General features: G+C 42.6%; 49 protein-coding genes (1 of these 49 only partly in view). 40 read left to right on the top strand and 9 right to left on the bottom strand.

Features of this window, described 5'->3' with window-relative positions; all coding sequences use genetic code 11:
• Window positions 1-31 carry the start of an L-aspartate oxidase gene (gene nadB, locus AAEY72_RS09205; protein ID WP_352310288.1) on the bottom strand. The gene continues 1,880 nt to the left of window position 1, outside the view, so 31 of the gene's 1,911 nt are visible here — the first part of the coding sequence; it begins with the start codon at window positions 29-31; its stop codon lies beyond the left edge, outside the window.
• Between the two features lies 1 nt (window position 32).
• Complete coding sequence (nadA, locus tag AAEY72_RS09210) at window positions 33-1,172, bottom strand: quinolinate synthase NadA (protein WP_502945360.1); 1,140 nt, start codon at window positions 1,170-1,172, stop codon at window positions 33-35.
• A gap of 324 nt (window positions 1,173-1,496) precedes the next feature.
• Here nadA and AAEY72_RS09215 point away from each other — a divergent pair, with 324 nt between their 5' ends.
• From AAEY72_RS09215 to AAEY72_RS09225, 3 genes are all read left to right on the top strand, one after another.
• Window positions 1,497-2,531, top strand: coding sequence for an NUDIX hydrolase (locus tag AAEY72_RS09215; RefSeq protein WP_352310289.1), 1,035 nt, complete (start codon window positions 1,497-1,499; stop codon window positions 2,529-2,531).
• A gap of 346 nt (window positions 2,532-2,877) precedes the next feature.
• Entirely contained in the window at window positions 2,878-3,738 is an 861-nt protein-coding gene (nadC, locus tag AAEY72_RS09220; RefSeq protein WP_352310290.1) for a carboxylating nicotinate-nucleotide diphosphorylase, read from the top strand.
• 410 nt (window positions 3,739-4,148) lie between these two features.
• Window positions 4,149-4,790: a MarC family protein gene (locus tag AAEY72_RS09225; RefSeq protein WP_194620308.1), complete on the top strand. Its 642-nt coding sequence runs from the start codon at window positions 4,149-4,151 to the stop codon at window positions 4,788-4,790.
• Between the two features lie 203 nt (window positions 4,791-4,993).
• On the opposite strand, the gene AAEY72_RS09230 is transcribed toward AAEY72_RS09225, so the two are convergent.
• Window positions 4,994-5,596: a LysE/ArgO family amino acid transporter gene (locus tag AAEY72_RS09230; protein ID WP_352310291.1), complete on the bottom strand. Its 603-nt coding sequence runs from the start codon at window positions 5,594-5,596 to the stop codon at window positions 4,994-4,996.
• 92 nt (window positions 5,597-5,688) lie between these two features.
• Between AAEY72_RS09230 and AAEY72_RS09235 the strand changes: the two genes are divergently transcribed.
• The 3 genes from AAEY72_RS09235 (at window position 5,689) to AAEY72_RS09245 (ending at window position 7,984) form a co-directional block, all read left to right on the top strand.
• Window positions 5,689-6,507 (top strand): hypothetical protein, encoded by an 819-nt coding sequence (locus AAEY72_RS09235; protein ID WP_227676218.1) that lies wholly within the window; start codon window positions 5,689-5,691, stop codon window positions 6,505-6,507.
• 202 nt (window positions 6,508-6,709) lie between these two features.
• Complete coding sequence (locus AAEY72_RS09240) at window positions 6,710-7,381, top strand: hypothetical protein (RefSeq protein WP_352310292.1); 672 nt, start codon at window positions 6,710-6,712, stop codon at window positions 7,379-7,381.
• 45 nt (window positions 7,382-7,426) lie between these two features.
• Window positions 7,427-7,984 carry a hypothetical protein gene (locus AAEY72_RS09245; RefSeq protein ID WP_352310293.1) on the top strand — a complete coding sequence of 186 codons (558 nt, stop codon included), beginning with the start codon at window positions 7,427-7,429 and terminating at the stop codon, window positions 7,982-7,984.
• Between the two features lie 108 nt (window positions 7,985-8,092).
• Here the strand turns inward: AAEY72_RS09245 and rluB are convergent, their stop codons facing one another.
• Entirely contained in the window at window positions 8,093-9,043 is a 951-nt protein-coding gene (rluB, locus tag AAEY72_RS09250; protein WP_201593706.1) for a 23S rRNA pseudouridine(2605) synthase RluB, read from the bottom strand.
• A 478-nt stretch (window positions 9,044-9,521) separates the two neighbouring features.
• On the opposite strand from rluB, the gene AAEY72_RS09255 reads away from it, so the two are divergent.
• From AAEY72_RS09255 to AAEY72_RS09340, 18 genes are all read left to right on the top strand, one after another.
• Entirely contained in the window at window positions 9,522-10,604 is a 1,083-nt protein-coding gene (locus tag AAEY72_RS09255) for a polysaccharide biosynthesis/export family protein (protein ID WP_227669947.1), read from the top strand.
• Between the two features lie 9 nt (window positions 10,605-10,613).
• Entirely contained in the window at window positions 10,614-11,045 is a 432-nt protein-coding gene (locus tag AAEY72_RS09260; protein WP_194620298.1) for a low molecular weight protein-tyrosine-phosphatase, read from the top strand.
• Window positions 11,046-11,118: 73 nt separating this feature from the next.
• Complete coding sequence (locus tag AAEY72_RS09265) at window positions 11,119-13,416, top strand: polysaccharide biosynthesis tyrosine autokinase (protein WP_194620296.1); 2,298 nt, start codon at window positions 11,119-11,121, stop codon at window positions 13,414-13,416.
• A gap of 63 nt (window positions 13,417-13,479) precedes the next feature.
• Window positions 13,480-15,534 carry a polysaccharide biosynthesis protein gene (locus AAEY72_RS09270; protein WP_352310294.1) on the top strand — a complete coding sequence of 685 codons (2,055 nt, stop codon included), beginning with the start codon at window positions 13,480-13,482 and terminating at the stop codon, window positions 15,532-15,534.
• Window positions 15,535-15,555: 21 nt separating this feature from the next.
• Window positions 15,556-16,833 (top strand): Vi polysaccharide biosynthesis UDP-N-acetylglucosamine C-6 dehydrogenase TviB, encoded by a 1,278-nt coding sequence (gene tviB, locus AAEY72_RS09275; protein ID WP_352310331.1) that lies wholly within the window; start codon window positions 15,556-15,558, stop codon window positions 16,831-16,833.
• A 30-nt stretch (window positions 16,834-16,863) separates the two neighbouring features.
• Window positions 16,864-17,901 (top strand): NAD-dependent epimerase/dehydratase family protein, encoded by a 1,038-nt coding sequence (locus tag AAEY72_RS09280; RefSeq protein ID WP_352310295.1) that lies wholly within the window; start codon window positions 16,864-16,866, stop codon window positions 17,899-17,901.
• 17 nt (window positions 17,902-17,918) lie between these two features.
• A complete protein-coding gene (locus AAEY72_RS09285) occupies window positions 17,919-19,382 on the top strand; it encodes a lipopolysaccharide biosynthesis protein (protein WP_352310296.1) in 1,464 nt (487 codons plus the stop codon).
• Window positions 19,375-19,890, top strand: a complete 516-nt coding sequence (locus AAEY72_RS09290; protein ID WP_352310297.1) for an acyltransferase — start codon at window positions 19,375-19,377, stop codon at window positions 19,888-19,890. The genes AAEY72_RS09285 and AAEY72_RS09290 overlap by 8 nt, the downstream gene beginning before the upstream one ends.
• Window positions 19,891-20,014: 124 nt before the next feature.
• Window positions 20,015-21,463 (top strand): O-antigen polysaccharide polymerase Wzy, encoded by a 1,449-nt coding sequence (gene wzy / locus AAEY72_RS09295; RefSeq protein ID WP_352310298.1) that lies wholly within the window; start codon window positions 20,015-20,017, stop codon window positions 21,461-21,463.
• A gap of 1 nt (window position 21,464) precedes the next feature.
• Window positions 21,465-22,562: a glycosyltransferase gene (locus AAEY72_RS09300; RefSeq protein ID WP_352310299.1), complete on the top strand. Its 1,098-nt coding sequence runs from the start codon at window positions 21,465-21,467 to the stop codon at window positions 22,560-22,562.
• A 19-nt stretch (window positions 22,563-22,581) separates the two neighbouring features.
• Complete coding sequence (locus AAEY72_RS09305; protein ID WP_352310300.1) at window positions 22,582-23,760, top strand: glycosyltransferase; 1,179 nt, start codon at window positions 22,582-22,584, stop codon at window positions 23,758-23,760.
• 17 nt (window positions 23,761-23,777) lie between these two features.
• Complete coding sequence (locus AAEY72_RS09310; protein WP_352310301.1) at window positions 23,778-24,923, top strand: glycosyltransferase; 1,146 nt, start codon at window positions 23,778-23,780, stop codon at window positions 24,921-24,923.
• A gap of 1 nt (window position 24,924) precedes the next feature.
• On the top strand, window positions 24,925-25,548 hold the full coding sequence (locus tag AAEY72_RS09315) for a sugar transferase (RefSeq protein WP_352310302.1): 624 nt from the start codon (window positions 24,925-24,927) through the stop codon (window positions 25,546-25,548).
• Window positions 25,541-26,206: an acetyltransferase gene (locus AAEY72_RS09320; RefSeq protein WP_352310303.1), complete on the top strand. Its 666-nt coding sequence runs from the start codon at window positions 25,541-25,543 to the stop codon at window positions 26,204-26,206. The genes AAEY72_RS09315 and AAEY72_RS09320 overlap by 8 nt, the downstream gene beginning before the upstream one ends.
• 95 nt (window positions 26,207-26,301) lie before the next feature.
• Window positions 26,302-27,501, top strand: coding sequence for a DegT/DnrJ/EryC1/StrS family aminotransferase (locus AAEY72_RS09325; RefSeq protein WP_352310304.1), 1,200 nt, complete (start codon window positions 26,302-26,304; stop codon window positions 27,499-27,501).
• Between the two features lie 195 nt (window positions 27,502-27,696).
• A complete protein-coding gene (locus AAEY72_RS09330) occupies window positions 27,697-28,860 on the top strand; it encodes a capsule assembly Wzi family protein (RefSeq protein WP_352310305.1) in 1,164 nt (387 codons plus the stop codon).
• Between the two features lie 155 nt (window positions 28,861-29,015).
• Entirely contained in the window at window positions 29,016-29,903 is an 888-nt protein-coding gene (folD, locus tag AAEY72_RS09335) for a bifunctional methylenetetrahydrofolate dehydrogenase/methenyltetrahydrofolate cyclohydrolase FolD (protein WP_352310306.1), read from the top strand.
• A gap of 106 nt (window positions 29,904-30,009) precedes the next feature.
• Complete coding sequence (locus AAEY72_RS09340) at window positions 30,010-30,528, top strand: phosphate-starvation-inducible protein PsiE (RefSeq protein ID WP_352310307.1); 519 nt, start codon at window positions 30,010-30,012, stop codon at window positions 30,526-30,528.
• 107 nt (window positions 30,529-30,635) lie between these two features.
• Here the strand turns inward: AAEY72_RS09340 and corA are convergent, their stop codons facing one another.
• Together corA and AAEY72_RS09350 are read right to left on the bottom strand one after the other, a co-directional pair.
• Window positions 30,636-31,790 carry a magnesium/cobalt transporter CorA gene (gene corA / locus AAEY72_RS09345; protein ID WP_502945362.1) on the bottom strand — a complete coding sequence of 385 codons (1,155 nt, stop codon included), beginning with the start codon at window positions 31,788-31,790 and terminating at the stop codon, window positions 30,636-30,638.
• Between the two features lie 137 nt (window positions 31,791-31,927).
• Window positions 31,928-32,317, bottom strand: a complete 390-nt coding sequence (locus AAEY72_RS09350) for a DUF2237 family protein (RefSeq protein WP_010199013.1) — start codon at window positions 32,315-32,317, stop codon at window positions 31,928-31,930.
• Between the two features lie 490 nt (window positions 32,318-32,807).
• On the opposite strand from AAEY72_RS09350, the gene AAEY72_RS09355 reads away from it, so the two are divergent.
• The 12 genes from AAEY72_RS09355 to AAEY72_RS09410 all read left to right on the top strand — a co-directional run bounded on the left by AAEY72_RS09355 (window position 32,808) and on the right by AAEY72_RS09410 (window position 48,690).
• A complete protein-coding gene (locus AAEY72_RS09355) occupies window positions 32,808-34,103 on the top strand; it encodes an ATP phosphoribosyltransferase regulatory subunit (protein ID WP_352310309.1) in 1,296 nt (431 codons plus the stop codon).
• 126 nt (window positions 34,104-34,229) lie between these two features.
• Window positions 34,230-35,519: an adenylosuccinate synthase gene (locus tag AAEY72_RS09360; protein ID WP_010199020.1), complete on the top strand. Its 1,290-nt coding sequence runs from the start codon at window positions 34,230-34,232 to the stop codon at window positions 35,517-35,519.
• A 291-nt stretch (window positions 35,520-35,810) separates the two neighbouring features.
• The gene (gene ndk / locus AAEY72_RS09365) at window positions 35,811-36,242 is read left to right on the top strand and encodes a nucleoside-diphosphate kinase (RefSeq protein WP_189586527.1); all 432 of its coding nucleotides are present in this window, start codon (window positions 35,811-35,813) and stop codon (window positions 36,240-36,242) included.
• Between the two features lie 300 nt (window positions 36,243-36,542).
• Window positions 36,543-37,772: a dual-specificity RNA methyltransferase RlmN gene (rlmN, locus tag AAEY72_RS09370; RefSeq protein ID WP_010199027.1), complete on the top strand. Its 1,230-nt coding sequence runs from the start codon at window positions 36,543-36,545 to the stop codon at window positions 37,770-37,772.
• Between the two features lie 262 nt (window positions 37,773-38,034).
• Complete coding sequence (gene pilW, locus AAEY72_RS09375; protein WP_010199028.1) at window positions 38,035-38,970, top strand: type IV pilus biogenesis/stability protein PilW; 936 nt, start codon at window positions 38,035-38,037, stop codon at window positions 38,968-38,970.
• Window positions 38,967-39,785: a helix-turn-helix domain-containing protein gene (locus AAEY72_RS09380; RefSeq protein ID WP_240216797.1), complete on the top strand. Its 819-nt coding sequence runs from the start codon at window positions 38,967-38,969 to the stop codon at window positions 39,783-39,785. The genes pilW and AAEY72_RS09380 overlap by 4 nt, the downstream gene beginning before the upstream one ends.
• Window positions 39,786-39,838: 53 nt before the next feature.
• Window positions 39,839-40,954 carry a flavodoxin-dependent (E)-4-hydroxy-3-methylbut-2-enyl-diphosphate synthase gene (gene ispG, locus AAEY72_RS09385; protein WP_010199030.1) on the top strand — a complete coding sequence of 372 codons (1,116 nt, stop codon included), beginning with the start codon at window positions 39,839-39,841 and terminating at the stop codon, window positions 40,952-40,954.
• Window positions 40,955-41,044: 90 nt separating this feature from the next.
• Window positions 41,045-42,334 (top strand): histidine--tRNA ligase, encoded by a 1,290-nt coding sequence (gene hisS / locus AAEY72_RS09390; protein ID WP_352310310.1) that lies wholly within the window; start codon window positions 41,045-41,047, stop codon window positions 42,332-42,334.
• Window positions 42,335-42,383: 49 nt separating this feature from the next.
• On the top strand, window positions 42,384-43,175 hold the full coding sequence (locus AAEY72_RS09395) for a YfgM family protein (RefSeq protein WP_352310311.1): 792 nt from the start codon (window positions 42,384-42,386) through the stop codon (window positions 43,173-43,175).
• 191 nt (window positions 43,176-43,366) lie between these two features.
• Window positions 43,367-44,575, top strand: coding sequence for an outer membrane protein assembly factor BamB (gene bamB, locus AAEY72_RS09400; protein WP_210541320.1), 1,209 nt, complete (start codon window positions 43,367-43,369; stop codon window positions 44,573-44,575).
• Window positions 44,576-45,145: 570 nt separating this feature from the next.
• The gene (gene der / locus AAEY72_RS09405; RefSeq protein WP_010199034.1) at window positions 45,146-46,567 is read left to right on the top strand and encodes a ribosome biogenesis GTPase Der; all 1,422 of its coding nucleotides are present in this window, start codon (window positions 45,146-45,148) and stop codon (window positions 46,565-46,567) included.
• Between the two features lie 164 nt (window positions 46,568-46,731).
• Window positions 46,732-48,690: a sensor histidine kinase gene (locus AAEY72_RS09410; protein WP_352310312.1), complete on the top strand. Its 1,959-nt coding sequence runs from the start codon at window positions 46,732-46,734 to the stop codon at window positions 48,688-48,690.
• Between the two features lie 240 nt (window positions 48,691-48,930).
• Here the strand turns inward: AAEY72_RS09410 and AAEY72_RS09415 are convergent, their stop codons facing one another.
• The 3 genes from AAEY72_RS09415 to AAEY72_RS09425 all read right to left on the bottom strand — a co-directional run bounded on the left by AAEY72_RS09415 (window position 48,931) and on the right by AAEY72_RS09425 (window position 51,892).
• The gene (locus tag AAEY72_RS09415; RefSeq protein WP_189586550.1) at window positions 48,931-50,097 is read right to left on the bottom strand and encodes a D-alanyl-D-alanine carboxypeptidase family protein; all 1,167 of its coding nucleotides are present in this window, start codon (window positions 50,095-50,097) and stop codon (window positions 48,931-48,933) included.
• A 573-nt stretch (window positions 50,098-50,670) separates the two neighbouring features.
• Window positions 50,671-51,372: an IS1 family transposase gene (locus AAEY72_RS09420; protein WP_352310313.1), complete on the bottom strand. Its 702-nt coding sequence runs from the start codon at window positions 51,370-51,372 to the stop codon at window positions 50,671-50,673.
• Window positions 51,373-51,457: 85 nt separating this feature from the next.
• On the bottom strand, window positions 51,458-51,892 hold the full coding sequence (locus AAEY72_RS09425) for an MCR_0457 family protein (protein WP_010199041.1): 435 nt from the start codon (window positions 51,890-51,892) through the stop codon (window positions 51,458-51,460).
• A gap of 550 nt (window positions 51,893-52,442) precedes the next feature.
• Between AAEY72_RS09425 and surE the strand changes: the two genes are divergently transcribed.
• The 4 genes from surE (at window position 52,443) to AAEY72_RS09445 (ending at window position 57,583) form a co-directional block, all read left to right on the top strand.
• The gene (surE, locus tag AAEY72_RS09430; RefSeq protein WP_352310314.1) at window positions 52,443-53,255 is read left to right on the top strand and encodes a 5'/3'-nucleotidase SurE; all 813 of its coding nucleotides are present in this window, start codon (window positions 52,443-52,445) and stop codon (window positions 53,253-53,255) included.
• Window positions 53,256-53,402: 147 nt separating this feature from the next.
• Window positions 53,403-54,209, top strand: coding sequence for a LysM peptidoglycan-binding domain-containing M23 family metallopeptidase (locus AAEY72_RS09435; protein WP_194620258.1), 807 nt, complete (start codon window positions 53,403-53,405; stop codon window positions 54,207-54,209).
• A gap of 112 nt (window positions 54,210-54,321) precedes the next feature.
• Window positions 54,322-55,626 (top strand): lytic murein transglycosylase, encoded by a 1,305-nt coding sequence (locus tag AAEY72_RS09440; RefSeq protein ID WP_352310315.1) that lies wholly within the window; start codon window positions 54,322-54,324, stop codon window positions 55,624-55,626.
• Between the two features lie 661 nt (window positions 55,627-56,287).
• Window positions 56,288-57,583, top strand: coding sequence for a molybdopterin molybdotransferase MoeA (locus tag AAEY72_RS09445; RefSeq protein WP_352310316.1), 1,296 nt, complete (start codon window positions 56,288-56,290; stop codon window positions 57,581-57,583).
• The last annotated feature ends 88 nt before the right edge of the window (window positions 57,584-57,671 follow it).

Below are 57,671 nucleotides of genomic sequence, written 5' to 3' on the forward strand. Positions count from 1 at the left end.
TTAGTGCTTCCGCTGTAGACACCGCATTCATATTAGGCTGCTCCGACATTGGCGAACAGCTCGCGGTCTTTAACAATATCGCCACTGGCTACCACTCGCTGTTTTTGTGATTCGGCAAAATCAAGCATACGTTGCAAGGGCTTTTTAGCCGCAACTGCCAGATCAGGCGTCATCAAAACTTCACCGCTCTGATTGGTGAGGCATTGCTCGATACCTTTTAAGCCGTTCATCGCCATCCATGGACAAAAGGCACAGCTCTTACAGCTTGCGCTTTCACCAGCAGTAGGCGCTGCTAAGAAACGCTTATTTGGCGAGCGCTTTTGCATTTCATGCAAGATACCTAAGTCGGTGGCGACGATAAAGGTATCGGCATCCATCTCATAAGTTGATTGCAACAATTTGCTAGTAGAGCCAACCACATCGGCGAGCGCTACTACGCTGTCAGGGGATTCAGGATGCACCAATACTTTAGCGTTTGGATGCTCCTCTTTTAATTGCAGCAGTTCGGTCGCTTTAAACTCATTATGTACGAGGCACGAGCCTTGCCAAAGCAGCATATCTGCGTCAGTCTCTTTGGCGATATATTTACCCAAATGGCGATCAGGACCCCAAATAATTTTTTCACCATTATTATGCAAATGGCGAATGATATCGATGCCAACGGATGACGTCACCACCCAGTCAGCACGGGCTTTGACGGCAGCGCTAGTATTGGCATAAACCACGACGGTACGCTCAGGATGAGCATCACAAAATGCAGAGAACTCGTCAGCAGGGCAGCCCAAATCAAGCGAACACTCAGCTTCTAGGTCTGGCATCAGTACCGTTTTTTCCATACTCAGTATCTTTGCAGACTCGCCCATAAAGCGTACACCTGCGACCACCAATGTCTGTGCACTGTGCGCTTGCCCGAAGCGTGCCATTTCTAGTGAATCGCCCACGCAGCCACCAGTCGCTAATGCCAAATCCTGAATAAAAGGGTCGACATAATAATGGGCGACCAATACCGCATTATGCTCTTTTAATAGCTTCTTGATGTTTTCTTCAACCACGATGCGTTCAGCGCGCGGCAAGTCTGCTGGCATTTTAGCTTTGGCATATTCGATGTTCATTTGAGTGGCGATGCGATTGTCCGTACTCATGATAGGTGCGTCGTAAGGATAAGTTTTCATAAAGGCAAACCTTTTATACAGTAGCGACAAGTAATATGCCGCTAAAAATAAGTCAATTGAATATTGCTAATGAATAAGATGTTTTAATTATGCTCATTTTGAGCATAAATACAAGTGTTTTTTTATAACTGCCTCGATGAAAGTACTTATTTTTTAACTCATTAGACCGTAAAGTCGTTGAATAAACCGCAGTTTTAGTTTTGTAGAATTACAACCGCAGGCTATGATAGTCTGGGATTCACGTTATACTCATCTACAGTATCAAAGCCGCATTTTATGAACTTATTATTCAATGACTACATTTAAAGGATTGTCGCCAAAACTATGACTTTGTCTTATTCACATGCGCATCAACAGGGAAGTGGTACCACTGAAGTGGTCGCAGTGCTAGTCGCCATCACTGACCACACAGCTCGTGTATTAACAGTAGATCAAGGCAAGCTGCTGCCCAATGGTCCTTTGATGCCGTTGCATCGCTCTTTGCAAGCAGGCGTGCGTCAATGGGTGGAGGAGCAGACGCAGCAACCGCTTGGTTATCTGGAGCAGTTATATACCTTTGTTGATACCAATAGACGTAATATCGATGGTCATGCGCTGGTTTATGTGAGCTATTTGGGTTTGGTGCAAGAGACGCAGATGCAAGAGCTACAAAGCGAGGCACTGTGGCGAGATTGGTATGATTATTTCCCGTGGGAAAATCACTTAGATGGTATGCCCAGTATCATCACAGACTTTATCGTACCTGTGTTATTGGAGTGGGCAAATACTGCCGAAGACTTGATTGTGCAACAGCGTCGACGCCAGCGTATTGGATTGTGTTGGGGACTGAGTGAGACGTTTTTAGCAGGTGGCGAACTGACAGACACAGAATTGGTTGGCGACCATGCTCATGAAAGTAGGGAGTGGATCGCAGAGCACGTACTGCTCCGCTATGAGATGCTGTATGAAGGGGGGCTGATACCCGAAGCGCCCAATTACCCGCCAACTTATCAAGCCGTTGTCTTGCCAGATGACTGGTCACAACGTATAGGCGTACCGATGTATTACGATCATCGCCGCGTGATTGCGACGGCTATTTCGAGGCTGCGTGCCAAGATTGAATACAGACCGCTTATTTTTGGTTTGATGCCAGATGTTTTTACTTTGTCACAGTTGCAGCAAAGTGTCGAGGCCTTATCAGGAGTGCGTCTGCATAAGCAGAATTTTCGCCGTTTGCTTGATTCACAAAACTTAGTGATGGAGACAGGAGAGAGTAGTAGCGCTCAGCGCGGTCGACCTGCCAAGCTCTATCGCTTCCGCCACGATATTGAGCTACAAAGCTTGCTAATGGACAGCAAATTGCCCAAACGAAACAAATAGTTGTCAGATTATTCCTACGATATTTCTGCCATATGCTGTGTTTATAAACGTTGACTAGGGCGTGTCCTCATTTTGAAAATGGTGATAAAAATGAGATAAATTGCAGCCAAACAAGAAAAGTAGCACAGATAATATCAGGATATTGACCAGCTATTTGACGCAGTTTGGCAAGATTTAGCCGTTTTTAACCCATTTAGGCGCTTTCGTTCAGATTAAGGGCACGCCCGAAACACATAAAATACCGACCTATCCTTGCGAGAAGGCTAACTTTACGCTATATTTATGCTCATTTTGAGTTTAAATCAATCGAATTTATATTCATAGCATACTTATATAAGGGTTAAAGATGACAGTTGAACGAGAGCCAGCGTTGGATGAAGTATTGCTTAAGCCCTTGGTTGAGGCTGCCCTCACCGAAGACTTGGGTCGACGCGGAGATGTGACTTCGCAAGCCACCATTCCCGCCGATATGCAGGCGCAGCTCCAGATTAAAGCACGGCAAGCAGGCGTGGTTTGCGGTATGGATTTGGCGCGTCTGTCTTTTGCTTTGGTTGATGCGCAGATAGAGTTTATCGCTCAGGTCATCGATGGTGAGAAGGTTGATGCAGATACAATATTGGCTATCGTACGCGGTAATGCACGTCATCTATTAACGGCAGAGCGTACGGCACTGAATTTCATGACGCATTTGAGTGGTATTGCGACGGCGACACAGCAGATTGTCGATACTGTGGCGGATTATCCTGCGCAAATTACCTGTACGCGCAAGACCATTCCTGGCTTACGTATCGTGCAAAAATACGCGGTGCGCTGCGGCGGCGGTCGCAACCATCGTTTGGGTTTAGATGATGCGATTTTGATCAAAGACAATCATATTGCTATTGCAGGCGATATTAAAACAGCTATCAAGCAAGCACAAAATTTCGCGGGTCATCTCATTCCGATTGAAGTGGAAGTCGATACGCTAGCGCAACTAGAGCAGGCTTTGGACGCTGGCGTGAGCTTGGTACTATTAGACAACATGGTGCCTGAAATATTGTTGCAGGCAGTGGCCATGTGTAAAGGTCGCGCCAAGACAGAAGCCTCTGGTGGTATTACCCCTGAGACCGTGCAAGCGGTCGCAAAAACGGGTGTTGATTTTATCGCGATGGGTTATTTGACGCATAGCACCACTGCGCTAGATATTGGTCTTGATTTTAGTGCGTAACGTTTGGCTTTATATAGTCAGTTCAATATAAAAAAGAGACAGTGTGACTGACATAAATTTTTTGTAGCCTCTGTCTGCGTAGGCACAGCAAGCAAGAAAAATTTATACCAGTCACGCATTATAATGTCGTGTATCTATTCTATTTAGTATCGACTATAAAGAAATAATGCCCCACCTTTATTAGCACTGTTAATACGATTATTCATCCGTTAAAAGTTGCTGAGCGATCTATGATAATCAGCTATTGCCGCTAATGCACTTATATGAGAATGTTAAGCAAAGTTAATGATTTAATTAGCTTATCTGCCTATGCTACAATGTCACTGCTAACCGCCTATTGGTCATCGTTGCACTCGCACGATGGCCTTATCTTTTTGCCCAAGTTTTACCGATAGACAAGCGAGCGCTCAGTGGATACTGAAATTATTAAAATCATCTTAGCCTTTGTGGTTTTGATTAATCCTTTTGCAGCTTTGACGCTGTTCTTGGACTTGACGCGCGGCTACTCGATGATTGATCGACGTAAAGTAGCACGTATTGCCTGCTTGACTATTTTTATCACCATCAGCTTTTTTACTGTAGCAGGCGAGGTGCTTTTAAAGGCACTTGGTATCTCTATTGGCTCGTTCCAGCTGGCAGGCGGTATATTGGTATTTTTGATTGCCTTGAACATGATGAATGGCGATGGTAACCCCGCTAAGCCTGATCAAGAAAATTTCGATGTTGAATACGATAAACACGCACTACCAAGTACCGCCTCAGCAGTAGTACCACTGGCTATTCCTATGATGATTGGGCCGGGTGGTATCTCTACGGTTATTATTTACTCTTCTCAAGTTTCAGGCATATTGCGTGTTTCTGCGGTTATCGTTGCAGGTTTCTTAATCAGTCTTTTTTGCTATTTGGCATTGATGGCGGCAGGTCGTATTAGCCGTTTATTGGGTGATACTGGGCTTAATATCATGAGCCGAATCATGGGTATGTTATTGGCTGCAGTTTCTATTGAAATTATCGTCAATGGATTACGCACGTTATTTCCTAACTTAATATAGCTTTTGTTAAGCCTAAAAAACCCAAACACGTTTATAGAATGTGTTTGGGTTTTTTGATTTTAACTGTACATTTGTATGAACTTGACTATAGTCGGTTCAATTTAAAAGTGGTACAAGGCAACCAAGTGTAGATATATATTTAATACCTCAAGCGAGGTTAACGCTGTAACGCTTTTATAGTGGATTGACTATATAGCTGTTTTCTAACTTTGGTATAGATGCCAAGCCAAATAAAACATCAATATACCCACCAAGGCATCAAGTATATTCCACGCTTTTGGCTTGGCAAACAGAGGTCTGAGTAAGCGCGCGCTATAGCCTAAAGCAAAGAAGAAAAAGAATGAGGCACTGACAGCCCCAATTGCAAAGGCTAGCTTGCTACTAGCGCCAGTTGAAACCATGCCAACGAGCACCAAGGTATCTAGATAGACATGTGGGTTGAGCCAAGTAAAGCCAAAGCAGAGCAATAGCGCCTTTTTTAAACTGGTCACAACTTGTCCATCGACGGTGAGCGCATGGGATAGGCGTACACTGGCATACAAGCTTTGAATGCCATAGCCCAGCAAAAATATGACGCCTGCAATCTTGGCAATGTTGACGACTTGCGGATACTGAGCGGTCACCGCGCCAAAGCCCGCAACACCTGCAGAGATTAAAAACGCATCGCTGACCGCACAGAAGAGACAGATAAAAAAGATGTGCTCGCGTTTGAGTCCTTGTTTAAGCACAAAGGCATTCTGTGAACCAATCGCGATAATGAGCGATAATCCCAGCAAAAAACCAGAAATATAATCGGGTGCATTCATAACCATTTACTCAATGTTAAAGACCAAAACGTTGACGTTTGCTTACTGGCAGCGTGATAAAAAACTGTTAAGATAAGGGATTGAGTGGTCGAATGCAATCAGTAAATGGGCAAGGGGCAGAGCAGAACATGGTCGTAAGTTTGACAAGAATGTTACAGTCATTTGGGCAAGCTCAAGATGATTTGCCAACGCGAGCTGCCAAACATGTTCAGCAAGGCGCTATCGCTCCTAATGCAGAAGATGATGCCAGTCCTGCTGATAGTATTATCCACAATCAAGACAGTGCTCGTGATGAAAACGCCATTAGTGAGCGCTTACCACTGACTCCTCCTGAGCGTGCCGATCGTATCTGCCAAGCGTTATCACAAGTCAATGATATTCGGACGCCAACGCCACTGACCGATCGCTATTTGTCCAATCGTGCTGCGATGCGCCCGACCAATAGACCGCCTTTCGACCCCGATACCCTATGGTATCTCAAACATGGACGCTGTCCGATTATGACTGAGCTTATTGATGTGGTTGATGAGGCCACCCTAAATGCTATGCCTATAGAAGCTGTTGCGATACTAGATCGAATTAACGGCAAGCTCAAGCGTTACCGTGAGTGGAGCAGTGAGCTCAACGAGCAGCAACAGCAGCAACATAACGAGCGTCAGTTTGTCATCGACAAGCTGGTGTCAGAGAGCATTCCAGAAGCACTACATCATTATGAGCAGTTGCAACGTTTTAGTCCGCATCGCACCAAAAACACAATGATGCAGGGAAAAATGACAGCAGGCGATATGCTGACTGATTTGTTTTTAGAAATTGATTATGAGCTTGATGAGTTATTGGACGAGTTGCATCAAACGGTTATGAATCGCCTTGCCTCAACGCACCGTTATGTCAAAAGCCGTACGAAAAGCTAATGTGTATTTATTTTAATGACTGCTATTAATTATCAGCTATGAGCAGTTAAATACATAACAATATGGGGCTTTAATAAAGCCTTATTTTTTTGTTTAATCTCATAGAGTTTAGAGTTTAGAGTTTAGAGTTTAGAGTTTAGAGTTTAGAGTTTTAAGGCTATCTAGAACAATAATAACTACGATGAATAATGAGGACAATCCCATGACCCAAGTAACGGCAATGTTAGTGATGTTTGTTTTATACGGAGTGCTACCAGCAGCTGGGTTATATCTAGGATATCGTGGTATCAAAAAAGTGACCGCGCCCAAAATGCTTGAATATAAAGCGATGCCGCAGTTGGGTTATATTCCTGAAAAAAGCTTACCTATCGAAGTCAAAACAGCCCTTGACCAAATCAATGGAAAAGGCGAAAAGCTACGTGTCATTTATGGCGATACCAATAATGATGGCAAGATAGATGATAAAGACACAGTCAACGAAACCTATATTATGATTCAAAACTTGATGGACAGACATATTCCGCTAGCGGTAGCTGACTATCGACGCTTGCATGACCTAGATGTGGGGGATGTGGGGGATGGGGCGCTTGCTGATACCACTAAGATTAAGCATTCTAATGTTACCGGAAAAGAGGCGTTGCTAGACGTACTGAGTACCATTAATACTCAGTTTGATGATTTGCTCAATGCCTCATATCACCAAGATGGACAAAAATTGCTCGCAACCAATCGCTATTTGCAAAAACGCTTTGACAATCCTGCTGATAATACAGAGTTTCAAAAGCTCGATAGTAGTGTCAGTAATGATGTGAATATTCAAGCAATTGAAAGCCCAGCTGGTACAAATGTGAGTGCTGAGGATATTAAGCTGTAGATGTAGAGTCGTATTATCAAAGAATAGGGTAAAGAGTAAATATCTATGAGCATACTAATCGGCGTTGGGGTTGTGACAACCGTCACGGTCGTTTATTTGGGTAAAAAAGGCTGGCAAGCTTTGCATAAAGCTGTTGGTATTACGCCAGGTGTGCTTACTTATCAAGATTATGATGCGCCGTTATCACTATCCAAACTCAGTTGGCAGCAATTGAATTTGCATAAGAAACATCTGCAAAGTTTGTCAGAGCAGCAACTGCGCCAACTAAAACGTATCGATGAAAAAGTAAATCACTATCAACGCTATCACAAAGCCCTGCAAGCGCAACATAAAATGCCCGAACTCACAGAAGCGCAGTTTGTGTTGCATAAGCTGCTGCATACTCGTTTGCCCGAAATGCTTGCCAGTCACTACCACCTAGCGAATGTGAATATAAATGCTCACAATGTGAGTAATGACAATAAAGCAGAAGCGAGTGAGTTATTACAGAGTGTTTTAAATAATATTGAGCAGCGTTTAGATAATCTGTTAGCGCAAATGGACACGCAGCAGTTGCAAGATTTGCGAGTCATGAAAAACTATATTAATAGTCATGATAGCTAAATATTAGGTTAGTAAAATTATTATAAAAAACGCATAAAAAAGCTGCCCATAATGAATATTTATGGGCAGCTTTTTTATGGTCTAATTTAAATCTATTGAAGGCTTAAATTAACGCTTATCGTTGCGGTCACGGGTATTGCGTGTACCACGACTGGCAGGGCTAGCACTGCTTTTAGGCTTCGCGCTGCTGTTGCGATTGTCGCTACCACTGCGGCTGCTATCGCTACGACTGTCAGTAGTGCGACGTGCTTTAAGTGGTTTGTTTCTGATGCGCTCTTGTTTCTCTTTCGCCGCGCCATGTAGACCCGTACCATAACGTGGACGTAAGCTCACTAGATCAGTCAAGGTATTGATGTCTTTTCTGTCGAGCTCTAAGAAACGACCAGTACGCAACTCTTTTGGTAGGGCAATCGTGCCATAGCGCGTACGCAGTAGACGACTCACTTTTAGGCCTTGCGACTCAAATAAGCGACGTACTTCGCGGTTACGACCTTCTTTTAGCTGGACGTGATACCATTTATTGACGCCTTCACCGCCGCCTTCTTTGATATCTTCAAACTTTGCCGTACCATCTTCTAGCATGACGCCAGCTGTTAACGCACGCGCGATATCAGACGTCACTTCACCTAATACACGTACTGCGTATTCACGAGTGACTTCACCAGAGGGATGCATCAAGCGATGCGCCATTTCACCATCATTGGTAAACAATAACAGGCCTGTTGAGTTAATATCCAAGCGTCCGACCATGACCCAGCGATCATGAGTCAGCTTGGGCAGACGTTCAAAAACCGTTGGACGACCTTCTGGATCATTGGCAGAGCACACTTCACCTTCAGGCTTATAGTAAGCCAATACGCGGCGACGCTTCTCATTCTCAGCGGTATATTTAATCTGACGACCATCAACACGAATCTCATCGCCTGGTTCGACGCGATCACCGATGGTTGCTGGGCCGTTATTGACTGTTACGCGTCCAGATTTAATAACTTCTTCCATCTGACGACGTGAGCCAAGCCCCATGCGGGCGAGGGCTTTCTGTAATTTTTCATCTTTCATAATCATGTCCTTGAGTCGGTGGGTTTATTACATTTCTCAATGTAGAAATACAGCTAGGCTCGACAGTGGTGAAAAATAAATACATTACACTGCCGAGCCAAAAATTTGCAATGGCCATTTTACGCTATTTGTCGCTATTGTAGGGTTTTTTATTCATTATCAATTTATAGAATAAAATCGAGACGATAAGTAGGTTATCTATGCTAAAATGGTACATTGATCAAGAGTTTAGTAGACAAAAGGTAATTTATTCGGTACAAGCGGTGAAATATAGGCTAGATATTCAAGATTAGATGACAGCTGTTACTTTAAAAAAACCAACAATTGTCTATTGCGCGCTAAAATAATTTTTGCTATGCCAACTTCTACCCTCACAATGCTTTTTTATTAAGTGTTGTGGGAATAGAGGTTATTTTTTTTATGTAACAATTAGATTTGATGGCTATAGTTCATCGTTATGATTTGAAGGGTTTTTATTATGCGCCAGTCTCTTAAGTTGTTGAGAGCGTCAAGTTTACTACTGATTACTTTATGGTCTGCTGGATGTGCGACAACAACCATCAATTCTGGTCTACAAGCAGGAGAATTGCCTCCAGTAGGTGATTTTACCGCTGAGAATGGTTTGCAATTCAATATTCAGCCGCTCAGTTTAGCGACCTTACCGGCGCCGCAAGTAAAGCGGCCTAGCAATGATGTTTATCAGCTCATCGCAAGCTCTAATAAAAAAGAATACCGTATCGCACAAGGCGATACTTTAAGCATTGTTCTAGTCGGTTACCCCGACATGGCAGCTGCCGGAGTCAATGGCTATCCTGTCGATCAGCAAGGCTTTGTACAGTTTCCTTTGGTAGGTCGAGTCAAAGCGTCAGGTCTGAGTGTCCCTCAGTTTACCGCCTCTCTACAGAGTAAGCTTCAACGCTTCCTAAAGTACTCCGATCCCCAAGTCAAAATTATCAACTATCGCGGTAATAAGTTCTTTATTGATGGTGAAGTCAGACAGCCTGGCGAGTTCGCTATTGATGATGCGCCCGTGTCGCTCTATAGTGCGATCTCTAAAGCGGGTGGGGCGACAGAAGTTGGAGATTCAAACAGCATCGTCCTAAATCGTAAGGGTCGCAATTACAATATTGGCCTAGCAGATTTGCGTCAGATAGGCGCCTCAGGTAATCAGATTTATATCCAAGACGGCGACTCTATTCATGTCAATAGTCAAAGCCGCAATACTGTCTACGTATTAGGCGAGTTTGGTCAAATAAAGCCTGTTCCTATCTTAGAGCAAGGATTGAGCTTGGCTCAAGTGTTGGGTGAGTCGCAAGGGCTCAATTCGTTTACCGCCAATGCCGCAAAAGTCTACATTGTGCGTGATAACTTAGAGTTTCGCCGCACCAATATCTATTATGTCGATATGCAGACCATCACTAATTTGGCACTTGCCAACCGTTTTGAGATGCAGCCCAACGACATTCTCTATGTCGATCCAACAGGGCTAACCCGCTGGAGTCGTGTTATCAACTCGCTGTTACCTTCTACTTCAGCAATCAGAAGCCTCTCAGGATTATAGGTACTCATCATGGCCTTTGACAATATTCTGGTGGTTTGCGTCGGCAATATTTGCCGTAGCCCTATCGCTGAAGCGGCATTGATACAACAATATCCTCATAAGACGATCGACTCTGCTGGACTCTCTGCTGTGGTCGGTAATGGTGCTGACCCTAATGCCTTAACGGTCATGTCAGCGCTAGGTATCGATATGTCGGCGCATATCGCCAAGCAAATTGATGAAGCGCTAGTGAAGCGTGCTGATTTGATTTTGACGATGTCTGATAATCAGAGTAAATGGATCGAGGACCGTTGGCCCCATTGCCGCGGCAAAACCTTCCGTATCGGGCACTGGATCGATCAAGATATTGCTGATCCGTATCGACATGAGCTCTCAGTATTTGAAGATGCTAGGCAAGATATCTTTGACAGCCTTAAACCTTGGGCTGATAAAATCAGCTAAGCATTTATTATCAATGGCTCGGTATCGAACCAACAATAAATAAGCCACTACTTTAAATGAATGAATTGACCTTATGACTACAGATTCGCCGAACACTTCCAAAACAACGATTGAAAAAGATGATGACGAGATCGATCTCATAGCGCTGTTTTTTGTACTATTACGGGGCTGGAAGATCGTGCTGTTCTTTGCATTGTTGGGACTAGCTATCGGCGTTTTGTACAGCCGCTATGTCAATCCTACCTTTAAGTCGGATGCGATGATACAGATAGAAGAAAACACTCAAGGCATTGCTGCTTTGGGCGAGAGTATTTCTGATCTGGTAGGCTCAGAGGCAAGTAAAGCGCAAACAGAAGCAGAGCTGATTAGATCGCGGATGATCTTGGAGCCTGTAGTCACTCTACTAAATTTACGTATTAAGCTGGCCGATCCTAATATCAGCGCTATCGATAAAATCAAGAATGATCGTATCGACACGCAGTTGAATACGCCTGAAGGGGTGTCCTTAGAGAGTGAAAAAGGACGCGTACAAGTCAGTCAATTCGAAGTGCCGCGTGCTTATCTTAATCGTGCATTTACCTTGACTCAGTCAGACACTGGATTTGTATTGAATGATGGCTTCGATGACTTTGAAGGTCAAATTGGCAAGTCGCATAGATTCAATGGTAATGAAGGTCAGATCTATATCACCGTCAATGAGCTACCTGAAGAGAGCTATCCGATCACTATCAGTCAGCAATCGCTAAAAGCGACGACAGACAGTCTCAACAGTGCTTTATCGGTGGTCGAGAAAGGTAAGCAGACTGGCATTATCCAGCTGTCTATGACTGGTAAGAGCCAAGAGCAAGTCACTAACGTCCTGAATCAAATCGTCCTCTCTTACATTGATCAGAATCAATCGCGTGGCTCAGAAGAAACTACTAAGACGCTAACCTTTATGGAAACTCAGATTCCAGCATTGAAGAAAAAACTAGAAAACTCTGAGGCAGTATTCAATGAGTTCCGTAAAGAGTATGGCACTATCGATGTGGCCAAAGAAGCAGAGCTGCTACTCACTGAAAACTCGCAAATCGATACGCAGCTCAATGAGCTAAAGCTCAAAAAAGCAGATCTGACGACTTACTATACCAATGAGCATCCCTTAGTCGTACAAATAAACGAGCAGTTAGCGGTGCTCAACAGCCGTCAGCAAGAGATCGACGAGACGGTCGCCGACTTACCTGAGCTTCAAAGAGAGTTTTTGAAGCTATCAGAAGATACGGCGATCAATAGAGAGATCTACCTCACGCTCCTCAAAAACTATGAACAGCTCAAAATCGTCAAGGCCGGTCAGATTGGCTTTGCACGTATTGTTGATTTGCCTATTAGCACTTATAAGGCGATTGCCCCCAAAAAGCTACAAATCATTGTTTTGGCGCTATTACTGGGCGCTATGCTAGGCACAATGCTCGTGCTATTAAAGAATCTACTTAGAAACGTAGTTAAAGATCCTGAGCGTCTTGAGACTAAGACTAGTGTACCGGTGATTGCAACGATACCGCGCTCGCCACTATTATCGAGAATCGGGAAGAATAAACACGCCAGCACACGTCTATTGACTCATGTCGATCATAATAGCTTGAGCTACGAGGCAATAAAGAGCCTAAGAACGAGCCTGATATTCTCAATGCCAAAACAAGCCAATACGTTTAATGAGATGAGCGCTAGCAATCAGGCTGTTGTTAATCAGCGCGGCAAAGTGATCTTAGTCACTAGTGAAAGTCCAAACGTCGGTAAATCATTTATCACTGCTAACTTATCAGAAGTCCTCTCACAGCTAAACAAAAAAGTGCTAGTGATGGATGCCGATATGCGTCTAGGCGCGCTGCATAAAGTATTTAACTTGAGTCAAGATCAAGGTCTATCAGACTATCTGAGTGAAGGCAGCAGTCGTTTAGCCAAGATGAATACGGCCGCCTTAGCGTCTACTACTAGTGATTTGGATATTGAGAGCTTTATTCGTCAGACGGGTATCGATGATATCGACTTTATGCCGCGTGGTTGCCATCCACATAATCCAGCTTCGCTACTGATGAGTGAGAGATTCGCGCAATTGATGACGACACTAAAGGCTAAGTATGACTATATCGTCATCGATACGCCGCCAGTGCTCGCCGCTTCAGACGCGATAATCCTATCGCAGTACGTGGATAAAGTACTGCTGGTCGCGCGCTATGACAAGTCGATAGAAGGGCAGGTCACTTATGCGGTCAAGCAAATGAATAAATCCAATGTACAAGTTGATGGCATTATCCTCAATGATGTCCAGCAAGGTCTAATGGATAAGTATAGCTATCACTATCACTATACTTATGGTGATAACAAAAACTAATTATTAATTATTATTTCTGCTTCATTGTTCGTATGACGTTCTTCACTTAAATGGTTGTTTGTTATGTCTATAGAATCATCCTTGTATCAGACTGACCAAAGGGCAGATGTTAAAGGGCCACAGCGTATCGCGGACTACTTGTTAGCGCTGTCACGCAATAGCAAACGAGCCGTTTTGTTAGTGGCTGACTTGGTGATGTCTGTGATCTGCCTATATTTGGCGATAGCCATGCGCTATGGCGATATGGATAATCATATCGGTTTGCTTGCGCTGTGCTTATACGCAGTAGTACCGATCATCAGCTTATATGCTATTGGCTTTTATAAGGGTATTGCTCGTAGTTTCTTCGGTGCACTGATGGGTAGCGTCTTACAGCTATTCTTTGTATTGATCGTCGCCGCTCAAGTCGTCCTCTATTTCAATCCAATACCAGGTATGCCGCGCGCTGTGCCTATGCTGTATTTATTCTTATTCTTTATTTGGTTATGGAATAGTCGTCTGACTATCAGAGAGCTATTAGCCCGCTTGCAAGGGCAACGTCCACAGCGTCGTCGTATAAATGACTATGACAATGTACTGATCTACGGAGCTGGTGAAGCCGGAAAAGAGCTGTTAGAGGGTCTAAGAAACTCGCATAAGTATCATATCGTTGGGTTTGTCGATGATGATGCGCAGCTTACGGATGCTTATTTACTTGGCAAACGTATCTATAACGCTGACACGCTCGTAGAGACTGTCTCAAAGCTCGATATCGCGCAAGTGTTCTTAGCGATGCCGTCTATTAGCCGCGCCCGTAAGAGAGAGATCATCGATAAGCTCGCTGGTATCTCTATTAAGATCAAAGAACTGCCAAGCTTAAAGGAGATCGTCGATGGCAAAGTTACTGTCAGTAGTATGCGTCAAGTCGATATTCTCGATGTGCTCAATAGACAGACGGTCGAGCCTAATGAGCGCTTATTACGGCAGAATATTACGAATAAATGTGTACTCGTCACTGGTGCTGGCGGCTCTATCGGTAGTGAGCTGTGCCGGCAGATTATTAAGAATAAGCCTAAGTATCTGGTGCTCTATGAGCTATCGGAGTACGCGCTCTATAGTATCCATCAAGAGCTGATCGCCAAAATCGCCAGCAAGGTGATCTATAAAGATATAGAGTTAGTGGCAGTTATTGGTAATGTGACCAATGAGGCCAATCTGGTCAGGATATTTAAGTGTCATCAGATCCAGACGGTGTATCATGCCGCAGCCTATAAGCATGTGCCTATCGTCGAGCATAACCCGTTTGAGGGAGCCATAAACAACAGCAAGGGTACGTATCACTGCGCTCGCGCGGCTATCGAGGCCAAGGTTGAGACTTTTGTACTGATCTCTACTGATAAAGCGGTGAGACCGACTAACGTGATGGGCGCGACTAAGCGTCTAGCGGAGCTGGTCTGTCAGGGCCTCAGTCAAGATGCCAATAATAATCAAACTTGTATCAGTATGGTGCGCTTCGGTAATGTGCTCGGCTCATCTGGCTCAGTGGTTCCCGTCTTTACCAAACAAATCGAGCAGGGCAAAGCCATTACGGTCACCCATCCTGATGTGACGCGCTACTTTATGACGATACCGGAAGCAGCGAATTTAGTCATTCAGGCCGGGGCGATGGCGAGGGGTGGTGAGGTGTTTGTGCTCGACATGGGTGCTCCGGTGAAGATCGTCGATCTCGCCCGCCGTATGATACATCTCAGTGGCTATGAGCCGAAAGATGAGGAGAATCTGGATGGCGATATAGAGATCATATTTACTGGTCTCAGACCGGGTGAGAAGCTCTACGAGGAGTTGATCATCGGTGAGGATAATGTACAAGATACCGATCATCCGCTGATCATGCAGGCGATGGAGCATTGCTTTGCGCTAACGGACATTGAGGAGACTTTGTATCAGCTCAAAGATAAGGCAGAGCAGCATGATGTGGCATGGCTCAAGCAGCAGTTCAAGCATTTTGTGTCGGGGTATCAGGATGGTACACCGATGATAGAGACAACTCGCAATAGCGATAATACATTGATTAATACATCGACTAATAAAAGCACCAAACAGACCGCTAGAACTCTTGAATCAGCAACGGAATCGTAAGTAATGACTAAGATGAATGAGATGCATAGTATTAAAAATCTGAAAATCGCAGTAATCGGTCTGGGCTATGTGGGTCTGCCACTAGCGGTTGAATTCGGTAAGCAGCACTCGGTCATTGGCTTCGATATCAATGCCAGTCGTATCGCTGCGCTAAATAACGGTACTGATCATACCTTAGAAGTGAGCGATGAGGAGTTAGCACAAGCGACTCATTTAAGCTATAGCTCAGATATCAATGAGCTAAAAGACTGTAACTTCTTTATCGTTACGGTGCCTACGCCGATTGATGCCTACAAGCAACCAGATCTAACGCCGTTGATCAAAGCGTCAGAAGCTATCGGTGGCTTGTTAAAGTCAGACGATATTGTAGTTTATGAGTCAACGGTATATCCGGGCGCGACAGAAGAAGTCTGTATTCCGGTATTGGAGAAGGTCTCTGGGCTAGTATTTAATACAGATTTTTATGCTGGTTATAGCCCAGAGCGTATCAATCCGGGCGACAAAGAGCATCGCGTGACTAATATCCTCAAGGTAACGGCAGGCTCAACTCCTGAGATTGCGGATTTCGTCGATGAAGTCTATAACCTAATTATTACCGCTGGCACGCACAAAGCGGCGAGTATCAAGGTAGCAGAAGCGGCTAAGGTGATTGAGAATACCCAACGCGATGTCAATATTGCGCTGATCAATGAGCTGGCGGTAATCTTTAATAAGATGAATATCGATACCGAGGCGGTACTAGAAGCGGCTGGGACTAAGTGGAACTTTTTGCCATTTCGCCCGGGTCTAGTTGGCGGTCACTGTATCGGCGTCGATCCATATTACTTAACACATAAAGCCCAAGCGATCGGCTATAACCCTGAGATTATCTTAGCTGGTCGTCGTCTAAACGATAGTATGGGTGAGTATGTGGTGACGCAATTGGTCAAGACCATGATCAAAAAACGTATTCAGGTGGAAGGTGCGAGAGTATTAATTTTAGGACTGAGTTTTAAAGAAAATTGTCCTGATGTGCGTAATACCAAGGTCATTGATATCGTACAAGAGCTACGTGAGTACAATATTGAAGTTGACGTTTATGACCCTTGGATAAATGCTAATGAAGCTGAACGAGAATACAATATTACACCTATCTCTCAGCCATTATCGAATCTATATGACGGTATTATTTTAGCAGTTGCTCATCAGCAGTTTTTAGAAATGGGACTGGAGAAAATCAGATCTTTAGGTAAAAATAACCATGTCCTTTATGACTTGAAATACCTATTTACTAAAGAAGAAACCGACATACGCCTTTAAATTTGAAAAATAATACGGAAAGCAATAGTTATGACAGCGATAGCATACCAACAAATCAAAGATTCACTGGTACAAGTGCCTAAAACGTGGCTGATCACTGGAGTAGCCGGCTTTATCGGCTCCAATCTACTTGAGACGCTACTATTATTAGATCAAAAAGTGGTGGGTCTAGATAACTTCGCCACTGGCTTTCAGCATAATCTCGATGAAGTGCAAGGCTTGGTAAGTGATGAGCAGTGGCAACGGTTTACTTTTATAGCAGGTGATATCCGTCAGTTGGCTGATTGCTCAGCGGCCTGTGAGGGTGTTGATTATGTGCTGCATCAAGCGGCACTTGGCTCAGTACCGCGCTCTATTGCTGACCCTATTAGTACCAATCATACCAATATTTCAGGCTTCCTAAATATGCTAGTGGCTGCTCGCGATGCACAAGTTACCAGCTTTACCTATGCCGCTAGTAGCTCTACGTATGGTGACCATCCAGCCTTACCAAAAGTAGAAGAAAATATCGGTAAACCATTATCACCCTATGCAGTGACCAAGTACGTGAATGAGCTTTATGCTGATGTGTTTGCCAATACTTATGGGTTTCAGACAATCGGTTTGCGCTATTTCAATATCTTTGGTAAGCGTCAAACCCCTGACGGTGCGTATGCGGCCGTGATTCCGAAGTGGACGGCGGCGATGATCGCAGGTGATGAGGTATTCATCAATGGTGATGGCGATACCAGCCGCGACTTCAATTTTATTGAAAATGCAGTACAAGCCAATATCTTAGCCGCGACTGCTAATGATGACGCGAAAAATGAGGTCTATAACGTGGCCGTGGGTGGTCGTACAACATTGAACACGCTGTTTACCGCACTACAAGACAACTTGGCAGTTAATGGGGTAGATTATGATGAATCTCCTGTGTATAGAGACTTTAGAGCAGGGGATGTGCGTCACAGTCAGGCAGACATTAGCAAAATCCAAAATGCTTTAGGCTATGCGCCCCAGTTTGATATTGTTCAGGGTATTGCTAAAGCGATGCCTTGGTACAATAAGACCTTGAATCTATTAAAATAATAAAAGCTTAATATCTAATGAATGATAATCAAATTAACCGGAGCTTGTTACTCAATACATTGTGGTCGTTTGGTGGAAGGTTCGGTTATCTTGCCGTTGGATTGATTACTAATATCATTTTAGTACGTCTACTGAGTCCGAGAGAATTCGGACAAGTAAGTATTGTGATGTTTTTTATTGTTATATCTACGATATTGATAGAATCAGGTTTATCAGGTGCATTAGTACGTAAACAAAATACTACCGAAACCGATTATTCCACAGTCTTTATATTTAATTTAGCTATTTCAATAGTACTAATGTTAGGCTTGCTCATCTCAGCCCAGTATATAGCTGATTTTTATAATGATAATGAACTTACTAATTTATTAAGAATGTCTTCATTAGTATTGTTTGTGAATGCTTTGAGGATAACTCAGTCTGTAAAACTTGTGAAGGCTTTAGATTTTAAAGCTAAATCATACTATGAAATAATAGCTATTATTGTTGGTTCAATAATAGCTATTTACGCAGCAGCGAAAGGTGCTGGTGCTTTATCACTGGTTATTCTTCAGTTATCAACTGCTATTACGTTAACTGGACTATTATGGTTTTATGTTGGATCCATGAAAAGCTACAAGTTTAGCATAGAGTCTTTCAAGCAAGTTTATAAATTTGGCATTAACACAACATTGGCATCAATATTAGATAAGGCATTTGATAATAGCTATCAACTCATACTGGCTAAATACTTTGCCATCTCACAATCCGGGTATTTTTATCAAGCTAAGAAATTACAGGAAATGCCAATAGGTATAATACAAGGTAGTGTACTGGGTGTTGTTTATGCAACGCTCTCTAGACTTCAAGATAATAGAAAAAAATTTCAAGAGTTGTATTTTAATATCGTCAAAATTTTTACAATTGTTGTGGGCTTCATTTGCATAATAATTTTTTACTACTCGGAATTAATTATTCAAATTCTCTATGGTAGAGAGTGGCTAACATCAGCTACTTATTTACAACTTTTGATATTAGCTTCATTTTTCTATCTGCAAGAGATATTTAACAGGATTTTGTTCAAAATTTTTAATAGAACAGACTTAATCTTGAAACTCGAATTTTTTAAAAAATTACTGTTAACTATTACCATAGTTTATGGAATTAAAACTTTAAGTATTTCCAATCTTTTATACGGTTTTATTGTGGTGAGCGCGATTAGCTTTTTTATTAACTATCACTATGCAAGAAAAATATACACTTTACCTTACTGGATCGAGTTAAATATTATTTTAAAAGTGGTTTTAATTTCAACTATTACAATCTTATTTAACATGTATATTGCCAATATTTATGAGTTACAAGGTGTATACAGTTTATTTCTATTCCCTATAATTACCTTAGCATATTTAGCGCTATTGATTGTTTTTAAAGTAGTAAGTGTCAGTCAAGATCTACAAAGTATCAAAAAAATATTTAAAAAAGGTAAATCAAATGTTTAAAAAAATTATACGGTTTTACCACAACTATTTTTGGTCTCCTGAGAAGCTAGCACGCTATGAAGGTGTATCTATAGGAAAAAACTGCAACATTCAAAATGTTTCATTTGGATCTGAACCTTTTTTAATAACTATTGGAGATCAAGTTCAAATTACTAATGGTACTAAGATATTCACTCATGGCGGAGCATTTATTCTTAGAAAAAAATATCCAGATATAGATTTTTTTGGTAAAGTAATTATCAAAAATAATGTATATATTGGGAATAACTGTCTTATCATGCCGGGAGTTACTATAGGCTCAAATGTCTTAGTAGCAGCAGGTTCAGTTGTAACAAAAACTATTCCCGATAATGTTGTAGTGGGAGGTAATCCTGCTAAAATACTATGTAGTACTATTGAGTTTGAACAAAGAATGCTAGAAAAAAATGTTAAGTCTAAAATGATGAGCTCAGATGAAAAGAGAGAGTTTTTATTATCTTTACCAGACTCAGATTTTATTAAAAAATAGTTTTGATTAGACGGTCACTATAATGCACAGTAAATATATAGTTTCTTATAAATAAAAATTATTCAAAATTTATTATAAGTTATTTTTTTTGCATTAGTTTCATTGGAATTTGGATATAGATGTAATGGTTAGAACCAATCAAGTGATCGTTTTTATAAATATAACCGTTCTGATACTAGCGTTATTTGTATATAACTTCGTATCTTATAGTTTTAATGATAACTTTGTTTTTTATATGTTATTGGCAGTAACGATAGTTACACTCATATTTTTTTTAAAACAAGAACCCATATCAGTACTTAGAAAAAATTTCTTTAAGCACTCTAATATTTTTCTAATAGGTTTTTTTATAGTTAGCTTTCAAAAGTATTTAGATTATTACCTTGGATACATACATAAAAATGATTTATTTATGGCTGTTAGTGAAAATGCAGTAGCTAAAAGCATGTTAGTAGCTTTTATAGGACTAGTTTCCTTTTACATAGGTTTCTTCATAAGAAAAAATAATTATAGAAAAGGTGTTTCGGTTTTTAAAAAGACAGGAACGGAAATAATAAGTATTTTAAGTATTTTTTTCTTATTTGCTTTTTTGTTCAATGTAAATCCTGCATATGTTTTTGGAGGCTATGGCATATTTGATATGGGGACAAATGCAGTATATTTCTCTATATTGTTCAAAGCGAGTTATTTTGCTTTAATTATTCAGAAGATTATAAATATCAAGCAAAGCAATGACAAACTAATTAGTGTTTTTAGCTACTTAAAATCTATTGGATATATAAACATAATCCTGTTATCTCTATACCTATCGGTAGTTATATTAAGTGGTGATAGGGGAGATATCATTGTATTTTCTTTGTTACTGTTGATTGGTTATCTAATCAGTACTGGAAAGAAATTTGGTTTAGTAAAAAGTGTTGTTATTATCGGATGTGCATCATTATTATTAACAATATTAGGTATTGCTCGTTCTTTTAATACTAGTGAAGACTCTAGCTTTATAACAAATATTAGTAAAGCTATAAATAGTGAAAGTGAAAAAGCTCAAGATGAATCAATAATACCTGCTACTTCCGAACTTGCTGCATCTGTTAAAGCGATACAATACAGCATAGAATATGTGCCCGAATACCATGATTACCTTTATGCAAGATTTCCTATCACTTCTTTGATAGGTATCATACCATTAAGTTCAAATATTTTTCCTTACGTTTTCGAAGATACATCTATAAAATATACTTCTTCTGATAATTTCGTTACTTGGCTTATTGTAGGAGTTGAAGATCCTACATCTGGACAAGGAACATCATTGCTAGCTGATTTTTATTTGTCATATGGACTCAATGGAATTATATTTGGCATGATATTTTTTGGTTGGTTAGTTCGCTATTGCGAGCAGCAAATTGATATCGAAAATAATGAACGTTTGATTTTCTTTATTATATCTATTATAGTTTTTTGCAGCAGTGTATATTTAGCTAGATCTTCCTTGTTTTCTCTGATGAGACTTATTTCTTGGACTTGGCTAATAGTATTCTTTAATAAGAAAATAGTCTCAGGTTTAAGGTTATAATATGAAAAAAGTGTTTTTTGTAATTTCTACTTTGAACTCAGGTGGTATTGAAAATTATTTATTAAGGTTCCTAAAACATTATGATGGTAAGTTCGAGATATATATTATTTGTAAAAGTTCCTGTGAGGGTGAACTAAAGAAATCATATATGGAGCTTAAAAATATACGCTTTTATAAAGGTAGTTTAAGTTACTTAAATCCCATACCTTTTTTATTATTTATACGTTATATCAATTCTATTGAACCAGATGCTATTTGTGATTTCACTGGAAACTTCGCTGGCATACCTCTTTTTTTAGCAAAACTCGCTCGTGTACCCACAAGAATAGCTTTTTATAGAGGTTCTACGAATCGCTTTAAAGAGAAATTATTCAATAAATTATATAATAATACTATGAAACGTCTAGTAGAGTACTCAGCTACGAGTATACTTTCAAACTCTCAAGCAGCTTTCCAATACTTTTTCAAAGATACTTATAGTGAAGATAATCGGTTTCATGTTATTTACAATGGTATAAACTCTAAAGAGTTTTTAAGAAATAAGGAAAATCTGAGAGTATCATTAAACATTAGTTCAAATAAATTTGTTGTTGCGCATGTTGGAAGGTTTGATCCTTCTAAAAATCATACAACAATAATTAGGGTGATACAGAAGGTCCTTTCGATAGATGATAGTTTTGTTTTTATTTTGTGCGGAAAAAATGTATACAAAGAGCTTGTAGATTTTGTAGAAAATAATAACCTATATGAGAATGTAAAGTTACTCGGATACACAAATGAGGTTATTAAAGTCTTAAATACTGCAGATTGTTTTTATTTTCCCTCTATAACTGAAGGGCAGCCTAATGCATTAATAGAAGCATTAATAAAAGGTTTACCATTTGTAACTTCGAACATAGCACCTATTCTTGAAGTTATCCCTTTTGAGTTTAGATCACAGACAGTAGATGCAAATGATATTTATCAAGCAACACATAAGTTATTAGAAATTAAAAACTCTCCAGCTTTGCAAACTGACTTAAATATTTCTGAATGGGCTATTAAGAAATTTGATTCAGATAAGTTGTTTACTATGTTTTATAATGAGATTTCTAAATAATAATATAGATGAGTAAAAAATGAAAAATAATCTAGTATTTTTGACTGAGCTACGTTTTTATTCTGACGAATTTAATGATATTTATTTTGATAAAGATTTCGATATTAATATTTGGGATAATTATTTATTTTATTACGAAAAAATTACAGTTCTTGCTAGGGTTAAGAAGACTACTAAAGCAATGCTTATTGGATATATGAAAAATAATAATGATAGGGTTAATTTTGTATCATTGCCTTATTATGTTGGACTAAAAGAGTTGATATTTAAAAGAAGAACTCTGATAAAAAGAATAAAATATACTTTGGAAGAGCACAGAGACAGCCCTGTTATACTCAGAGTTCCGGGTGTCATAGGATTCTATGCTGCTAATTTTTTGAAAAAACGAGGAGCTTTATATGGTATCGAAGTTGTAGGTGATCCTTGTGAGGTGTTTTCAGGTGAGAATTTCGACCATCCATTAAGGTTAATACTACAAAAAACTGCTGTTAAGCAATTAAAATATACAATTAAACATGCTTCTTCTATAGTTTACGTAACTAACAGTGATTTGCAAAAAAAATACCCACCACGTTCAAATTCAGAAAAATTCGCTATTTCCAACGTAAGAATAGCTGACAATTTTATTGCCAGTAATCCTAAAATGCATTATGAAAAGCAAGAATATAATATATTGTGCATTGGATCATTAGCCCAAATGTACAAAGGGGCAGATGTTATGTTAGAGGCTTTGAGTTATATCAATACTAAAAACCCTGATTTCAATATTAAGCTCATTTGGTTGGGAGATGGAGTTCATAAGGCAGAAATGCAGCTATTAGCTAAAAGTTTGAGTATTGAGACTATGGTAAGTTTTTTAGGAAATGTAAATACTGAGACAGTGCTCGATAAAATGAATTCATCAGACTTGCTTGTTCATCCTTCAAGAACAGAAGGTCTTCCAAGAGTTATTATTGAAGCGATGTCTAGAGGTCTGCCAGTGGTAGCTACAAACGTTGGTGGTATACCTGAATTGCTAGAAGAAAAAGCTATGGTTAATAAGAATAATTCTAAAGAGTTAGCTCTTAAGATAATTGAGGTTCTATCTTCTTCAGATTTATATAATCAGCAAGCAGATAGAAATCTGAAGTTTTCTGTGTTTTTTAGACAAGATAATTTGAATGATAAACGTCAGTTGTTTTTTAATAGTTTAAAATAACCAATAAGAACATAAATATGATTATACTACACTTAATAAAAACAACGATTGGAGCGACCTGGGCACTTCGAGAAATACAGGTACTTATACACCTTGGCTGTAAAATTCACGTGGCTCTACCAAATAAAGAAGGCCTATATGAAGAATACAAAAAAGCAGGTGCTCAAGTTCATGTTCTGGATACTGACATTGCATCTTTTAAAGGCTCACCATTAGCCTTTACTAAGGCAGTAGTTAAGCTCCGGAATTTAGTATCAGAAATTAATCCAGATATTATACATTCTCATTTCGTTGGTACTACCTATTTCATGCGTATGGCTTTAATTGGCATTTCAATTAAACGAATATTTCAAGTCCCTGGACCTTTACATCTTGAAAAGATTATCACTAGAAAAGTGGATGTAAATTTAGCTAATAAGTATGATTATTGGATACCGACTTGTCATTTATCAAAACAATATTACTTAAATGAAGGTATTGCTAAAGATAGATTAACGACTATTTTTTATGGTTCAGACGTATCAGTGTTTAATAATAATCAGCCAAAAGGATCGCTAAGACGTGAGTTAAATATTCCAGATGGTATTAAGATTGTCGGTATGGTCGCTTTTGTTTATCCACCTAAAAAATGGTTGGGACAAAGTCGTGGATTAAAGGGGCACGAAGATTTAATTGATGCCATGAGTACGGTCATAAAGCAACGTAAAGATGTGGTATGTGTTATCGTTGGTGGAGCTTGGGGTGATTCAGAAGACTACTATAAACAGGTGGTTGAATACGGAGTGAACAAGCTTGGAGCTAAAGTTCATTTCTTAGGAACACGTCAAGATGTACCCAAATTATATCCGGACTTTGATATTGCGGTTCATCCGTCATTATCGGAAAATTTAGGAGGAGCTGCTGAGTCATTGTTAATGGGTATTCCTACAATAGCAACAGATATCGGGGGGTTTCCAGATATCGTAAAAGAGAACAAAACTGGGTGGCTAGTGCCACCAAGTGACCCATCAAGTCTTGCACGAAAGATCGTATCTGTACTAGATCATCCCGATAATGCAAAAAAAGTTGCTGACTTCGGTAAACAAGAAATGTTAAGAGAACTCGATGTCAACAATACAGCCACCCAAGTTTTCGATTTTTATAAATATGTAATGAGTATTTGAAATGCTAAAAAGACTCTTTGATATCGGTGCTGCGACTACAGCTTTAATAATTCTATCTCCGGTATATGTTATCACTGCTTACAAAGTTAAAAAGAATCTTGGCTCGCCGATATTATTTAGTCAGACTCGTCCCGGTCAGGATGGTGTACCATTTGAGATGATTAAGTTTCGCACGATGAAAGATGCTATAGATAGTGATGGTAATCCTTTGCCCGATAGTAAGCGCTTGACTGATTTTGGTAAAATGCTACGTAATAGTAGTTTAGATGAACTACCTGAACTGTGGAATGTCGTCAAAGGCGATATGAGCTTAGTCGGACCACGCCCATTATTGATGGAATACCTACCGCTATATAGTAAAGAACAGGCTCGTCGTCATAATGTACGCCCCGGTGTGACTGGCTACGCGCAAGTCAATGGTCGCAATACCATCGGTTGGGATAAGAAGTTTGCGCTTGATACTTGGTATGTGGATAACCAATCGCTTTGGCTAGATGTGAAGATACTGTTTAAAACGGTCAAAAAAGTATTGATTAAAGACGGTATTAGCGCTGATGGTGAAGCCACCATGAGTAAGTTCACCGGTACTGACGTCAATAATAAATTGAAAACGAGCTATGAATAAGTTATTTGCTATTTATGGCGCCTCAGGCTGTGGTCGTAGCTTAATGCCAGTCGCGGTTGAACAGTTACAGCGTTGTTATGGCAACGATTATGATTCAACTCAGCTGGTTTTTATCGATGATGCCTTACAGACAGACACCGTCGTGAATGGTCATACTGCTATGAGTTACGAGAGTTTTAAAGAGTTAAAATTGGAGAATAAGTCTGTATTAATCGCTATCGCTAATAGTCGCATTCGTCAGTCAATCGCTGAAAAATTAACTCATGATCATATAGAGCTTTGGAGTGTCAGTGGCAACTCAACGTTAATCATGGATAGTGCAAGTATCGATGAAGGCACTGCTCTTAGCCCCTTTGTCACTATTACCGCCAATGTCACTATTGGCAAATGCTTTCATGCTAATCTCTATAGCTATATCGAGCATGACTGCATCATCGGCGATTACGTCACCTTTGCCCCGCGTGTCAGCTGCAATGGCAATATCCATATCCATGACCATGCCTATATCGGTACTGGCGCAGTCATCAAGCAAGGCACTCCTGACAAACCCTTAGTCATTGGTAAGGGCGCTATCGTCGGTATGGGTGCGGTGGTTACGAAAGATGTCCCAGCTGGAGCAGTCGTAGTTGGTAATCCTGCAAGGCCACTCAATAAATAAAAACAAGATTTTCTATCAGAATCGAATATCTCGTTATAAGTTATTAATCGTCAATGATGAATCATCAATTATAAATCAGTACTATTGAGGCAACTATGCTAAACACTCCGTTTTCACCTTGGCCCAGCTTTACCCAGCTTGAGGCCGATGCTGTCAGTCAAGTCTTGTTATCTAACAAAGTCAATTATTGGACTGGGCAAGAGGGTCGTCAGTTCGAGCGTGAGTTTGCCGAGTGGGCAGATAGTGAATATGCGATTGCCATGGGTAATGGTACGCTAGCATTAGATGTTGCCTTACAGGCACTTGGTATTGGCGCAGGCGATGAAGTCATCGTCACCCCGCGTACCTTTATAGCCAGTATCTCCTCTGTCGTCAATGCTGGAGCAACTCCTGTGTTTGCTGATGTTGACGAAGCAACAGGTAATATCACCCCTGAGACCATCGCTGCGGTACTGAGTGCTAAGACCAAAGCCATCGTTTGTGTTCATTTAGCTGGTTGGCCTTGTGATATGGACGGTATCATGGCACTGGCAGATGAGCGTAATTTGTATGTGATCGAAGACTGTGCTCAAGCGCATGGCGCAAAGTATAAAGGTCATAGCGTCGGTAGTATCGGTCACATCGGGGCTTGGAGCTTTTGCCAAGATAAGATTATGACCACTGGCGGTGAGGGCGGTATGGTCACCACTAATGATGAATCGCTATGGCGCAAAATGTGGGCGTATAAAGACCATGGTAAGAGCTATGCGGCTGTCTATGAGACTGAGCATCCACCGGGTTATCGCTGGCTGCATGAGAGCTTCGGTACCAATTGGCGTATGACGGAGATGCAAGCCGTGATCGGGCGTATTCAGTTAGAGAAAATGAGCGATTGGACAGCTAAGCGCACTGATAACGCCCAAGCGATATTATCGGCATGTGCTAAATGGCACTCCAAAGGCTATCTTTCTGTACCCAGATTGGAAGAGTCACTCGACTTTGTAGACTGTATTCATGCCTATTATAAGCTCTATGTCTATGTGCAGCCAGACAATCTACCTGATGAGTGGTCACGTGACCGTATTATTGAAGAGATTGCTAACCAAGGTGTGCCTTGCTTCTCTGGCTCGGCCTCAGAGGTGTATTTAGAAAAAGCCTTTGATGGCAGTGGTCTGCGTCCAGAGTCTAGATTACCAATGGCAAAACATCTTGGCGAGACCAGTTTGATGTTCTTGGTGCATCCGACGTTGACGACAGTAGAGATTGAGCAAACCGTTCAAGCGATTGATAGGGTGTTTGGCTCAATGACTGTGTGAACGTCAGCGAAAGTTTTACTAGGGCGTGTTTAAGCCCGCTAGTGACAGTTTTTTGATAAATATGTGATAAGCAGTATCTGTAACCTAACCTCCATAATCAAAGAGTGATTAATCAGGTATAAAAAGTTAAATGTGCTACTGGTTTTTGGGGTGTTATCGACGGCATCGATGCTGACGTCAGCACAGAATCTGTATATGAACGACCTAAAACTCAAGGCGGACCTTGATTGGTTAAATACCCAAGGCGTGACGCAGATCAGTACCAGCACTTGGCCTTTGACGGCTAATGAGATCGAGCGCGGGTTACAGTCTGCCAATGCGCAGACAATAGCACAGCAGCAGGTATTGCAGTCGATACAGACTAGGTTTGCGCAAAACCGTGAATCTCTTGTTAAGGCTTTTGCTGGATTGTACCTACAGACAGATCGAAAGCAGCTTCCACAGACATTTGCAGATGATCAGCTCGCTGGTCAACAAGCCACCGTAGGGGTGTCGCTTAACGAAGCACAGTGGGAGTTTAATCTGCAAGCCAATGTAAAGAACGATGAGCTGATCGATGATGACTCTGATGTCAGTTTTAAGGGTTCTTATATCGCTGGTATGGAGGCTAATCAATGGCTGATAGCGGGTAAAATACCAGCATGGTGGGGTCCAGGGCAGGATGGCAGTCTCATTCGAGGAGATGCTAGCATTCCAGTTACAGGGATTACTATGCAGCGTGATACGCAAACCGCACCGAATTATAAATATCTGAATTGGGTCGGTCCTTGGCAGTATCAGCTATTTGCTGGTCAGCTCGACGATTATGAGGCCATTCCAGACGCCAAGCTGTTTGGGGCACGACTGACTGCTAATCCATTACCTTGGTTAGAAGTAGGCGCGTCCCGTACGTTTATGTGGGGCGGCGAAGGTCGACCTGAGAGCTTAAGCTCATTTGGTGATGCACTACTAGGAACTAGAGACAATGATACCTCAGTAGGTGACACTGATAACGATCCTGCCAATCAGCTAGGTGGCTTTGATGCACGACTGAGTCTTATGCCTTTGGTTAACATACCCGCTGGTGTCTACGCTCAGTATGTAGGTGAGGACGAGGCAGGCGGTCTGTCATCTAAAAACATATATCTCGCTGGTGCAGACTATGCTTCTGAGGCTTATGGCAAGCCTTATCAGCTTTATACTGAATATACAGATACGCGTACTGGCGGTGAATCACGTGGCATATCTTATGATCATGGTACTTATACCGATGGCTACTATCAGCAAGGCTATCCACTGGGGCATGCGCTAGGCGGCGATGCTGAGAGTATTGCGGCTGGTGGTCGATTGTGGCTAGATGAGCGTATGACTGTCGACTGAATTGAGGACATGCCCTAATACAGGCTAGGATTTTTAGACGCAGGCAGGTACAATATCAGTATAAATCACACCTTGATTAAGGATAAGACAGGCATGCAAAGTATTTGCGCGCGCTGTCTTTATTTTTTTATATCGTACCCTCTATTGGAGTTACTATGTCTACCGCGTCTACTGCCCAAGAGTCCGCCACCGTTTTAGATGGCAAAGCGCTTGCCAAACAAATAGAACAGCAACTACGCGTGCGCGTGGATACGATCAAGGATAAGACGGGACGCACCCCAAGCCTTGCGACGATATTGGTCGGTGATGACCCAGCTTCTGCCACTTATGTCCGTATGAAAGGTAATGCCTGTAAGCGTGTTGGTATGGACTCTATACGTGTTGAGATGCCGAGTATCACGACCACTGAGCAGCTATTGGCTAAGATAGATGAGCTCAATAATAACCCTGACGTCCACGGCATCTTGCTACAGCATCCAGTCCCTGAGCATATCGATGAGCGTGCTTGCTTCGAGCAGATCGACTTGGCAAAAGATGTCGATGGCGTGACTTGTCTTGGCTTTGGTCGGATGGCGATGCAGCAGTCCGCTTATGGCTCATGCACACCGCAGGGCATCATGCATTTATTAGAGCATCATGGTATCGAGCTGGCAGGTTTGGAGGCCGTGGTTGTAGGGCGTAGTGCTATTTTAGGTAAGCCAATGGCGATGATGCTATTAAATGCCAACTGTACCGTAACTATCTGTCATTCAAGAACTCAAGATCTAGCGGCACATATCAAGCGTGCAGATATCGTTGTTGGTGCTGTAGGTGTGCCTGAATTGATTAAAGCGGATTGGATTAAAGCAGGCGCTGTGGTCATCGATGCAGGCTTTCATCCGACCGATAATGGCGGCGTGGGCGATATTGAGATGCAGGGTGTGGAACATATCGCCAGTGCTTATACGCCTGTACCAGGTGGCGTTGGCCCAATGACCATCAACACGCTGATTCGCCAAACGGTCGATGCAGCTGAAAAATCAGCCGGATTAAATATTGGCTAAAAAAATAGTCATACGAATACTGATTGCCGATAGATAAGGGGTCTGAGTCTCCACAGTACAAAGACTCAGGCTAAATCAACCACATCTCAGTTGATAGGACTTAAACATGGCTAAAAAAAACGTAGGTATTCACGAGCGACTGCAAGGTATTGGTAGAGAGTTTGTCGATGTCTGTCATTACGTTATTTTATTTTTAATCAGTGTGGTTGTCGTTTGGACCGCTGGTAAAGAGTTCATTGGTATTATTCAAAAAGGCTCAGCAGATTTAAAAGATATCTTGATGCTATTCATTTATCTTGAGCTGTTGGCAATGATAGGAATTTATTTTAAAACCCATCGTCTGCCAGTACAGTTTTTGATATTTATTGCGATCACCGCTTTGTCACGGCACTTGGTGGTTGATGTGCAGGCGGTCTCAGACTATTTTCATTTATGGCTATTAGCGACGATTTCTGTCGCCATCATGCTATTGAGTGGCTCTATCGTAGTACTAACGTGGACGGCAAAAACATTCGGTCGTCCAGAGGACAATCTCGATAAACAGCATGCCAATCTAACGGTTAAAGCACTATTGCCTGATAATGCCCAAGCGCCTGATAGTTATACCAAGCACCGCCGTGAATAATATCAGCAGTACGTGATGGTTCGATATTACTTTTCACTGACTATAGTTGTTGAGCATCATAAAAAAGGCTACCAGTGGTAGCCCTTTTTTATGTACGGCACTTTATGTCACAACCATTTAAGTCTCTTAAAATTGTAGTACAAGTAGCTACACAAAGCGATAATAACAGTCATGATAACAAGGTACGAGTACTTCCAATGCAGCTCGGGCATAAAGTCAAAGTTCATCCCATAAATACCAGCGATCGCTGTGGGTACGGCTAAGATACCCGCCCATGCCGCAAGCTTACGTACGACTTCGTTCTGCCCCATATTGACCATGGCCATATAGGTATTCATCACCACGCTGAGCATCTCATTGAGACCATTGATGGCATCTAGCGAGTGCAAAAGGTGATCGTTGACATCGCGAAAGTAAGGTTTTGCCGCTTGAGAAAACCCTGAGACCAGCTCACTTTTTTTGTGATTAATAAAAAAGCTACAGATGTCTTGGACAGGTAAAATAATAGCGCGCATATGTACTAGCTGAGATTTGAGCTCATAAAGATTTTTTAGAGTGCCTTTGTCAAACTCATAGGTAAAGACATAGCGCTCTTGCTCGCGCAAATATCGACCCAACCGATCGGTAATCGGCATATAGTTATCCACGATAAAATCGAGTATGGCATGCAGTACAAATATCGGGCCCATACGCAGCTTTTCAGGGCGACGGTGACAATGTTCACGGACAGGCGCGTAAGAGTTTGACGGACCATTACGAATGGTAATCAGATAGTTTTTACCCATGAATATCGCGGTGGTGCCATAACGAATGACATTGTCCTCTAACTTCGCCGTACGCAGTACCACAAACACCATGTCATTGTCGTAGTTTTCGACTTTGGCACGTTGATGATCGGCAAAAGCATCTTCAATCGCCAATTCATGTAGACCAAAGGCTTCTTTTACTTTGACCATGGTTTCTAGACTGGGATCGTAGAGACCAAGCCAAATAAACTGACCATTATTATTCAGCGCCCGACTGACATCATTGAGCGCTACCGTATCGAGATTTTCACCAGTTTTACGTGAGTAGGCATAGCAGCTGACCACCTCATCCGCACTTGATGAGTCAATATCCTCATAGCGTTCAGAGTCGGGGTCATAGACCGTCATGGTCTCGATGGTGTCCTCAGTCGTGGCAGCGGCATCACCATAGATATAGCTATCATCATCGTCTAGATAGAGATGCTTGTCACTCATGCTGGCATAGATATGATCCATATTGGAGTCAGGTGCAATATGAGCCGTTTTTTTAATCAATTGATTATTATCATTTTCCATATACTTTCCTGTCATATAATAAAAAACTTCAATAATCCAAATCTATCGTAAACGCTACTATCGTTTGCTCACCTTAGCTATAGGGCATAGCTTTTTAGGGTTTCAATATCGACTAAGCTTAATAAGCTTTCGTGACAAGCTTCTAGCTTTATTTGTGGCGCGATATCGAAATCTAGGGCTTCGACCCAGCGCAGCGCACAGATACACCAGTAATCACCGGGCTGTAAACCAGCAAAATTGTATTCAGGCAGTGGAGTGATAAGATCGTTGCCACGGCTGGCTGAAAAGTTTAAAAACTCACTGGTCATCTTGGCACAAACGGTATGTTGACCGACGTCGTGATTGCCAGTATGACAAAAGCCATTGCGATAAAAGCCGGTAATAGGATCAAAGCAACAGCTGGCAAGGGCAGTGCCTAAGACGTTGCTTTGGTTAATGGCTGGGTTTGGGTGGTAATCAGATGACATAAGGCTTCCGAGATAAAAATATAGGGTAGTGTACCATGAGTCTGAGTCGAAAACGTGGTTCTCACCATGCTGATGACAGTCTTCATTATACCAAGGCGATATTAACATTTTTAGTTGAACCACAAGGTATCTAACACGATTATAATCGCCGTGTCTTTGACAGTAATGACCAGCAATTAGATAGTGATTGTGGCGAATTGTCACTAGGCGAACCTTAACTGCTATGCTAAACTAAAGCATAAAGTGCCTTGGTGATTTATTAAGGTTTACTAGCGCATAAAGATACTCGTCTTATCGTCCTAACTTATACTTATTACTCACCCTTTTGCGGTTACCTAGTTTGTTCATAAATAATTGGGTCAATGATGTTGCGTGTTAAAAATAAAAATGCACAGCATCAATGCAATTGTAAAGATAACCTTTAAGTACTGCATAAGTACCGCATCAGTACCGCGTTTTTGGTAAGCGATACGCCAAACAAGGATTTATTGTGTCTGTCAGTTCTGATTCTGCAAAACTTGCCCAGTTAAATACGACAAATGAAGCGGTGGCTCAGCCTGCCGAAAACACGGCTACCTCTACTAGCATGCCATATTTGAATAACTTTGCCAGCGACGTTGCCAATAGTTGGTTGTTGCCTGATGGGGTGGTGGATGTGCTGTTTGAAGATGCCCAAAAGCAAGAAGTGCTCAGGCACAAGCTTACGCAGCAGCTGATTACTCACGGCTATCAGTTGGTCAATCCACCAATGATTGAATTCACCGAGTCGCTGCTGAGTGATGCCTCAGAAGATCTAAAGCGCCAAACTTTCAAGATTATCGATCAGCTAACTGGTCGCTTGATGGGCGTGCGCGCTGATATTACCCCGCAGATTTTACGTATCGATGCGCATCACGGTGGCACGGGTATTGCTCGTTATTGCTATGCAGGTGATGTGATTCATACCTTGCCGTCAGGGCTTTTTGGCTCACGGACGCCATTGCAGTTGGGTGCTGAGATTTTTGGTTGCGGTGAATTGGCTGCCGATATCGAACTGATAGATGTGTTGTTTAGCATGGTGAATAGCTTGGATATGAGCGCCACCTTGCACATCGACTTGGGTCACGTAGCGATATTTAAGCGTTTGGCCGAATTGGCCGAATTGCCAGCGCACGATACTCAGCAGTTGATGAACTTGTATGCTAATAAGAATTTGCCAGAACTAAAGCGGGTTTGCCAAACACTACCGATGGGTGATGATTTTTACGCATTGGCGCGCTTTGGTCATGATATGGCGCATTTATTGGCAAAATTGTCAGCGACAGCACAGCAGGATACGCAAATCGCAACGGCTGTTGATGAGTTGCAATGCCTCACTGCCCATCTACAAGAGCAATGGCAATGTCCGGTCAGTATCGATGTGACAGAGCTGTCAGGTTATCATTATCATACGGGTATTGTCTTTAACGGTTATATCAATAGTGAAACCCAGCCGTTGGTACGGGGTGGACGTTTTGATGGTATGCAGAGCTATACCCAGCAGCCGCGTCAAGCCACCGGCTTTAGTATGGACGTCAGCCGTTTACTCGCGCATACGCAGCTTGATGCGCCAAGCATTGTGCTGGTGGATTATAGCGCATTGCATAATGCCGATAAGACTCAGAAGCAGACGCTGTTACAACAAGTGGAAAGTCTACGTCAGCAGGGCTATCGCGTTACCATGCCATTAGATACTCAAGACCATCCAGCAGATGTCACGCATCGCTTAAGTTTCGCAGACAACGAGTGGCAGTTACAGAGCGTGTAAACACAGCTTTATTAAGCCATACTTAGCGTTGCTGTCGTGACTGTTATTTTTTGACATTATCAAAATCATTTTAGTTTTTTAAACCGTTATTGCACACACCTCAATACATAAAGGTAAGGATTGATCATGGGTAAGAATGTCGTAGTTTTGGGTAGCCAATGGGGCGATGAAGGTAAAGGTAAGATTGTTGACTTACTAACCGAAAAAGCCTCAGCAGTTGCTCGCTTTCAAGGCGGTCACAACGCAGGTCACACGTTAGTTGTCGATGGCAAAACCACTGTCTTGCATTTAATCCCATCAGGTATCCTGCGTGAAGGCGTCACCTGCTTCATCGGTAACGGCGTGGTGTTAGCACCTGACGCACTGTTAAAAGAAATGAAAGAGCTGGAAGACAATAACGTACCAGTACGTGAGCGTCTGCGCATTTCACCGAACTGCCCACTTATCATGCCTTACCATGTCGCACTTGACCAAGCACGCGAAGCCAAGCGCGGTACTGGTAAAATCGGCACGACGGGTCGTGGTATCGGTCCTGCGTACGAAGACAAAGTGGCGCGCCGTGCCATCAAGCTTGCTGATTTATTCCGTGATGACTTAGAAGAAAAATTGCGCAATCTAATCGAATATCATAACTTCCAACTGACGCAGTATTACAAAGTTGAAGCGATTGATTTTGATGAGACGTTGAAGCTTTGTAAAGAGTGGAAAGAAGAAATTAAAGGTATGGTTACCGATGTGACCGAAGACCTTAATCAATTGCGCCTTGCTGGCAAGAACCTGATGTTTGAAGGTGCTCAAGGTACATTACTTGATATCGATCATGGTACTTATCCGTTTGTGACCAGCTCAAGCGTCACTGCTGGTGGCGTATCGACTGGTACTGGTATCGGTCCATTGTATTTAGACTACGTACTGGGTATCACCAAAGCTTACACCACGCGTGTTGGTAGTGGCCCGTTTCCAACAGAATTGTTTGATGATGTTGGTGCACATTTAGCCAAAGTCGGTCATGAGTTTGGTGCCACCACTGGTCGTGCGCGTCGCTGTGGTTGGTTCGATGCCGAAGCCTTACGCCGTGCAGTGGTATTGAACTCACTATCAGGTATTTGCTTGACCAAACTTGACGTGTTGGATGGCTTAGAAGAGCTGCTTATCGGTGTGGGTTACGACTTGCCTGAGACTGAATGTAAAGGCGCGCACGATGCTGAATTCTATGAGTCAGTGACGCCAAAATACGAAACCTTACAAGGGTGGAGTGAGTCAACCGTTGGTATCACCAATTATGACGACTTGCCAGAAAATGCGAAAAAATACATCAAGCGTATCGAAGCATTGATCGATTGCCCTATCGATATCATCTCAACTGGCCCTGACCGCGAAGAGACCATCGTTTTGCGTGATCCATACGACGCGTAATTGCAGTAACATCTTTATATTTTTCCCACTATTAATAGTTGTATTGAATGATAAAACCCCAGTGCTGAGCATTGGGGTTTTTACTTTTATGCAAGGTACGGTCATAAATTAACCCTATCATTTATAGTCTTAATCATTATAATAGGCAGCAATCCTATGTTGGCGCTCATATTATCGTATTGATAGACAATGAGTTATTTAAGTTTGCCCAAGCCAGCATTGTGGCCAAAGATAAAACAAAGCATTGACCATTTTATTTTTATCAAATTTATCATTTATTAGGAGCTTTTCATGGCTAACGAACGTACTTTATCTATCATCAAACCTGATGCAGTTGCTGGCAACCACATCGGTGCTATCTATAGCCGCTTCGAGCAAGCTGGTCTAAAAATCGTTGCAGCTAAAATGATGCAACTTGATGACGAAAAAGCAGGCGGTTTTTACGCTGAGCACGCTGAGCGTCCATTTTACAACGATCTAAAATCTTTCATGATGTCAGGTCCAGTATTGGTATCAGTACTAGAGGGCGAAAACGCTATCGCTCAGCATCGTGAAATCATGGGCGCTACTAACCCAAAAGATGCTGCTGAAGGTACTATCCGTGCTGATTTCGCTAGCAGCATCGATGAAAACGCTGTTCATGGTTCAGATTCAGCTGAATCAGCTGCACGTGAAATCAGCTACTTCTTCAATGAAGATGAAGTTTGTGCACGTACGCGCTAGTAGCAGTAATTATTAATATCCGTTTATAGTGTTGGTTATTAATAATTAGTTTTGCAAGACGGCTTATATCTTATGGGTATAAGCCGTTTTAGCTATTATAATAATCCTATTATTCATTGAAATCTTTGATGACTTGCCTCATCATTGGTTTTACGTAGCGTTATCAATCCCTTATCAGCATGTTTTTATCAAATGCGCTCGTAACGGATTGCTCATGCACTCATATATTATGTATGTATGACAACATCCATATAAACAATTGCAGCGCTTATTTAAGCTTATGCAAAAAGGTTATCTATTATGTCCACTGTTCAATCACCGATCCAACATATCCCTACTAAGCTAACAGATAGTATCAAGCTAGTAGATGAAGCGCAGGCAAAAACCAATCTGCTAGGAATGACGCAAGCCCAACTTGCAGAGTATTTTAAGAGCATTGGCGAAAAGCCTTTTCGCTCAACGCAAGTGGTTAGGTGGATATATCAGCAGGGCGTGACCGATTTTGAGCAAATGACCAATTTAAGCAAATCACTGCGCGATAAATTGTCAGCCAATGCTTGCGTCGTTCCGCCAAAAGTCATTCATCGCCAATACAGTGATGACGGCACGCGGAAATGGGTGTTCGAAGTGACTGGTGGCTCATTGGTTGAGACGGTACTGATTCCAGCAGATGACAGCAAGATAAATGGCCGTAAGACTTTATGCGTGTCTTCACAAGTTGGCTGTGCGCTGGATTGTAGTTTCTGTAGTACTGGCAAACAGGGCTTTGAGCGCGATTTAACGGCGGCTGAAATCATCGGACAATTATGGGTAGCCAATGCCTCTTATATGACTGACGAAAATGACAGCTTAGAAAACGTCGATCATAGCCTATGGGAAAATAACGTCACCAACGTGGTGATGATGGGCATGGGTGAGCCATTACTAAACTACAAGCCAGTGGTTGGTTCGATGGAGCTGATGCTGAGCGATCACGCCTATGGTTTGTCAAAACGTCGGGTGACATTATCAACCTCAGGTGTCGTGCCAAAAATGTATCAGCTAGCGCAAGACATTGATGTGGCGTTAGCGATTTCACTGCACGCACCTAATGATGAGCTGCGTAACGAGCTAGTGCCTATTAATAAAAAGTATCCGCTAGAAGAGTTGATGGCAGCCGCTCGCAATTATGTTTATGACGTCAATCCGCGCCATAAAAAGCATGTGACGATTGAATATGTGATGCTAGATGGTGTCAATGATAGCAATGAGCACGCTCATCAATTGGTGGCTTTATTAGGTGATTTGCCAAGCAAAATTAATCTGATACCGTTTAATCCATTCCCACATGCCAATTACGATAAATCAAGCAACAACCGTATCCATGCTTTTAGCAATATTTTAAGTGAAGCGGGATTTGTCTGTACGATTCGCCAAACCCGTGGTGATGATATTGATGCGGCCTGTGGTCAATTGGTCGGACAAGTTGCTGATCGTACTAGACGTTCGGCAGCGTGGCAGCAAAGCATCAAAGACCGTGAAAACGTGTAGGGTAATATGTGAGGTAGCATAGAAGATTTAGAGTGGTATTGATAACGGAAGACGGTATTGATAGAAATGATGAACAGCCTATAAAGGTTTGATAATTAGCTGTCTTTTATCCATCACAACGGTAATAAAATTGTAGTCATAACCGCTAATAACCATGAAGGTAGCAATTAATAGTAACTAAATTGTACTTATGGGGGCTAAATCTATTAAACTGATGCTTCTTTGATCCCCTGTACTGAACCACAGTTTTATGATGGCGGCTATGATGACTTCTAAAGATTCTTGTCAGTTCAAATATCAAAAACCATTTCTTTCAGCGTTCAAACCGTTGATATCAGCGATTGAGTCACTGGCTACGCCAAAGCGTATGCTGCTGGCAAGTGCATTGGCAGGCTTGCTAGTGAGCGGCTGTCAAAGTACGACGACCAATGATCTAACGGGTAGCACCCCTTATCAAACGTCCACGCGACCGACTAGCGATCGCAACTTGGATCAACAAGAGATTGCTCGTGTGCGCACCTCACTTGCCGCGCAATATATCCGCAAAAATGAGCTTGATACCGCGCAGCGTCAGCTAGAAAAAGCCTTTGCTGCGGATAGCCGTTACGCGCCAGCCTATGATATGATGGGCGTTTTGTTGCAGCAAGAAGGCAGCCGCATCAATCTTGAAAAAGCCGACCAGTATTTTAAAAAAGCCATCGCGCTTGATAAAGATTTTGAGCAGGCGCACAATAATTACGGCGTTTATTTGTCGCAAATGAAACGTTACAAAGAAGCAGCGGCGCAGTTTGAAATCGCCGGTGCAGCATTAGGCTATGAAGGCCGTATTGGGGCGTTAGAAAACTTGGGTCGCACTTACCTGCAACTCGATGATCATCCGGCAGCCGCCAAAGCATTCTTGCGGGCGTTAGATGGCAATCGCAACAGTATTATTGCCCATATTGAATTGGTAGATTTATTGCTTGAGCAGCAGCGTGTGCAACAAGCACAGCGGCTCTATGATGAGACTTTGATACTGGTACAAGGGCAGGGCATTAGCCCGCGCTTACTATTGCAAGGCATCAAAATTGCCGCTGCACAAAATAACAAAACAACGCGCCAGCAATTGGCACAGCAGCTTTTATCCGCTTATCCGTTAAGCGATGAGGCAAAACAACTTAAGACTTGGCTTAATAATCCAGAGGCACCATGGAAATGACCACCCCATCATCAAACACTCAATCTAACCAGCAGGGATCATTTGGTGCTGTATTGCAACAAGCCCGAAAAAATAAGCAAGTCAGCTTAGAAGAGGTGGCAGCTGAGCTATTTATTTTAAAACGACATCTACAAGCGCTAGAGAGTGAGAATTTCTCTGAGCTACCGCAAGCCGCTTTTGCTCGTGGTTTTGCGATTAATTATGCCAAATTTTTGGATTTAGATCCGGTAAAAATTGCAAGCAGCTTTGATGCCGCTTATCCCAAAGAGCTTAAAGCTCAATTGGCAAACAATACCGATACGCCTTTGCGTCCAATGGGTACATTGCAGCGTGATACGCATAACCGTATTCGCTTTAACCCTTTGTTAATCATAGGTGTTATCGGGCTAATCATCTTAGCGATATTTCTATTTCGTATGGTGAGCAATGCGAGCAAAGAAAATAACCAAGAACCAACCGTCGCTGTCGAGGACATATCAGCCGTCGAGCAAGCACAAGGTGCAGCGATTAATACGAATGCCAATGGGGTCGGCGCGTCTGGCTCTGCGCTCAATTTAGGCGGTGATGCCAATACCAATGTGGCAGTTTTAGACGTCAAACTGACAGATGACGCCATTATCAGCATTACTGACGCTTCTGGTAGCAACTTGATGAATGGTGCGCAGACCGCTGGTGACTATAAATTATCAGGTATGCCACCATTTAATGTACAGATTGATAATGTCGATAATGTTAGCTTAATGCTGAATCAAGAAGCCGTCGCTCTAGATACTTACGCAACGGATAAGCAGGCCAGTTTTGAGTTGGCTCCTTAGTCTTTTTTGTATTTGAGCCTATTGCTTTTTAGTTTTAATTAAAGGATTTATGTATGTCAATGCCATCGCCTATTAACCGTCGTTTGACCAAAAAAATCTATGTCGGTGATGTCGCGATTGGTGGCGATGCACCGATAAGTGTGCAAAGCATGACCAACACGGACACCTGTGATGTGGCCGCAACCGTGGCTCAAATCGAACGCTGCGTTGAAGCTGGTGCCGATCTGATGCGCGTATCAACGCCAACGATGGATACGGTCAAAGCCTTTGGTGAGATTCGAAAACTGGTCAGCGTACCATTGATTGCCGACGTACATTTTGACCATAAAATAGCGCTAGCGGTTGCCGAAGCGGGTGCAGATTGTCTACGTATCAATCCAGGTAATATCGGTAGCGATGCCAAAGTACGTGAAGTCGTCGCTTGTGCCAAATATCATAACATTCCTATTCGTATCGGTGTCAATGCTGGCTCATTAGAAAAAGACATTCAACGTAAATATACAGAGCCGAATGGCGCGGCGATGCTGGAATCGGCGATGCGTCATATCGATATTTTAGAGCGCCTGAACTTTGATCAATACAAAGTCTCGGTCAAAGCCAGTAATGTGTTTTTGACTATGGATGCCTACCGTCTTATCTCTGCCCAAATCGACAATCCGCTGCATTTAGGTGTCACCGAAGCTGGCGTTTATCGTACCGGTTCGGTCAAGTCCGCCATTGCTCTCGGTGGCTTATTATTGGACGGCATTGGCGATACCATTCGTATCTCGTTGGCAGCAGAGCCAGAAGAAGAAATTAAAATTGGCTTTGATATTTTAAAATCGCTCAATATTCGTTCTAATGGCGTGAACTTTATTGCTTGTCCGAGCTGCTCTCGTCAAGAGTTTGATGTGATTAGAGTGATGACCGCATTAGAGTCACGCTTAGAAGATGTGCGCGAACCGATGAATTTGTCAGTGATTGGCTGTAAAGTGAACGGCCCAGGTGAGGCGAAGGAATCTGATATAGGTATTGTTGGCGCTGCACGTAAGTCATTGGTCTATCGTATGGGTGAAAAAAGCCATCTTATCGACACCAATAACTTGGTTGATGAAATAGAAAGTATGGTTCGCGCGCATGCAGAAGAGCTGGCCAAAAAACGTGAGAATGAAATTATTCGGGTAAAATAAGCTGCCGTATTTCAGATTCCGATAGCGCTCATTGAAACGTCACAACAATAATAGAATACTTGTTAAAATTTTTAAGGATATGACCGTACCATGATTAAAGCTATTAAAGGGTTTAATGATATTTTGCCTGATCAATCCGCAAAATGGCTGCATCTAGAGGCGATATTGGCTGATGTGCTGGGTAGATACGGTTATGAACATATTCGTCTGCCTATCGTAGAGCAAACCGACTTATTTGCCCGTGCTATCGGCGGGGCAACCGACATCGTCGAAAAAGAGATGTATAGCTTTACCGATAAGTCTGAGCCACCAACACCCTTAGCATTGCGTCCTGAAGGTACAGCTGGGGCGGTACGTGCAGTGATTGAGCACAATTTGCTGCGTGGTGATACGCCAAAACTTTGGTATATCGGTCCGATGTTCCGCTATGAGCGTCCACAAAAAGGTCGCTACCGCCAGTTTCATCAATTGGGTGTCGAGAGCTTTGGCAGTGCGCTACCGGATGCCGACGCTGAATTAATTGCTATGACCCATCTGATGTGGCAAGAGCTGGGTCTAAAAGGTGAGATGCATTTGCAGTTAAATAGCTTGGGCGAGCTGGATGAGCGCCATGCTTATCGTGAGGCGCTGGTTACTTATTTAACAGACAAACAAGAGCAGCTAGACGATGATAGCAAACGCCGCTTGACGACCAATCCGCTGCGTATTTTAGACAGTAAAGAGGCGAGTACCCAAGCAGTATTGGCAGATGCACCAAAGCTGGCTGACTTCTTAGGCGCAGAGAGCGTCGCACATTTTGAACAAGTGCAAGCGTATTTGACCGACCTTGGCATCAGTTTTGAGATTAACCCGCATCTAGTACGCGGTCTTGATTACTATAACAAAACCGTCTTTGAGTGGGTCACTGACAAGCTTGGTAGCCAAGCGACTGTTTGTGCCGGTGGGCGCTACGATGGTTTGATTGGACAGCTAAAATCAATCGGTAGCGATAGTAGCAAGCCGGTGAAGTCTGAGCCTGCGGTTGGTTTTGCCATGGGACTTGAGCGTTTATTGTTACTCATGGAAGCTGTCGCTCCGATTGCTGATGTACCAGCTTGTGATGTCTTTGTCGTGGCTCATCCCGATGTTTATGGTGCGGGTATTGGCTATGCACAACGTTTGCGTTATAGCCGTCCAGATGTGCGGGTAAAAATGGCAAGTGCGACAAGTCTAAAAGCGCAAATGAAAAAAGCGGACAAATCGGGCGCTGCGCTGACGGTTATTATTGCGCAGCAAGAGCTGGATGATCAGACTATTAGCATCAAAGACATGCAGACAGGTGAGCAACAGACGGTTGCACAGGATTGGCTATCAAATAAAGAGCACTTTTCTCGTCACTGAACCACTTTAGTATCAGCAACTTAATAACAATTTTATCAGGTAACTACCTATGGCTCTGACACCCAATTCGCCGAATGCAGACAATTCAATGCAAGCGTTAAAGCAATACGGCAGCTATATTGTCACTGCGATTTTGTTGGCACTGGCTGCTTATTTTGGCTGGACATATTGGCAGGACAATCATGCCCGTGTGGATACGGTTGCTGCTGATTACTATGCAGACATCCAGCGGTTGAATGAAGAAGTCAGTCTGGCGTCACAAAATCCAGATTTAGAAGCAGAGGCAAAAGCAGCACTGGCAGACAGTCGTACACAGCTTAATAAAGATATTGATGACTTGGTCAGCACCCATGGTGACTCCGTTTATGCATGGCAAGCACTGATGATTAAAGCGCGTCAACAGGTTGATGGTGATGACTTTACAGGGGCAAGTGAGACGCTGAAAAAAGCGCTAGCAATCGATTTGGGTGATGCAGGTCTGACTGCGATTACTCGTCTGCGTTATGCCAAGACGCTATTGGCGGCTGGTGATGCAGATGCAGCCTTAGCTGAGGCCAATAATGATATGCCAAGCTCATTTGAAGCCAGTCAGCAAGAGCTGCTGGGTGATATTTATCTGGTGCAAGACAATAAGGAATCAGCGATTAAGTCTTATAACAATGCTTGGGAATTATTGCGCAGTCGTCAAGAAACACGTGCGGTATTGGCTTTAAAAATGGAAAGTCTTGGTATCGTGCCTGAGCCTATCGAGTCGCAAGCTAGCCTAATTCAAGAGTCTGCCACTGCTGAGCAGCCATTAGTGATTGAAAATACGACAGCTGCTACTGAGCAACCCTCTTAGTTTTAATGATTTATCTGATAACTCAATTATCGAATGACTAAAACCGTTCTACAAACTAAGTAGCGCAGCAAGTCAGCAGGGTAGTATTCAAAGTTAAGGTCAATATACCGAACTTTTTTATTACGGATCAATTGCTTATTTACTGATGGCTAATTTATTAATTGTTAATTTATTTGTAGTGAGAACTTATAATGACTCAATCTATTCGCTCTAGCAACACGTTAAAGGCTAAAACCATCAAGATGACGATCATGCATGTCGCCGTCATCGCAGCGATGGCAACAGCTGTCGCTGGCTGTAATCGCGGTATCAAACCTGTCGTCAACGATCCTGTTAAACTGGTGCAAATTGCGCAGCCTATTAGCGTGCTACAGCCTGTGTTTAGCACTGATGTCGGTAACAAAAAAGCCAGCAAAAAAGATCCACTTGATTTGCAAGTGGGTTACGCCAACTCGCAAATTGTTACTGCTTCGCGCGGTGGTGATTTGACTGGTTTTAATAATGCCGGTCAAGAGCTGTGGTCAGTCAATGTAGGTGATCAAATCACAGGTGGTGTCGCAATAGATGCCTTGAGTCAGACTGCGATTGTCAGTACACGTGGCGGGCAAATTATGGCCTTTGATAGCACTACTGGCGCAAAACGCTGGCAGCAACAGTTATCAGGATCGGTATTGTCACCAGCACTTATTACTAATAATCGGGTGATTTTGTCAGCTAATGATGGTTTCTTGCACGGCTTATCACTGCAGACTGGCCAGTCAGTATGGCAATTTGCTACCCAAGTACCCGCTATCAGCGTACGTGGTAGTGCGGCACCAACTTTATTAGATGATAAAACAGCATTATTGGCTACGGCTGATGGGCGTTTACATGCTGTGACCACCGATAGCGGTCTACCGCAGTGGTCAAGACGTGTTGGTGTTGGTGCAGGCAGTAGCGAAGTTGAGCGTATGAGCGATGTCGATGGCAAACCTGTCGTCAGTAACAATCAGCTGTTTGCCATTAGCTATAGTGGGCAATTATTAGGTATTGATTTAGCGTCACGTCAAGTCATGTTTATTAATGATCTTGCCAGCCTAAAAGCGCTTACAGTAAACAACCAGCAAGTTATTGCCACCAGCTTGGACGGAAAAGTGGTCGCTTATGATCGCAACAGTGGTGAGATGTTGTGGGAAAGTGAAGAGTTGGCTTATCGCCACTTAACCAACCCTGTTATGATTGGAAACTATATTGCAGTGGGTGATTATGATGGGGTCGTGCATTTATTTGACCCTGCCAGCGGAAAAATCGTCAGCCGTGTAGAGACCAAAGGCGCGCTCACCAACTTGCAAGCAGAAGGTAGCCGTTTGTTGACCCAAAGTACCTCAGGTCAAGTGGCTATTTGGCAATTGGCTCGCTAAGATTTTATGGGCAGTCGTTTTATTAATAAGGTTTTTTTAAGCCTGTGATTAAGCGTACTGCTCAACGTCGATGCTATGATGAGCCTATGATGAGGCTATGTCGATGTTACGAGGAATAAACGCTGCTTCGTCGGCGTTTCGTGCCTTTTGCAAATGGCTTGTTTAACGCTGAGGTTTCGCGTACTCTATGCGACCGATGCGCTGCCAACATTATCTCTATATAATAGCGGTATGTAGTGCCTGTATATGATGTCTATTAGATGACATCTATACCCAGTATTCGGTAATAATGCAGCCACTAGATATATCATCTATTATTGTAAAATAGCCAATAATTCATTTTTATTGCTATAGTCAGTTCAATATAATTTAGAGACAAGAAAGGCGAGTGAAAGTACTACAAATAGTAGACTAAGCGAGCCTGACACCGTATTTGATTTATAGAGTATTGACTATATCGTTTTATATTTATCATTCATTTTAGTTTACGGTCAAGCGCAGTATATTTACTCATATTATTAAACGAGTAGCTGTCTTATCCGTCATTGTACCCTTCACTGAGAGTAACCCATGAGTATCAAGCCTGTGGTCGCCTTAATTGGTCGTCCAAACGTCGGTAAATCTACCTTATTTAATCAGTTCACTAAAAGTCGGCAGGCACTGGTTGCTGATTTGTCAGGGCTGACTCGTGACCGTCAATACGGCGATGCGGTATATGAAGGCAAAGCCTTTATTGTCGTCGATACGGGCGGTATTGGTGAAGCTGATGATGGTAGCGGCAACATCGATGATTATATGTCTGAGCAGTCGCATACTGCTATTCACGAAGCAGACATCATCGTATTTGTGGTTGATGCCCGTGCTGGTATGATTGGCGCTGATGCCGAAATCGGCAAATTCTTGCATACCCTTGGTAAACCCGTTTATGTGGTTGCCAATAAAGTCGATGGTGTACATGACTCCGCGCCTGCAGAGTTTTATGCTTTAGGCTTGGGCGAGCCGTATCCAATGGCTGCCAGTCATGGTCGCGGTGTCGGTAATTTGCTAGAAATACTGACCGCCGACATGCCTGAACAAGATGCGATGGTAGAACCAAGAGGCTTAAAGCTTGCCATCATTGGTCGTCCAAACGTTGGTAAATCTACCTTGGTAAACCGCTTACTGGGTGAAGATCGCGTCGTGGTGTTTGACATGCCTGGTACCACACGTGACAGTATTTATATCCCTTATAAGCGCGATGGCAAAGACTACGTATTGATTGATACCGCTGGTGTTCGTCGCCGCGGAAAAATCGATGAAAAAGTAGAGAAATTCTCGGTTATCAAAACCTTGCAAGCGATTGAAGATTCTAACGTCACGGTTATTGTCATTGATGCCCACGAAGGTATCGTTGACCAAGATTTGCATATGATCGGCTATGCACTCGATGCAGGTCGTGCATTAGTGGTAGCGATCAATAAATGGGATGGTCTGACACAAGATCAAAGAGACTATATCAAAATTGAGATGGATCGCCGTTTTAACTTCATTCCGTATGTAAAAGTGCACTTAATCTCAGCATTACATGGCACTGGTGTGGGTAACTTATATCCATCCATCTTACGTGCTTATCAATCTTCTATGTTTGAAGTGTCAACCAACCGTTTGACCCAGATTTTACAAGATGCAGTGACCGCCAATCCGCCACCGACGGTTGCTGGTCGTCGTATCAAGCTACGTTATGCCCATATTGGTGGTCACAATCCACCCGTGATTGTTATCCATGGTAACCAAACTGGCTCGCTGCCTAAAAGCTATCAGCGCTATCTTGAAAACCAGTTCCGTCAGGTTTTCAAGCTCGAAGGTACGCCACTTAACGTAGTCTTTAAGCTGAACGAAAACCCATACGCCAACAAAAGTGACACGCCGACCAAAGCGAAGGCGCAGCAGTTGCGTCAGCGTGAGCGTAATCGAGCGCAAAAGTTCACCACCAAAGATAAAAAGCCTCGCTAACGCGGTAGGCTTATTACCTTTCGGTTCTTTATAAAGCCCCAAAGTATACTCTGCTGCAGCTTTGTTATAACAAGGCTGCAACAGAGTATACTAATGTTGCTCTTATCATGTCTTGTAAATACCTGTAATATAAATAACCAGTCGTCTTAACTCAGTTGAGTGACATGAACAACCAGCCGTTGCAAATCCTTCCTAAGTTTATCTGGCGCTCTGTCGTGCAGGCCATCATTTTGGCTGTGCTGGTAGGTATTCTATTGTCTTTTGTCTATGGTTTTGTGCATCACTATCAGCAAAAGCATCGGCATATTCAGCAGTTGGCTGCCTTACTGACGAGCAGTGCATCGACGATAGACGGTGCAGATACCGTTGCCAAGCAAGTCAGTATTGTGTTGGCGGCAGAACCCAATATCCAAAGTATTCTATTTTATTCAACGCCGCAGCCTATTGCAGATATAGATAGGTTCACAGCCTACCAGTCACATGATGATTGGCAAAACGCTTTGTTCGCTGATACGGTCAGCTTCAATTATCCGGTTGTCAGTGACGATATCACTACCGATAGCGCTGCAACGATAGCCGCGACTGAGCAAACAGACAAGCCTTTATCAGACAACATGATCGATCCGCCAGACCTTGAGGCGTTAACTGATGATAGTACCTTGGTTGGCTATATCAATATAACTTTAGACGTAGATAAACTGCGTGCCAACTGGTTGCGCAGCAATTTACTATTATGGCTTATCACCACTATATTGGCTGTCATCTGGATGCTATATATTCTGCGCAAACTCAGCTGGCCTGTCAAAGATATTGCAGCGCTAACCGACGTATGTGAAATCGTTAGCAAGCACCCAGAGCTTGAACAGCTGCCTGTTATTTCGCAGCAGTTTAAATTTCAAGAACTGCTGCAAATTAAGCAGACTTTCACTGTTTTGTTTGATCGCTTGCAAAAGGCACAACAAGACTATGAAGCACTTGCTATTTTTGAGCAGCAGTTACATCATAAGGATTTGTCTTTAAATGTACAGCTGCATAATTTTCAAAGTATGATTACCCATGAGTTAAAAACCTCGCTGAATGCTATTGTGGGCGGCTTACAGATATTAGATGATGAGCGACTAAGTGATGAGCAAAAAGACGCGTTAGATATCATTCGTAATGGCAGTGAAAAATTGGTATTGTCGCTTGACCAAATCATCCAGTTGAATCAAATACAAAAAGGTCAGATTAGCATCCATTCGAGTGAGTTTAATCCGCTTCAGCTAATTGCTGATCTGTTGGTGGATTTTGAGTCTATTGCTAAACAAAAAGGCTTGACGTTACTCAGCCATGTCTATCATATAGACTATACTCTCGAAGGCGATGTCGACAAAATAAAACAGGTATTATCGATACTCCTTAGTAATGCGATTAAGTTTACCCCAGTAGGGCAAGTGAGTATTACCTCGCAATTGACCCACTTTGACAACAGTAACCGTTGGCAAATCACTATTAAAGATACCGGTATTGGGATCGATAGTGATTATATCGAGGATATTTTCAACCCATTTTTTCAGGTAGATTCATCACAAACCCGTCAATACGAGGGGACGGGTATCGGCTTGCCAGTGGTCAAACAAATCGCTCAGCTAATGAGTGCGACTATCGAGGTTGAGAGTACCTTAGGCGTCGGCACACAGTTCATGTTCACTATTCCTTTGCCCAATAAACACCAAGTTCATCAGAAAAACCTGTTGGCTGGTTTGGTTGTGGTTTACTATTATATTCATGAGACAGGGTTTTTGGTGGATGAGCTCCAGCGTTTGGGAGCGGTGGTCATCTGTCATCAGCAGGGACATCTCGTTATCGATGAGCTAAATACGAGAAAAGTCGATATGGTGATGTTTGCAGAAGACGTGCCCTCGAGTAATGCTGAAGTCATAGCCAAGCGTATACGCCAGTTTGAAAGCTACGAGAGTAAGTACCGTGCTTTATTAGTGTATTGGTACGCTCCAGATCAAGCGCAATATTTAGACAGTTTTGAGCATGGGCTAAAAGCGGCTGGTGTCGATTATTGCCATAGCGCCGCCTATGATGATAAAGCCTTAAGTGATCTGCTAAAAAGTTGGCTAATATGGGCTTAACTCATTATAAAACTTTCTTATTTTAAAGGGATGGCTTTTAAATAAATTATTCTGAAAGTAATTAGCCTAGACAGACTAAGTTTAGAGATAACCTTACATCAAATGAACTGGTTTCAATATAAATTAGCGTAAACCTCAACACGCCTTAACATAGCAATAAAAAAGACGCCCATATTTAAGGCGTCTTTTTTATTAATTGATACTTTTAAAAAGTATTTGTGTTATTACTAAAGCACCAATTTAAAATAAGTTTTGTACCCAGCGTACCGCATGTTGCCACATACGACTCATAAAGCCTGATTGCTCGACATCATTGGTCGCGATGATAGGGACTGATGCGACTGCTTTACCATCAATGACTGCCATCAATTTGCCAACTTCTTGACCCTTTTTGATAGGTGCTTCTAGGCTTTCAGGGATATCAACCACGGTCGTGATTTTATTTTTCTGCGTTTTGCTGGTCAAAATTTGCAGATTGTCACCCGTGGTTAGCTCTACTTCCTCAGCTTCCCCAAACCATACAGGGATTTTGCTTACGAATTGGCCAGCAGGTGCTTTGGTTACAGTAGTAAAATGACCAAAGCCCCAGTTGAGTAGCTCACGTGACTGATCGGCACGTGCTTGCTGGCTTTCTGTACCCATAATGACAGAGATTAAACGCATACCTTCGCGGTTGCTTGAGGCGACCAAGCAATAGCCAGCGGCATCGGTATGACCTGTTTTTAGACCGTCAACAGTAGAGTCGGTGCTGAGTAGGGCGTTACGGTTACCTTGCGTAATGCCATTGTAGGTAAACTCTTTTTCGGCATAAATACCATAATAGTCACCGCTATTTTTGACGATAGCGCGCGCCAACTTAGCCAAATCCAATGCAGAGGCTTCATGACCTTCGTCAGGCATGCCCGTAGAGTTAACGAAGTGGGTGTTCTCCATACCAAGCTTTTGCGCTTGCTCATTCATTAAGATGGCAAATGAGTCTTCGCTGCCAGCAATATGCTCGGCCATCGCTTTTGAGGCATCATTACCTGATTGAATGATAATACCGCGCAGCATATCGATAACGCTGGCCGTCTTGTTCACCGGCACATACATACAAGATTGACTGCTACTACCGCGACACCAAGCATTTTTGCTCATCAATACTTGTTCTTCTTCTTTGAGATCACCTGATGCTAAGCGCTGCTCAATGATGTAACTGGTCATCATTTTTGTTAGAGACGCTGGTGGAAGAGCTTGATTGGCATTTTTTTGTGCCAAAATTTCACCAGTATTGTAGTCCATTAGCACATAGGCTGTATTTTCCATTTCAGGTGGCTGAATGGCGGCGCTCGCCATCACTGCACTCATAGAAATACTCATGCCAACTACCAGCTGCACCAGCTGTTTTTTTACACGCTTTACTGTCATAGATTGTTACACCGCATCATGGAACCAAATGTATCTGTCGCATCATAGCTGGTACTAAACCTCACACCTTCTATCAAACCGTATGTGTTAAATATAAAGGTTTAAAAGAGTATGTGAATGAGGAAAACCATGCCTGAGCGACGGACATAAAATTAACGCCTTATCTTAGCAAAATGCCAACCGATGGGGAATCGATAAATACAAAAAATAGGACGCGACTAAAAAAGAGAGACAACGCTTATAGAGCGTTTTGATATATCAGGATTTATGCATATTTTTCACATACCACAAAAAAGCTTGCCGCACCCACTGCAATTGAACAGTCGGGTGACAGCAAGCTTCTTCTAAGCGCAATGAGCTTATTCATTAAGCCCATTACGCTATCATTCCAGTTATTGAATTTGATAGGGCAAAAGCAGCAATATCTGTGCTTTTTATGGTTATTTATTGCTGCTTATATCCGATTGAGTAATAGAGCTGGTTATGTAGAGTACTATTTTTAGGTTTAGTAATGTCTGCGTTTTAGCCATAGAACTAAAAGCATCGGGTGGTGTTCTAAAAAGTATGCTGGCATTAGACATAGCCATAATTGACGTAAAAGAACACCATATCAAACACTTTGAAGTGATTATCGAGCTTCTTAGAGAAACAACAGGTTTTTCTAACCGCCCGACGCAATCGGTGTCTAAGGCGGCAATTATTACCTTCTATACCTACCGTATGCTGCTTACCAATTTGTTTGTTATCAGTCTTAAATGCGGTTATAAAACTATCCCAGTTATCCAAGCTAATAGAATCATAGCTGACTTTCAGGTATTTAAGCCGGGCTCTTAGCTTCTTAACCGTTTTTAAGTCACGTCTGCCCCAAACATAAGCAACAATCTCATTGGTAGCGCGATCATAAGCATAAATAAGCCAAACTTTACGCTTTTTGCGATACACGTAAGTCCAGAACTCATCAACCTCTAAGCGTTCATAGTAGCGCTTCTTAGGCGTAATCTTATATACGGATGAGCCTATAGTATTGAGCACTTTACCAATACTAACCTTGGCTATAACGGCTATGTCTCTAACGCCGCAACCATGAACCGTCATTAGCCGTATCTTGTCTTCTATTTGAGAATGGCAGCCTTGGTAAGTTAGGGCATAGTCACCAATGAATTGACGTTTGCAGTCCTTACACTGGTAGTTTTGCTTACCATAGCTTTTTATGCCGTTTTTCTTTAAACTGGGACTGTGACAGGCGGGGCAACTGATATCTATTTGTGTCTTCATAACCTCAAATATATCATCTTGCTTTGGCTGTCACCCTCCTTTTATCTCCTCAGCATACTTTCTGATACACCACCAAGCATCGTAATTAATATTCAGCATTTGCCAAATCTTCACACAAGGCTTTGTTCTCTTGCTTGGAGAAGCCCATGGTCCAGCTACGGATGCCTTGTAATATTTGGCGATAATCCTGCTGTGTTGATAGATATTGAATCGCCGCTTTTGGATCTTCTAAAGACGGCATCAATTCATGCAACTGAACGGTATAAGACTTATAAAAACGCTGTTTCTGTTTGCCATTTAGCATCGGTGGACAAATCTCAGACAATACTTGCATCACGGCAATTTCATGCTTGGTGATATTCATACCAGACATATCCAATGGGATAGTGGTTGCTGGATTGGGTGCAGCATTGGTCGCTTGAGACAGCATGGCAACAGACGTTATCAGTCCTGCAAAACCAATTTTTGAAGCGGTCTTTGCTATCACAGAAGCTATAGATAATATCGATTGATTATTCATTCAGTATCACACTCGCTTATCTTTATTTAATGGTCATATGTTAATGGGTAAAAAAACAAAAGTCACATAAAATATTGATTTATGTGTAGATATATTGTGAGCCAAAGGCATTTTGCAGCAACATATCAGTAGCATCAGCTTATAAGTTACGTCAGCATAAAAGTATAAGTTTATATTGTTGTGCGTTGTTGTCTATTGTAACGTGTTACCGACCAGTTTTACTTTCAGATTGTGATTTGACTGCCGCGAAAGATCAAGGATCATGTCAAGCAACAGGCAAATTCAGCGCAAAGAGTGGGTTCGTGTCTCTCCACGATTAAGGTATAATCGCCCACAATGTCGTTGCACCTAACACCGCTATAAGGGTAAGGTGCTACCTAATAATGACCATTGCTATGAGAAAACTGAGTGATAACAATCGTTTTTAGCCGTCCGTCAGTGTGAATTGCGCTAAGCAATAAACCGTCAAATAACGGGCTGAGTATAACAATTTTATCCTTTTAAAGTAGACAAGCAGACAGACGGTCAAACCTAAATATATTGAGTACAAATGAAATTTTTAGTGAGTAATGATGATGGGGTACATGCGCCAGGATTGTTAGCGTTGGCGCAAGCCTTATCAAAGGTTGGCGAGGTGATGGTAGTTGCCCCAAACAATGAGCAGAGTGGCTGTGGTAGCGCCTTAAGCATCTCCCAGCCGTTATATACTCATCAATTACCCTCGGGGTTTATCGCGGTTAATGGGTCGCCTGCGGACTGTGTTTATTTGGCGTTACACGAGCTATATCAAGACACACACTTTGACTGTGTGATTACCGGTATTAACTCAGGAGCCAACTTGGGGCAAGATGTATTGTTTTCAGGCACTTTTGGCGCGGCATTGACCGCGCAGCTCTTTGGTTTACCTGCAATTGCAACTTCTCTAGTCGGTGCAAGGATGACAGGCGATGGACAAGATCAAACGAGCCGCTATCAAATGGCCGCCGATGAAATCGTCAAACTGCTAACCGAAACATCTATAGTAGAGGCATTCAAAAGTTTGCCCTATCATGTATTAAACGTTAATATCCCCGATGTAAATGATGCCGATGATGTCAAAGGCCGAAAAATTACCTGTTTGGGACATAGCCAAATAGCACGGCCTGTGCACCATATGGTGGATCCGCGCGGGCGAGATGCCTATTGGCTATCGCTACGTAAGCAGCAATACAAGTCGCCAGCAGAAATTGAAGACACTCAGTCATCGGCAACTAATATGACGGACGACCAAGCGGTGGCAGCGGGTTATATTAGTCTATCGCCAGTACGCTTGCATCACACGCCAGCAGACACTCTCAATAGGCTGTCGGCATTAATGCTATAATTTAGCGCTGCCAAAGATTAGAAAAATCATTTATTATCGAGTTGTTGATGATGGTATTTGACAAAAATTAAACGGTATAAAAGTTAGCAAAATGCTTGTGATTAGCACAAGGAGTTTGTGAGTAACATAAAGAATAGGAAATCTTGTATGAAGAAGCTTATTGCTGGATCGCGCTTGGCAACGGTAGCATTGATAGGGACGTTAACAGCAGCATCGTTAGCGATAGTCGGCTGTGCGACGAAGCCTACTTACCAATCAGCTAACCAAGCGGGACCTAAGATTATTACCAATGCTAAAGGCGTTCCTAACTATCATCGCGTGCAGCGTGGCGATACGGTCAGTCAAATCGCTGAGCGCTATCGCTTGAGCTATCGTCAAATTGGGGCGATGAACGGTTTGGATAGTAAATATACTATCTATAGCGGTCAATGGTTGAAGCTATGGGAAGGCGCGCCAGTAACGGCAGCTAGCAACAATCGCTATAACACTTATAATGGTACTAATACCTCTGCTCCGTCACAGCCGACTTATACGCCTCCTGTCACCAGCACGCCAACGCCAGCATATGAAGTAACGGCCAACGCGACATCAGGCTACGACTATCCAAGTCGTAACCAAGTGGTTCGCAACTTTGATGCGGCAGCCGGTAACATGGGCATGTGGTTTGCTGGTAACGAAGGTGATCCTGTGCTTGCTAGCCAATCTGGAACTGTGCTGTATTCGGGCAGTGGTCTACCAGAGTATGGCAACCTCATCATGATTCGCCACAGCGATAATTACATCACCGCCTACGCTCACAATAGTCAATTACTGGTCAAAGAAGGCGAGCAAGTACAACTTGGTCAGCGTATTGCCAGTATGGGTAGCAGTGGTCAAACCAACCAAGTCGGCCTAGAGTTTCAAGTGCGCTTGAATGGCAATCCTATCGATCCACGGGCTGTACTCGGACGTTAAATGCCTTGATGTTAAATACCTTGATGTTAAATGCTTAGACGTTAAATTTGATGAACTGCTGCTAATTGTTGCCGCTAATCGCTAAGTCACTTATTCATAATTGAGAGTTTTTATGATGTTAAAAAAACAGTATATTGCCCTTTTTCCTGCCTTAGTGATGGTAGGTTGTACCAGTCAACAGGCGATGCAGAAGCCTAGCAAGCCTGTGCGTCAAGGTAGTGTACAGATTACCCAGACTCAAACCATTCAAGTAAAGCCAACACCAGCACCGGTCATCAAGCCGCAACCGGTGGCAAAACCAAGCTACAACAGCTTTTCTGATTGGAAGTCTGACTTCTCCATGCGTGCGCTGTCATCAGGCTATGATGCCTCAACGGTTCGACGTCTGATGGATTCTGCTTACTTAAATCAGCAGGTCATCTCGCTTGACTCAGGACAGCCAGAGTTTTCAAAGATGCCGTGGGAATATGTTGATTCTGCGGTATCAGATGGGCGTGTGAGTACGGGTAAGCGTAAGTTTTCTGAGCAACGGGCATTTTTGTCACAACTAGAATCGCAGTATGGGGTAAGTGCCGAAACCGTCGCTGCGATTTGGGGCATGGAGTCGTCATACGGTGTGGTGACTGGCAATAGCGATTTGCCAAGCGCGCTTTCTAGCCTTGCTTATGACGGTCGTCGCCAAGAGTTCGCCGAAACGCAGTTGCTGTCATTAGCGACGCTATTGCAGCGCGGTGACGTGTCTTGGTCGCAGTTAGAAGGCTCTTGGGCTGGCGGTATGGGACAGACGCAGTTCATCCCAGGTACTTGGTTAGAGCATGGTGTCGATGGCGATAGTAATGGTCATCGCAACCCATGGTCAACGGGTGATGCCTTGGCTTCTACTGCCAATTATCTCAGCAATTCAGGCTGGGTTCGCGGTCTGGCGCCTTTTTATGAAGTAACGGTTCCGGCTTCATTTGATTACTCAGTGGTCGGTAGCAAGCAACCTGCGGCTAGATGGGCAGCGCTTGGCGTTGATACCATAGATGATATTTATCTCGATGCCAATACGCAAATGGAGCTATGGCTACCAGCGGGTAAAGATGGCCCAGTGCTATTGTTAAGCCCAAATTTTGATGTGATCAAAGTTTATAACAACTCATCGAGCTATGCGTTAGGTGTTAGCTTGCTCGGTAAAGCACTGGCTGGGCAAAGTGGTCTACGAAAATCATGGCCGCGCTATGAAAACCCGTTATCGACTTCTCAAGTGACCAGATTGCAGCAGCGCTTAACCAGTGCAGGTTATGACACCAAAGGCACAGATGGTATTATCGGTACCAATACCCGCAAAGCATTCCAGCGCTGGCAAGCCGATAATGCTCAAACGCCAGACGGTTTTATCAGTCAGCGTAGTGCTTCTTCATTGACATCATGGTGAAGTTGGTTGCTGGCGCTATTATGTAATAATCAACGCCACCGTTTTTGACAAATATGTTCATGATTATAAATAATTATGAACAAAAAAAAGCACCTTAACCTAGGTGCTTTTTTATGCCCTATCTAAAGACATTGATTTACAGGTGTCAGCTTACTTAAAAGGCACTGAGTTAAACGGTACTGAGTTAAAAGGCTCGCATTGAAAATTAAGCAGTTAAAATTAAGTGCTCACTATTTGGGCATGTCATCATTTTAAAAATGGCGATAAAAACGAGATAAATTACATCCAAACAAGAAAAATAGCTGGTCAATATCGAGATATTGACCAGCTATTTGATACAGTTTGATGGTATTTAGCCTGTTTAGTCTCTTCCGTTCAGATTGAGGACATGCCCTAATGTCGATTATCTGTTAGTGTTTAACGAGCAGGGTGCTATAGAGAACTATTTTCGTGGTGCTACCGAAAACTTAAGTACGCCTACATTGACGTTATATAAAATCGACTACAACAACAAGTATAAAGGATGCAATTGTAGAAGGGATGCCATTAATGCTGATAGCAAAAAATACGGCCTGCAGATGATAAACTGTCAGCAATGCCTCACTATAATGGATAATTATAATGTAATACTAATAACAACCGACAAATAGAGTGTGCTCTTATGATTACGATGGAAGCGTTACAGACAGCGATAAAGCTGCGCGTAGATACTTATAATAATAATGACTTTCCACTACCAACAAGGGTGCTCAACACCTGTGAGCTGCTAGACAGTCGTAATCAAATACTGGCGCAAGATATCACCGCAACATTCGATATACCAAGGCAGAATCTATCAGCGATGGATGGTTATGCCATTGCTCATGGCAGCGATATATCAGATACCAGCATCATTCAAATCATTGGCGAATCACAAGCGGGCAGTGCTTATACTGGTGACTTAACAGCAGGACAAGGTGTGCGTATCTTTACTGGCGCTGTCGTTCCAGATAGCTGTGACACGGTCATCATGCAAGAGAATACTAACTTTGCCACTATTAGAGACTCAATCGACAAATCAAAACCTTACACGGTGACGCTGTCGCAAACGGCTCAGATCGATAGCAATATTCGCAAACAAGGTGAAGAAATCGAATCGGGCGAGGCCGTTTTGAAGGTAGGTAAACGCCTTAATGCTACTGATATTAGCTTATTGGCTAATTTGGGAGTCAGCCAAGTCAAGGTATTTCAGCCGTTGATCGTAGGCTTGTTAGCAACTGGTGATGAGCTGGTTGCTATTGGCAATGAGCTGACAAGCTTGGCGCAAATATATAATTCCAATACGCCGACACTCAAAACCATGCTGGCTGATCTGCCGATGACCATTCGTGATTACGGCATTATCCCTGATAATCTAGAGCAGACGACTGCCGCTGTCCACAAAGCGATGCAAGACTGCGATGTCCTGATATCCACGGCTGGCGTCTCGGTTGGTGATTATGATTTTTTGACCACCGTGATTGAACAGCTGGGTCAGATTAACCACTATAAAGTCGCGATGAAGCCGGGTAAGCCGTTTGTGTTTGGTGAATTAAATAAAGATACAGCTAAACCCGTGTTATATTTTGGTCTGCCGGGCAATCCATTATCGACGGTCGTTGGGGCACTACAGTTTGTGATACCAGCATTGTGGCAAATGTCAGGCGCTGATCTAGCAGAGCGACCTATGCAACTGAGTGTCAAAGCAACGCTCACAAACGATATCAGAAAATCAGCCGGTCGTAAGGACTTTCAGCGCGGCGTTCTCACACAAAACGATGCTGGCAGTTATCAAGTTGAGTGCTTCTCAGGTCAGCAATCACATAGAATCAAACAGCTTAGCCGAGCGAATTGCTTTGTTGTTTTAGATAAAGACAGTGGTAATGTGGCATCAGGTGATAGCGTCATTGTGCAGCCGTTCCCTTGGCTACATGCGTAGTGACAGTTTTCTAAATCTCTATAAGATGAATACAAAAAAACTGAAAATAAATCATACAATGGTAGGCCAAACACGAATAATAAAGTAA

It is taken from the genome of Psychrobacter sp. W2-37-MNA-CIBAN-0211 (assembly GCF_040309405.1).
In the GTDB taxonomy this organism is placed as follows: domain Bacteria; phylum Pseudomonadota; class Gammaproteobacteria; order Pseudomonadales; family Moraxellaceae; genus Psychrobacter; species Psychrobacter glaciei.

Bases quoted from the DNA above. Each gene is read 5' to 3' on its own strand.
- ispG (WP_010199030.1), top strand. From the start codon at position 39,839: ATGTCAATGCCATCGCCTATTAACCGTCGTTTGACCAAAAAAATCTAT.
- rlmN (WP_010199027.1), top strand. From the start codon at position 36,543: ATGTCCACTGTTCAATCACCGATCCAACATATCCCTACTAAGCTAACA.
- ndk (WP_189586527.1), top strand. From the start codon at position 35,811: ATGGCTAACGAACGTACTTTATCTATCATCAAACCTGATGCAGTTGCT.
- AAEY72_RS09350 (WP_010199013.1), bottom strand. From the start codon at position 32,317: ATGTCATCTGATTACCACCCAAACCCAGCCATTAACCAAAGCAACGTC.
- AAEY72_RS09240 (WP_352310292.1), top strand. From the start codon at position 6,710: ATGACCCAAGTAACGGCAATGTTAGTGATGTTTGTTTTATACGGAGTG.
- AAEY72_RS09310 (WP_352310301.1), top strand. From the start codon at position 23,778: ATGATTATACTACACTTAATAAAAACAACGATTGGAGCGACCTGGGCA.
- AAEY72_RS09410 (WP_352310312.1), top strand. From the start codon at position 46,732: ATGAACAACCAGCCGTTGCAAATCCTTCCTAAGTTTATCTGGCGCTCT.
- AAEY72_RS09315 (WP_352310302.1), top strand. From the start codon at position 24,925: ATGCTAAAAAGACTCTTTGATATCGGTGCTGCGACTACAGCTTTAATA.
- AAEY72_RS09425 (WP_010199041.1), bottom strand. From the start codon at position 51,892: ATGAATAATCAATCGATATTATCTATAGCTTCTGTGATAGCAAAGACC.
- AAEY72_RS09300 (WP_352310299.1), top strand. From the start codon at position 21,465: ATGAAAAAAGTGTTTTTTGTAATTTCTACTTTGAACTCAGGTGGTATT.
- bamB (WP_210541320.1), top strand. From the start codon at position 43,367: ATGACTCAATCTATTCGCTCTAGCAACACGTTAAAGGCTAAAACCATC.
- AAEY72_RS09330 (WP_352310305.1), top strand. From the start codon at position 27,697: ATGAACGACCTAAAACTCAAGGCGGACCTTGATTGGTTAAATACCCAA.
- AAEY72_RS09290 (WP_352310297.1), top strand. From the start codon at position 19,375: ATGTTTAAAAAAATTATACGGTTTTACCACAACTATTTTTGGTCTCCT.
- AAEY72_RS09420 (WP_352310313.1), bottom strand. From the start codon at position 51,372: ATGAAGACACAAATAGATATCAGTTGCCCCGCCTGTCACAGTCCCAGT.
- tviB (WP_352310331.1), top strand. From the start codon at position 15,556: ATGCATAGTATTAAAAATCTGAAAATCGCAGTAATCGGTCTGGGCTAT.
- AAEY72_RS09440 (WP_352310315.1), top strand. From the start codon at position 54,322: ATGATGTTAAAAAAACAGTATATTGCCCTTTTTCCTGCCTTAGTGATG.
- pilW (WP_010199028.1), top strand. From the start codon at position 38,035: ATGATGACTTCTAAAGATTCTTGTCAGTTCAAATATCAAAAACCATTT.
- AAEY72_RS09305 (WP_352310300.1), top strand. From the start codon at position 22,582: ATGAAAAATAATCTAGTATTTTTGACTGAGCTACGTTTTTATTCTGAC.
- corA (WP_502945362.1), bottom strand. From the start codon at position 31,790: ATGGATCATATCTATGCCAGCATGAGTGACAAGCATCTCTATCTAGAC.
- AAEY72_RS09255 (WP_227669947.1), top strand. From the start codon at position 9,522: ATGCGCCAGTCTCTTAAGTTGTTGAGAGCGTCAAGTTTACTACTGATT.
- nadC (WP_352310290.1), top strand. From the start codon at position 2,878: ATGACAGTTGAACGAGAGCCAGCGTTGGATGAAGTATTGCTTAAGCCC.
- AAEY72_RS09270 (WP_352310294.1), top strand. From the start codon at position 13,480: ATGTCTATAGAATCATCCTTGTATCAGACTGACCAAAGGGCAGATGTT.
- AAEY72_RS09260 (WP_194620298.1), top strand. From the start codon at position 10,614: ATGGCCTTTGACAATATTCTGGTGGTTTGCGTCGGCAATATTTGCCGT.
- nadA (WP_502945360.1), bottom strand. From the start codon at position 1,172: ATGAAAACTTATCCTTACGACGCACCTATCATGAGTACGGACAATCGC.
- der (WP_010199034.1), top strand. From the start codon at position 45,146: ATGAGTATCAAGCCTGTGGTCGCCTTAATTGGTCGTCCAAACGTCGGT.
- AAEY72_RS09265 (WP_194620296.1), top strand. From the start codon at position 11,119: ATGACTACAGATTCGCCGAACACTTCCAAAACAACGATTGAAAAAGAT.
- AAEY72_RS09445 (WP_352310316.1), top strand. From the start codon at position 56,288: ATGATTACGATGGAAGCGTTACAGACAGCGATAAAGCTGCGCGTAGAT.
- AAEY72_RS09360 (WP_010199020.1), top strand. From the start codon at position 34,230: ATGGGTAAGAATGTCGTAGTTTTGGGTAGCCAATGGGGCGATGAAGGT.
- AAEY72_RS09280 (WP_352310295.1), top strand. From the start codon at position 16,864: ATGACAGCGATAGCATACCAACAAATCAAAGATTCACTGGTACAAGTG.
- AAEY72_RS09235 (WP_227676218.1), top strand. From the start codon at position 5,689: ATGCAATCAGTAAATGGGCAAGGGGCAGAGCAGAACATGGTCGTAAGT.
- AAEY72_RS09435 (WP_194620258.1), top strand. From the start codon at position 53,403: ATGAAGAAGCTTATTGCTGGATCGCGCTTGGCAACGGTAGCATTGATA.
- AAEY72_RS09340 (WP_352310307.1), top strand. From the start codon at position 30,010: ATGGCTAAAAAAAACGTAGGTATTCACGAGCGACTGCAAGGTATTGGT.
- folD (WP_352310306.1), top strand. From the start codon at position 29,016: ATGTCTACCGCGTCTACTGCCCAAGAGTCCGCCACCGTTTTAGATGGC.
- AAEY72_RS09245 (WP_352310293.1), top strand. From the start codon at position 7,427: ATGAGCATACTAATCGGCGTTGGGGTTGTGACAACCGTCACGGTCGTT.
- AAEY72_RS09325 (WP_352310304.1), top strand. From the start codon at position 26,302: ATGCTAAACACTCCGTTTTCACCTTGGCCCAGCTTTACCCAGCTTGAG.
- AAEY72_RS09415 (WP_189586550.1), bottom strand. From the start codon at position 50,097: ATGACAGTAAAGCGTGTAAAAAAACAGCTGGTGCAGCTGGTAGTTGGC.
- AAEY72_RS09395 (WP_352310311.1), top strand. From the start codon at position 42,384: ATGGCTCTGACACCCAATTCGCCGAATGCAGACAATTCAATGCAAGCG.
- AAEY72_RS09285 (WP_352310296.1), top strand. From the start codon at position 17,919: ATGAATGATAATCAAATTAACCGGAGCTTGTTACTCAATACATTGTGG.
- wzy (WP_352310298.1), top strand. From the start codon at position 20,015: ATGGTTAGAACCAATCAAGTGATCGTTTTTATAAATATAACCGTTCTG.
- hisS (WP_352310310.1), top strand. From the start codon at position 41,045: ATGATTAAAGCTATTAAAGGGTTTAATGATATTTTGCCTGATCAATCC.
- AAEY72_RS09380 (WP_240216797.1), top strand. From the start codon at position 38,967: ATGACCACCCCATCATCAAACACTCAATCTAACCAGCAGGGATCATTT.
- AAEY72_RS09215 (WP_352310289.1), top strand. From the start codon at position 1,497: ATGACTTTGTCTTATTCACATGCGCATCAACAGGGAAGTGGTACCACT.
- AAEY72_RS09320 (WP_352310303.1), top strand. From the start codon at position 25,541: ATGAATAAGTTATTTGCTATTTATGGCGCCTCAGGCTGTGGTCGTAGC.
- surE (WP_352310314.1), top strand. From the start codon at position 52,443: ATGAAATTTTTAGTGAGTAATGATGATGGGGTACATGCGCCAGGATTG.
- AAEY72_RS09230 (WP_352310291.1), bottom strand. From the start codon at position 5,596: ATGAATGCACCCGATTATATTTCTGGTTTTTTGCTGGGATTATCGCTC.
- rluB (WP_201593706.1), bottom strand. From the start codon at position 9,043: ATGAAAGATGAAAAATTACAGAAAGCCCTCGCCCGCATGGGGCTTGGC.